This is a genomic window from Crossiella sp. CA198 (assembly GCF_052078295.1).
Classification (GTDB): domain Bacteria; phylum Actinomycetota; class Actinomycetes; order Mycobacteriales; family Pseudonocardiaceae; genus Crossiella.
Window position 1 is genome coordinate 394492 of record NZ_JBQJIM010000001.1, and the last position, 56050, is coordinate 450541.

General features: G+C 70.5%; 49 protein-coding genes and 1 pseudogene (1 of these 50 cut by a window edge). 21 read left to right on the forward strand and 29 right to left on the reverse strand.

All coding sequences use genetic code 11. From position 1 onward, the window contains the following. Positions 1 to 273: 273 nt before the first annotated feature. The gene (locus tag ACTOWY_RS01955) at positions 274 to 1662 is read right to left on the reverse strand and encodes a cellulose binding domain-containing protein (protein WP_441307862.1); all 1389 of its coding nucleotides are present in this window, start codon (positions 1660 to 1662) and stop codon (positions 274 to 276) included. Positions 1663 to 1857: 195 nt separating this feature from the next. Here ACTOWY_RS01955 and ACTOWY_RS01960 point away from each other — a divergent pair, with 195 nt between their 5' ends. After that, entirely contained in the window at positions 1858 to 2568 is a 711-nt protein-coding gene (locus tag ACTOWY_RS01960) for a GntR family transcriptional regulator (RefSeq protein WP_441307863.1), read from the forward strand. A gap of 71 nt (positions 2569 to 2639) precedes the next feature. Here the strand turns inward: ACTOWY_RS01960 and ACTOWY_RS01965 are convergent, their stop codons facing one another. The 3 genes from ACTOWY_RS01965 to ACTOWY_RS01975 all read right to left on the reverse strand — a co-directional run bounded on the left by ACTOWY_RS01965 (position 2640) and on the right by ACTOWY_RS01975 (position 7590). Continuing rightward, positions 2640 to 3830, reverse strand: coding sequence for a glycoside hydrolase family 64 protein (locus ACTOWY_RS01965; protein ID WP_441307864.1), 1191 nt, complete (start codon positions 3828 to 3830; stop codon positions 2640 to 2642). A gap of 186 nt (positions 3831 to 4016) precedes the next feature. Further along, entirely contained in the window at positions 4017 to 5153 is a 1137-nt protein-coding gene (locus tag ACTOWY_RS01970) for a S1 family peptidase (protein ID WP_441307865.1), read from the reverse strand. Between the two features lie 202 nt (positions 5154 to 5355). Then, positions 5356 to 7590, reverse strand: a complete 2235-nt coding sequence (locus ACTOWY_RS01975; RefSeq protein WP_441307866.1) for a galactose-binding domain-containing protein — start codon at positions 7588 to 7590, stop codon at positions 5356 to 5358. Between the two features lie 289 nt (positions 7591 to 7879). Here ACTOWY_RS01975 and ACTOWY_RS01980 point away from each other — a divergent pair, with 289 nt between their 5' ends. Further along, complete coding sequence (locus ACTOWY_RS01980) at positions 7880 to 8380, forward strand: hypothetical protein (protein WP_441307867.1); 501 nt, start codon at positions 7880 to 7882, stop codon at positions 8378 to 8380. On the opposite strand, the gene ACTOWY_RS01985 is transcribed toward ACTOWY_RS01980, so the two are convergent. The 6 genes from ACTOWY_RS01985 to ACTOWY_RS02010 form a co-directional block, all read right to left on the reverse strand. Then, a complete protein-coding gene (locus tag ACTOWY_RS01985) occupies positions 8374 to 10116 on the reverse strand; it encodes a helix-turn-helix transcriptional regulator (RefSeq protein ID WP_441307868.1) in 1743 nt (580 codons plus the stop codon). The two genes, ACTOWY_RS01980 and ACTOWY_RS01985, sit on opposite strands and share 7 nt — an antisense overlap. Positions 10117 to 10247: 131 nt before the next feature. Further along, on the reverse strand, positions 10248 to 11867 hold the full coding sequence (locus ACTOWY_RS01990) for a glycoside hydrolase family 13 protein (RefSeq protein ID WP_441307963.1): 1620 nt from the start codon (positions 11865 to 11867) through the stop codon (positions 10248 to 10250). A 64-nt stretch (positions 11868 to 11931) separates the two neighbouring features. Then, positions 11932 to 12807, reverse strand: coding sequence for a carbohydrate ABC transporter permease (locus ACTOWY_RS01995; RefSeq protein WP_441307869.1), 876 nt, complete (start codon positions 12805 to 12807; stop codon positions 11932 to 11934). A 2-nt stretch (positions 12808 to 12809) separates the two neighbouring features. Beyond that, on the reverse strand, positions 12810 to 13733 hold the full coding sequence (locus ACTOWY_RS02000) for a carbohydrate ABC transporter permease (protein ID WP_441307870.1): 924 nt from the start codon (positions 13731 to 13733) through the stop codon (positions 12810 to 12812). Beyond that, a complete protein-coding gene (locus ACTOWY_RS02005) occupies positions 13711 to 15072 on the reverse strand; it encodes an ABC transporter substrate-binding protein (RefSeq protein WP_441307871.1) in 1362 nt (453 codons plus the stop codon). The genes ACTOWY_RS02000 and ACTOWY_RS02005 overlap by 23 nt, the downstream gene beginning before the upstream one ends. Positions 15073 to 15216: 144 nt before the next feature. After that, positions 15217 to 16227 carry a LacI family DNA-binding transcriptional regulator gene (locus tag ACTOWY_RS02010; RefSeq protein WP_247757728.1) on the reverse strand — a complete coding sequence of 337 codons (1011 nt, stop codon included), beginning with the start codon at positions 16225 to 16227 and terminating at the stop codon, positions 15217 to 15219. A 109-nt stretch (positions 16228 to 16336) separates the two neighbouring features. Between ACTOWY_RS02010 and ACTOWY_RS02015 the strand changes: the two genes are divergently transcribed. The 3 genes from ACTOWY_RS02015 to ACTOWY_RS02025 are packed head-to-tail and all read left to right on the forward strand — an operon-like array spanning position 16337 to position 18407. Continuing rightward, positions 16337 to 16873 carry a hypothetical protein gene (locus ACTOWY_RS02015; RefSeq protein WP_441307872.1) on the forward strand — a complete coding sequence of 179 codons (537 nt, stop codon included), beginning with the start codon at positions 16337 to 16339 and terminating at the stop codon, positions 16871 to 16873. Then, a complete protein-coding gene (locus tag ACTOWY_RS02020; protein ID WP_441307873.1) occupies positions 16861 to 17529 on the forward strand; it encodes an endonuclease V in 669 nt (222 codons plus the stop codon). Before ACTOWY_RS02015 ends, ACTOWY_RS02020 begins: the two co-directional genes overlap by 13 nt. A 23-nt stretch (positions 17530 to 17552) precedes the next feature. Further along, on the forward strand, positions 17553 to 18407 hold the full coding sequence (locus tag ACTOWY_RS02025; protein WP_441307874.1) for a protein NO VEIN domain-containing protein: 855 nt from the start codon (positions 17553 to 17555) through the stop codon (positions 18405 to 18407). A gap of 6 nt (positions 18408 to 18413) precedes the next feature. Here the strand turns inward: ACTOWY_RS02025 and ACTOWY_RS02030 are convergent, their stop codons facing one another. The 4 genes from ACTOWY_RS02030 to ACTOWY_RS02045 form a co-directional block, all read right to left on the reverse strand. Beyond that, complete coding sequence (locus ACTOWY_RS02030) at positions 18414 to 19130, reverse strand: fibronectin type III domain-containing protein (RefSeq protein ID WP_441307875.1); 717 nt, start codon at positions 19128 to 19130, stop codon at positions 18414 to 18416. 92 nt (positions 19131 to 19222) lie between these two features. Then, the gene (locus ACTOWY_RS02035) at positions 19223 to 19825 is read right to left on the reverse strand and encodes a hypothetical protein (protein WP_441307876.1); all 603 of its coding nucleotides are present in this window, start codon (positions 19823 to 19825) and stop codon (positions 19223 to 19225) included. Positions 19826 to 20027: 202 nt separating this feature from the next. After that, a complete protein-coding gene (locus ACTOWY_RS02040) occupies positions 20028 to 20702 on the reverse strand; it encodes a TetR/AcrR family transcriptional regulator (RefSeq protein ID WP_441307877.1) in 675 nt (224 codons plus the stop codon). Positions 20703 to 20706: 4 nt separating this feature from the next. Next, positions 20707 to 21306 (reverse strand): TetR/AcrR family transcriptional regulator, encoded by a 600-nt coding sequence (locus tag ACTOWY_RS02045; RefSeq protein ID WP_441307878.1) that lies wholly within the window; start codon positions 21304 to 21306, stop codon positions 20707 to 20709. A 297-nt stretch (positions 21307 to 21603) separates the two neighbouring features. Between ACTOWY_RS02045 and ACTOWY_RS02050 the strand changes: the two genes are divergently transcribed. From ACTOWY_RS02050 to ACTOWY_RS02060, 3 genes are all read left to right on the forward strand, one after another. Further along, on the forward strand, positions 21604 to 22836 hold the full coding sequence (locus ACTOWY_RS02050) for a cytochrome P450 (protein ID WP_441307879.1): 1233 nt from the start codon (positions 21604 to 21606) through the stop codon (positions 22834 to 22836). Between the two features lie 44 nt (positions 22837 to 22880). Then, entirely contained in the window at positions 22881 to 23075 is a 195-nt protein-coding gene (locus ACTOWY_RS02055; protein ID WP_247757736.1) for a ferredoxin, read from the forward strand. Positions 23076 to 23298: 223 nt separating this feature from the next. Then, positions 23299 to 24441: a phosphatidylinositol-specific phospholipase C domain-containing protein gene (locus tag ACTOWY_RS02060; protein ID WP_441307880.1), complete on the forward strand. Its 1143-nt coding sequence runs from the start codon at positions 23299 to 23301 to the stop codon at positions 24439 to 24441. Between the two features lie 272 nt (positions 24442 to 24713). Here ACTOWY_RS02060 and ACTOWY_RS02065 read toward each other — a convergent pair whose 3' ends face one another. Further along, positions 24714 to 25637: a proteasome assembly chaperone family protein gene (locus ACTOWY_RS02065; RefSeq protein WP_441307964.1), complete on the reverse strand. Its 924-nt coding sequence runs from the start codon at positions 25635 to 25637 to the stop codon at positions 24714 to 24716. Between the two features lie 452 nt (positions 25638 to 26089). Here ACTOWY_RS02065 and ACTOWY_RS02070 point away from each other — a divergent pair. The 3 genes and pseudogenes from ACTOWY_RS02070 to ACTOWY_RS02080 form a co-directional block, all read left to right on the forward strand. Beyond that, positions 26090 to 26902, forward strand: a pseudogene (locus tag ACTOWY_RS02070) (DUF222 domain-containing protein); the annotation flags it as partial. 49 nt (positions 26903 to 26951) lie between these two features. Beyond that, positions 26952 to 27218, forward strand: a complete 267-nt coding sequence (locus ACTOWY_RS02075; RefSeq protein WP_441307965.1) for an HNH endonuclease signature motif containing protein — start codon at positions 26952 to 26954, stop codon at positions 27216 to 27218. A 230-nt stretch (positions 27219 to 27448) separates the two neighbouring features. Then, complete coding sequence (locus ACTOWY_RS02080) at positions 27449 to 27904, forward strand: winged helix-turn-helix transcriptional regulator (RefSeq protein WP_441307881.1); 456 nt, start codon at positions 27449 to 27451, stop codon at positions 27902 to 27904. Positions 27905 to 28159: 255 nt separating this feature from the next. On the opposite strand, the gene ACTOWY_RS02085 is transcribed toward ACTOWY_RS02080, so the two are convergent. Both ACTOWY_RS02085 and ACTOWY_RS02090 read right to left on the reverse strand, forming a co-directional pair. After that, positions 28160 to 29380, reverse strand: a complete 1221-nt coding sequence (locus tag ACTOWY_RS02085) for a beta-ketoacyl-[acyl-carrier-protein] synthase family protein (protein WP_441307882.1) — start codon at positions 29378 to 29380, stop codon at positions 28160 to 28162. Continuing rightward, positions 29380 to 30447 carry an epoxyqueuosine reductase gene (locus ACTOWY_RS02090; protein WP_441307883.1) on the reverse strand — a complete coding sequence of 356 codons (1068 nt, stop codon included), beginning with the start codon at positions 30445 to 30447 and terminating at the stop codon, positions 29380 to 29382. The genes ACTOWY_RS02085 and ACTOWY_RS02090 overlap by 1 nt, the downstream gene beginning before the upstream one ends. A 93-nt stretch (positions 30448 to 30540) precedes the next feature. On the opposite strand from ACTOWY_RS02090, the gene ACTOWY_RS02095 reads away from it, so the two are divergent. Continuing rightward, positions 30541 to 31524, forward strand: a complete 984-nt coding sequence (locus ACTOWY_RS02095; RefSeq protein ID WP_441307884.1) for a helix-turn-helix transcriptional regulator — start codon at positions 30541 to 30543, stop codon at positions 31522 to 31524. A 124-nt stretch (positions 31525 to 31648) separates the two neighbouring features. Here ACTOWY_RS02095 and ACTOWY_RS02100 read toward each other — a convergent pair whose 3' ends face one another. The 3 genes from ACTOWY_RS02100 to ACTOWY_RS02110 form a co-directional block, all read right to left on the reverse strand. Next, positions 31649 to 31954, reverse strand: coding sequence for a DUF3040 domain-containing protein (locus ACTOWY_RS02100; protein WP_441307885.1), 306 nt, complete (start codon positions 31952 to 31954; stop codon positions 31649 to 31651). A gap of 304 nt (positions 31955 to 32258) precedes the next feature. Continuing rightward, positions 32259 to 33092, reverse strand: a complete 834-nt coding sequence (locus tag ACTOWY_RS02105) for an HAD family hydrolase (protein WP_441307886.1) — start codon at positions 33090 to 33092, stop codon at positions 32259 to 32261. Between the two features lie 69 nt (positions 33093 to 33161). After that, positions 33162 to 35042, reverse strand: a complete 1881-nt coding sequence (locus ACTOWY_RS02110) for an ABC transporter ATP-binding protein (protein WP_441307887.1) — start codon at positions 35040 to 35042, stop codon at positions 33162 to 33164. A 184-nt stretch (positions 35043 to 35226) separates the two neighbouring features. Between ACTOWY_RS02110 and ACTOWY_RS02115 the strand changes: the two genes are divergently transcribed. Further along, entirely contained in the window at positions 35227 to 35592 is a 366-nt protein-coding gene (locus ACTOWY_RS02115; RefSeq protein ID WP_441307888.1) for a DUF2203 domain-containing protein, read from the forward strand. A gap of 33 nt (positions 35593 to 35625) precedes the next feature. Here the strand turns inward: ACTOWY_RS02115 and ACTOWY_RS02120 are convergent, their stop codons facing one another. Further along, on the reverse strand, positions 35626 to 35847 hold the full coding sequence (locus ACTOWY_RS02120) for a hypothetical protein (RefSeq protein WP_441307889.1): 222 nt from the start codon (positions 35845 to 35847) through the stop codon (positions 35626 to 35628). Positions 35848 to 35991: 144 nt separating this feature from the next. On the opposite strand from ACTOWY_RS02120, the gene ACTOWY_RS02125 reads away from it, so the two are divergent. Then, on the forward strand, positions 35992 to 36498 hold the full coding sequence (locus tag ACTOWY_RS02125) for an ATP-binding protein (protein ID WP_441307890.1): 507 nt from the start codon (positions 35992 to 35994) through the stop codon (positions 36496 to 36498). A gap of 149 nt (positions 36499 to 36647) precedes the next feature. Here ACTOWY_RS02125 and ACTOWY_RS02130 read toward each other — a convergent pair whose 3' ends face one another. Further along, positions 36648 to 38822, reverse strand: coding sequence for an RICIN domain-containing protein (locus tag ACTOWY_RS02130; protein ID WP_441307966.1), 2175 nt, complete (start codon positions 38820 to 38822; stop codon positions 36648 to 36650). 436 nt (positions 38823 to 39258) lie between these two features. Between ACTOWY_RS02130 and ACTOWY_RS02135 the strand changes: the two genes are divergently transcribed. From ACTOWY_RS02135 to ACTOWY_RS02150, 4 genes are read left to right on the forward strand one after another with little or no spacing between them, the layout of a single operon-like run. After that, a complete protein-coding gene (locus tag ACTOWY_RS02135; RefSeq protein ID WP_441307891.1) occupies positions 39259 to 40149 on the forward strand; it encodes an SDR family oxidoreductase in 891 nt (296 codons plus the stop codon). A 47-nt stretch (positions 40150 to 40196) separates the two neighbouring features. Beyond that, positions 40197 to 40823, forward strand: coding sequence for a (2Fe-2S)-binding protein (locus tag ACTOWY_RS02140; RefSeq protein WP_441307892.1), 627 nt, complete (start codon positions 40197 to 40199; stop codon positions 40821 to 40823). Beyond that, positions 40820 to 41800, forward strand: coding sequence for an FAD binding domain-containing protein (locus ACTOWY_RS02145; RefSeq protein ID WP_441307893.1), 981 nt, complete (start codon positions 40820 to 40822; stop codon positions 41798 to 41800). Before ACTOWY_RS02140 ends, ACTOWY_RS02145 begins: the two co-directional genes overlap by 4 nt. Next, the gene (locus tag ACTOWY_RS02150) at positions 41797 to 43965 is read left to right on the forward strand and encodes a xanthine dehydrogenase family protein molybdopterin-binding subunit (protein ID WP_441307894.1); all 2169 of its coding nucleotides are present in this window, start codon (positions 41797 to 41799) and stop codon (positions 43963 to 43965) included. Before ACTOWY_RS02145 ends, ACTOWY_RS02150 begins: the two co-directional genes overlap by 4 nt. A gap of 25 nt (positions 43966 to 43990) precedes the next feature. On the opposite strand, the gene ACTOWY_RS02155 is transcribed toward ACTOWY_RS02150, so the two are convergent. Beyond that, complete coding sequence (locus ACTOWY_RS02155) at positions 43991 to 44602, reverse strand: response regulator (RefSeq protein WP_441307895.1); 612 nt, start codon at positions 44600 to 44602, stop codon at positions 43991 to 43993. Next, positions 44599 to 45747, reverse strand: coding sequence for a sensor histidine kinase (locus ACTOWY_RS02160; RefSeq protein WP_441307896.1), 1149 nt, complete (start codon positions 45745 to 45747; stop codon positions 44599 to 44601). Before ACTOWY_RS02160 ends, ACTOWY_RS02155 begins: the two co-directional genes overlap by 4 nt. A gap of 246 nt (positions 45748 to 45993) precedes the next feature. Here ACTOWY_RS02160 and ACTOWY_RS02165 point away from each other — a divergent pair, with 246 nt between their 5' ends. Next, a complete protein-coding gene (locus tag ACTOWY_RS02165; protein ID WP_441307897.1) occupies positions 45994 to 46944 on the forward strand; it encodes an RluA family pseudouridine synthase in 951 nt (316 codons plus the stop codon). Here the strand turns inward: ACTOWY_RS02165 and ACTOWY_RS02170 are convergent. Then, on the reverse strand, positions 46902 to 48149 hold the full coding sequence (locus tag ACTOWY_RS02170) for an RNA polymerase sigma factor (RefSeq protein WP_441307898.1): 1248 nt from the start codon (positions 48147 to 48149) through the stop codon (positions 46902 to 46904). The two genes, ACTOWY_RS02165 and ACTOWY_RS02170, sit on opposite strands and share 43 nt — an antisense overlap. A 4-nt stretch (positions 48150 to 48153) precedes the next feature. Continuing rightward, the gene (locus tag ACTOWY_RS02175) at positions 48154 to 48684 is read right to left on the reverse strand and encodes a MarR family winged helix-turn-helix transcriptional regulator (protein ID WP_441307899.1); all 531 of its coding nucleotides are present in this window, start codon (positions 48682 to 48684) and stop codon (positions 48154 to 48156) included. Positions 48685 to 48758: 74 nt separating this feature from the next. On the opposite strand from ACTOWY_RS02175, the gene ACTOWY_RS02180 reads away from it, so the two are divergent. Both ACTOWY_RS02180 and ACTOWY_RS02185 read left to right on the forward strand, forming a co-directional pair. Next, positions 48759 to 49046, forward strand: coding sequence for a cupin domain-containing protein (locus ACTOWY_RS02180; RefSeq protein WP_441307900.1), 288 nt, complete (start codon positions 48759 to 48761; stop codon positions 49044 to 49046). Positions 49047 to 49086: 40 nt separating this feature from the next. After that, positions 49087 to 49914: an arylamine N-acetyltransferase family protein gene (locus ACTOWY_RS02185; RefSeq protein ID WP_441307901.1), complete on the forward strand. Its 828-nt coding sequence runs from the start codon at positions 49087 to 49089 to the stop codon at positions 49912 to 49914. On the opposite strand, the gene ACTOWY_RS02190 is transcribed toward ACTOWY_RS02185, so the two are convergent. The 3 genes in view from ACTOWY_RS02190 to ACTOWY_RS02200 are tightly spaced (at most 32 nt apart) and all read right to left on the reverse strand, a layout consistent with a single transcriptional unit that may run on beyond the window. Then, positions 49887 to 50534 carry a DUF6518 family protein gene (locus ACTOWY_RS02190; protein ID WP_441307902.1) on the reverse strand — a complete coding sequence of 216 codons (648 nt, stop codon included), beginning with the start codon at positions 50532 to 50534 and terminating at the stop codon, positions 49887 to 49889. The two genes, ACTOWY_RS02185 and ACTOWY_RS02190, sit on opposite strands and share 28 nt — an antisense overlap. Before the next feature lie 8 nt (positions 50535 to 50542). Continuing rightward, entirely contained in the window at positions 50543 to 54319 is a 3777-nt protein-coding gene (locus ACTOWY_RS02195) for a DNA gyrase subunit A (protein WP_441307903.1), read from the reverse strand. Positions 54320 to 54351: 32 nt separating this feature from the next. Then, a protein-coding gene (locus ACTOWY_RS02200; protein ID WP_441307904.1) for a DNA gyrase/topoisomerase IV subunit B crosses the window boundary here: on the reverse strand, positions 54352 to 56050 show its 3' portion. Its footprint extends 353 nt past the window's final position; the window shows 1699 of its 2052 coding nt (coding positions 354–2052); its start codon lies off the right edge, out of view; the stop codon is at positions 54352 to 54354.

The following is a 56050-nucleotide window of genomic DNA, read 5'->3' on the forward strand; positions in this document are numbered from 1 at the left end:
TTTCTGCGTTCCGCAGAGGAACGGTGGCGGCGGCGGGCAGGACCGGAGCACGCGCCACGCCTCCGGCCAGGTAGGCAGCCTCAGTCCGGCCAGGTGAGCAGCGCCGGCCGACAGCTCGGCAGCACGGCTGACCCGGGCCGGACCGGAGCCCCAGCGGGGAACCGGAGCCCGAGCGGGGAACCGGAACCCGAGCGGGGAACCGGAGTCCCAGCGGGCTCGGCCGAGCCGAGGCAGAGCCCGCTCCGCGGACCGGGCGGTGGAGACAGGGTGCGGTCAGGAGGCCGGGACGGTGTCGAGGAAGTGGGTGCCCGCGGCCCGGTGGGTGTTGATCTGGTGCTGGACCTGGGCTGGGGACAGGACCTGGTTGCGGGCGAAGTAGATCCAGTCGGCCTGCTGGTGGTAGCGGCGGTCCGGGCCTGCGGCGTTGAGGTCGATGAACCAGTGGTTGAAGTTGATCAGCATGGGGGTTTCCGGGTAGAAGCGGTCGCCGTGGTCGGCTACCAGGTGGCCGTCGAGGTAGTACTTCATCCGGCCGCCGGACACCTGGAGCACCAGGTCGTGCCAGCCGGCGAAGCTGCGGTGGACCCGGGTGGAGCTGTTGTCGGCCCACCAGGGGTCCGGTTGGTAGGTCTCCCAGGAGGTGAGGAACATGGTGTTCGTGGACTCGCCCCAGCCGCCGTTGGGCAGGTACTCGAAGTCCTGTTCGCCGTAGTCCGGGTCGCGGTCGTGGCGCAGCGGGGTGATCGTGTAGAAGGTTTGGACCACGTGGTCGCCGTCGGGGCCGTAGGCGGGGGCGTCGGTCATATGGAATCTGGTGGCGTAGGTGCCCTCGTAGAACTTGCGGCCGGTGTTGATCTGGGATTGCCTTGTGCCGCTTGGGGTTCCGTTGGTCTGTGCGCTGAGCTGGGCGACCTTCTGGCCGGCGACGGTGGGGAAGGTGACCAGGGCTGGGTCCCAGGTCGCGCCGCCTACGCCGGGGCCGCCGGAGCCGGTGCGGACGGTCCAGCCTCGTTGGTTGAGGCGGGCGTCGGCGCTGGTGTCGTAGTGGAAGTCGTCGAAGAAGATCTGGGCCGGGGCTGGGGATTGGACGCCGGGGGGTGCTCCGGAGAGGAGTTGGCCTGCTCGGTGGAGGGTGGTTCTGGGGGCGGGGCCGTACGGGGCTTGGGCGGGGTTGAAGGAGTAGTCGTTGGACTGGGTGAGGTGGCCCCAGTTGGCTCGGTGGAAGCGGAGTTGCAGGTCGCCGGTGTGGTGGCCGGGGCCGAGGTCGCCCGCGCCGGGGCGGAAGCCGACTTCCAGGTAGTGGTCGGCGTCGGGGGTTGGGGCGGGGAGGCGGCGGATGGCGCCGGTGAGGTTGTCGCAGCCGGGAGTCGCCCAGGAACAGGCGTAGCGGTAGTCGGTTTCGCCGTCCTCGGCGCGGAAGTAGTAGCGGATGGTGTACTCCGCCAACGGGATCGCGGCACTGCCCTGGTTGGTCAGGCGGAACCAGGGTTCGGACTGGTGGTGGGTTGGCTGGGTGGCGGTGGTGCCGTACTGCAGGAGCGGGGGTTCCGGCGCGGCGCTGGCGGGGGCGGTGGTCAGGGCGAGGGTGGCCAGGCTGGTCAGGGCCACGGCCAGACCACCGGCCAGGCGCCTTCGGCGGGCCGGGATGTGTTGCTGGTACACGGCTTTCTCCTCAACACCGCAGGGAGCTGCGAGGGTGGCGGCGGTGTCGGGCGTCCTGACTTGACCAATTGGTAAGTTCAGGGACGTGAACGACGGTGGCACAGAGTTCCGCTGTAGTCAACGGTTCTGGCCGACACTGGTAAAGGCTGGATGTGACCAGTGGCCGGGTTCGGACTTCGCCGACATACTGGGGCGGTGACGAGGGCGGTGGCGCACAAGCGCGAGCGGGTGCGTGACTACCTGCTGGAGCTGGTCGAGACGCGGCCGCCGGGCACCTCGATCCCGTCCGAGCGCACGCTCTGCGCGTTGCTGTCGGTGTCCCGGCCCACCTTGCGCGCCGCCGTGGATGAGTTGGTGCACAACGGATTGCTGGTGCGCGAGCATGGGCGCGGCATGTTCGTGGCGGCGGCGAAGATCACGCAGGAGCTGGTCGGCGTGGACACCGCGCTGGGCGTGCCCAGGGCCGATGGACAGTGGCGGAGCCGGGTGCTGGAGCTGACGCGGGCTCCGGCGGGGGCCCGGGTTGGCCGCAAGCTGGGCGTCTCGCCGGCCGCGGAGGTGACCTTAGTGACCCGGTTGCGACTGGCCGATGGGGTGCCGATCGCGTTGGAGTGGTTGCACATTCCGGTCGCGGTGGCCGCTGATCTGTCCACTGTGGACTTCGAGGGCGCCGGACTGCACGCGGCGTTGCGGGCGCGTGGGGTGCTGGTGCAGGAGGCCACGCAGTCGATCGAGCCGACGGTCACCGACGAGACCGAGTCGGGACTGCTGGGCGTGCCACTGCTCACCCCGGCGCTGTTGTTCGAGCGGCGCACCACCGATGCCGAGGGGCGGACGGTGGAGTACGCGCGCTCGATCTACCGCGGGGACCGGTACCGGATCGTCTCGCGGTTGTCGCTGGCGTGACCCGGCCGCCCACCACAGCAGGGGAGGCGGTGGGCGGACGGGCACACATTGGTGTTGCGGGGTAAGGATGATCAGCGCAGGCGCTTCACGTCCACGGTCAGTGTTCCCGGGTCGCCGGAGCGGGTGGCGCCGCTGAAGTCCGGGCCGGGTGACACGTCGTCGTAGGGGAAGGCGTAGCCGCGGTTGTCGGGCAGGCGTTCGTGCACGATCCGGGCGTAGTGGTTGGTGGCCGCGTTCCGGTAGAAGTTGCTCGCGACCTCGCCGTGCGGCTGGTTCGGGTTGGTCAGCAACGTGGTGCGGTTGAGCGCCGCGGCCAGGCGCGGAATGATCGCCTTGCGCACGTCACTGGCCCCGGCCAGGCTGAACGGACCGGAGTCGCAGCTGAACACGTCCGCGGTGCTGGGCTTGCTGAACGCCTCGCCGTTGCCGAAGCGCAGCACGCCGCCGCTGACCCGGCCGGTCAGCCTGCCCGGGCCGCTTTGGGTGTCCACCACCAGATTCGTGCCCGCGTACTTGGCCCAGCACTGGTCGATGTCGCCGCCCAGGTAGTTGGCGAACGCGCTGGCCTTGTAGTGCGCGCTCATCGCCCGCAGGTTGCGGCCGTCCGGACCCTTCTGGATCAGCTGGTTCCAGGCCGAACCCTCCTTGGCCGCCTGGGCCTGCAATGCCGCGCAGATCCCGTCCAGCGCGCCCGCGGGCAACCCGGGCACGGTCTCCACCCGGCCGGAGAGCGAGCGCAGCGAGAGGCCCAGCGGCGCGGCCACGAAGTCCACGTAGCTGATGTTGGCGAAGAGTTCGGCCTCGTTGAAGGTGAACTCCGCGAAGGTCCAGTTCTTGTTGATGTTGGGGTCGTTCGGGTTGAGGAAGCTGGGGTGCACGATGTGCGGGCCAGGGTTGACGAAGAAGTTCAGCTTCTGCCCGGTGACCACGTAGATCCGCGCGCCGTACATCCGCGGGATGGACACCGTGGTCGAGGAACCGGGGCCGCCCAACGGGATCGAGGGATCCTCGCCGAGCGGGGTGACCGGCGCGCCGGGCGAGGGCGGGTAGTACGAGCTGCCGTCCCTGCGGACGAACAGCGGGCGGTTGCCGGACAGGCCGACGACATAGGCGTAGGCGGTGGCCGATCCGGAGTTGTTGACCAGGTTCAGGGTGAATCTCTGTGGCGTCGCGGCGGAGGCGGAGCCCGCGGTGAGCTGGCCGAGGGCAGGGGTGGCCAGTGCGGTCGCGGTCGCGCCGAGGAAGAGGCGACGAGAGATCATGAACGTTCCTCCACGTCGAGGAAGCTGACTCCTTGCCACTGGCGGCTGCGGCTGGGAAAAGCTCCGGCAGTTGGGACACAGGGGGTGTGCGAGAGCGCTCTCACGCACCCCCTACGGTGACCCTGATCCCCAAGGAAAGTCAAGGTGTTCAGATCGGGGATATGTTCAGGATCGCGGTATATACCGTCACGCGGTATGCAATGCCAGTCCGTAGGTGGACAGGATCTCGTTGATCGGCTGGAACCAGGTCCGACCACCGCCGCGGCAGTCGCCGTAGCCACCCGAGGTGACGCCCTGGGCCTGGTCGCCGGTGATGAACGAGCCACCGGAGTCACCGCCCTCGGCGCACACGCTGGTGCCGGTCATCTGGTGCACCGCGCCCTGGGCGTAGTTGATGGTCTCGTTGTGCGAGAGCACCTGTCCGCAGTGCCAGCGGGTGGTCGAGCCGGAGCGGCACACCGAGGTGCCCACCGGCGCCACCCAGGAACCACGGACCAGCGCGTCCGGCACGGTGCCCCAGCCGAGCACCACCGGCACCGTCCACCAGCCGCCGCCGGTGCGCACGAAGGCGTAGTCGTTGCCGGGGAAGGAGGATCCGGCGAAGGTGCCCATCCAGGACCGGTCCCAGCCGTTGACCTGGGCGCCCGTCCCGGCGCAGTGCCCGGCGGTGACGAAGCCGCCGTGCACGGAGAAACCGATGGAGCAGCGGACGTTCCCGGTGTAGTACGGGTCGCCGCCGACCACCCCGGCCGCGTAGGTGCGCGGGGTGCGCACTCCCTGGCGGTGCACGGTCACCGGTCCGGCCGCGCGGGCCCGGTCCAGGAATCCGCGCAGGGCGGGCGAATCAGCGCCCTCGACCACGTTGACCACCACGGTGTTGCCGCGCGGGTCGACGTGCCAGCTCGCGACCTCGGCCGGGGCCTGCTTCGCCGTGGCCAGCTGGTCGAGGGTGGTTTTGGCGCGGTCCAGGGCTCGCGCCGAGTGGGTGACCGGCACGGCCTCGGCGCCGGTGGCCCGGACCGCGGCGGCCTTGACCGGATCGGTGACCGCGACGACGAGCTTGCCGCGGCCGGGGTCGAACCAGGATCCGCCGAGGGACTCCCCCGCGGCGGACTCGGCGGCCGGGACGAGGCGGGAGGCATCGGCCTCCTGCCGTACCCGGACCACCGCCTGGTGTTGGGTGAGCCCGAGGTCCTGCCGCAGGGCCGGCAGCAATCCGGGTGAGAGGACGGGATCGGCCATGGCCGCCGGTGCGAGACCGGCGGCGGCCGACAGGGCGAGGGACACGACGAGGCCCAACCGGGCCGTGGCACTGCGTGGCATCTGAATCTCCTTGTGGCGGAAGGAGGAACCTGGCGGCGGAGGTTCAGTGCGGACGCCCAACGTGACACGGTGGTCCAGACCGGTCAAGGACTCGGCCAACGCTGACCGCATCCGGACAGATCCGGGCCCGGACACCACAGACCCCTCGCCCGATCGGACAGGGGGCCGGTGGTGCAGGGGAAACAGGCTGTGCGCCGCCGGTTCAGGCGGTGTGGACCCGGAGTTCGGCGAGTTGACCGGCGGGCCAGCCGGTGTTGCCGGTGACCCGCACTCGCAGGTAGCGCACCCCGGTGGTGGCGAAACCCACCGCGACGGTGTTGCCGGTGGCGGGGTCGAAGGTGTATCCGCGCGTGCCTGCGAGTTCGGCGTAGCCGGATCCGTTGGCACTGCCCAGGATGGTGGCGGTCTGGGTGCGCGCGCCCCAGGCCGGGTTGGGTGGCAGGGCGAGGCCGACCCGGTTGATCTGGTAGGTCGAGCCCAGGTCGACGGTGATCTCCTGCGGGAAGGCGTTGTTGGCGCTTTCCCAGTAGCTGTCGGCGTTTCCGTCCACCGCGCGGGCCGCGGCCAGGTCGTGCACGTGGCTGCCGGCGCTGATCGGCTTGCCCTGGGCCACGTTCACGCCACCGGGCGGCGGGGTGCTGGTGCTGGTCGGGTTGCCGCCACCGGGCTCGGGCCAGGTGCAGCCCGCCCACACGTGGTCCTGCCAGCCGTTGTTGCCGCCGCCGGCCTGCAGGCTGAAGGTGCCGTTGGGGTAGGGGCAGTTGTAGACCCCGGCCCGGCCGGTGCCACTGGCGGTGACGTTGGCGGCGGTGATCGAGCCGCGGGTCTCGGCCTGCAGCACCACGGTGCGCGCGTTGCGCACGGTAGCGCCGTTGATGTGCACGCTGCTCACCGGTAGCCCCTTGCCGCCGCCGCTGACCGCCTGGATCGCGCTGTACGGGCTGTCCAGGAACTGGTTCCCGGTCAGCTCGACCCGCACCCCGCCCTCCACCGGATGGTCGTAGGAGTCGATGCGCAGCGCGCTCATCGGGTGTCCCCAGTTGGGATTCATCGCACCGGCTCGCACGGTCACGTTGTCCCGCACCGCGATCGTGCCCCCCAGTGGCGTGAAGCCCTTACCGGCCAGGAATTCCTGGTTGGAGATGGCGATGCCGCTGCCGAGGGCGTTGGTGTCCACGATGGCGTTGCGGGAGACGGTGGTGTCCGTGCCGCCGTAGATCGCGATGCCGTTGGCCAGGTTGGGCTGCACGATGGTGTTGTGGCTGAAGGTGTTGCCGCGGTTGGCCGAGTGGATCGACCACATGGCCAGCGCGTCGTCACCGGTGTTGCGCAGGAAGTTGTTGCGCACCACCGAGTTGGTCACGGTGCCGTTGAAGTTGAGGCCGTCGGCCTTGAGATCGAGGAAGCGGCTGTTCTCGATGGTGAGGTTGTTGTTGTTCGGGCCGACCAGCCACAGGCCGACCTTCTGGTGCTGGATCCAGATGCCGGACACCACGGATCCGTTGCCCAGGCTGCCGTTGACGAAGTTGTCCGGCCGGTCGTCGACCCGCTGGGCCACCTCGCCGATCACCGCGAAATCGTGTAACCGCAAGGTGCCCGAGGTGCTGGCGTTGTCGATCAGGTGGGTGCCGCGCAGGGTGGCGTGCCAGGGCCCGGCGCCGCGCACCGTGACGTTGTCGATCTCCAGTTTGTTCGTGATCCGGAAGTCACCCGGTGGGATCCACACCGAGCGGCCCTGGGCGCGCGCCTCGGCGATGGCCCGGTTGATCGCGGCGGTGGAATCGCCGCCACCACTGGGATCCGCGCCGGTGGCGGTGATCGAGACGGAGTTCGCCGGTTGCCCCGCGGGTCCGGCGACCTGTTCGAAGTCGGCGAGGTCGATGGTCGCGGGCAGGTCGCCGCCGTCGACCTGGAGCCGCACCCGGTCGCCCGCGTTGGCCTGGCGGCCCAGCAGCAGCCGGGCGTGCTGGAACAGTTGGTGCGTCTTGGCTCCCGGGATCCAGGCGGTCTCCAGGTAGCCGAAGCGGGCGGTGAGGGCGAGTTTGCCGGGCAGCTTCTGCCCGTTGAGGTAGACCGAGAGCGAACCGGACTGGCCGCGCGGCACGTTGTGCGCGACCACCACCGCGTTCGCCTGCCCGGCCAGGGTGAATTCCACGTGCTGACCGGGATCCAGGCGCACCGCGCGCCGCCCGGATGCCTCCGAGGCGACGGTGCCCTGGGTGTAGTCCGGGCCGACCGCGCCGCCGTTGGTGGCGGCGGCTTCGGCCTCGTAGGTGGTGAACGGGACGCTCGCGCCATACCCGGCGGGTATGTCCGCGCTGGGAGCGGCCAGCGCGGCGGGCGGGCTGCTGAGGACGGTGATCGTGGCCGCGGTCAGGACCACCGCGGCTAACGCTGCGGCCAGTGGAGCCAGCCGCCGTACGGGCAGGTCTGTCATGGCAGGGCGCACCTTTGCGTCGATCTGGGTATGGCCGTTGGCGGCGGCGATCCCCGGCGGATCGGTGCGTGTCGTGCCGCCGAAGGTAGATGTTTCCGACAGATCACCGCAATACTTCAACTGGATTGCGCAAAACTTGCACACACTGGCGAGGGACTCGCCGAGAACGGGTGCCGCGCCGCAAGGGGCTTGCCGGGGGCAGCGCAAACGGCTTGCGGCCGGCAGACCCGTTCGGCCGAATCCGGCGGCAGGGCTGAACCGGACCGGGTCCGGCGCCCGTTGCCCGGACATGGACCACCTCGTGGAGCAGCACCGCGCCGCCTCGGTCTGGACCCCCTATCCCCCGAGCCCGGAGGGACCGGCGGATCCGGCGCGGGATGTGCTGTGGCGGATCAGCGAACTGCTGGTCGCGCACGGGGTGGCCCGCGCGGATGTGCACCTGCTGCTACCCCCCGAGCGGCAGGTGCGCACCGCGCTGGGCTATCAGGCCGACCGCGAGCAGGACGCCGCGCTGGCCGCGGATGAGTCGGTGTGCGAGTCCTTCGCCGCGGTGTGCCCGGTGCACGATCCGTTGGTGCGCAAGATGTTCCGCGGTCGCGGCCTGCGCTGCCCCGGCCGCAGGGCGAGCTGTCCGTGGCGCGGGGAGGGCTGGCGGCGGCATTGCGCGGCGCCGATGGCCGCGGTGGTGCGGCATCCGGCCACCGGCGAGCGGCGGCGCTGGTGCCTGGTGCACCTGGCGGTGGAGCGGGCGATGAATCCCGGGCTACGGGTGGTCGCGGCGGCTCACTGACCGGCGCCGGGCGGCAGGTCCACGCGGCCGGCGCAGCCGAGTTTCCGGTAGGCGCGGTGCAGGTGGTTGTTGATGGTGCGCACCGACACTCCCAGGCGCAGCGCGATCTGCGGGTCGGTCAGCCCGGACACGGCCAGCCGCACCACCTCGCTCTCCCTGGTGGACAGTGGTTCGTTCTGGGCCAGCAACGCGAGTCCCGGCGTGCGGGCGCCGCTGTGCCGCACCGGCAGCATCCGGGCCCGGCGGATCGCGGCGGCGGCCTTGCGGGGCTGCCCGGCGCGCTGGTGCAGTGCGGCGAGTTCGGCCAGTGCCTCCGCGCCGTAGAGCAGGGCGCCCGCGGTGAGGAACTGTTCGGCCACCGCGGCCAGCAGGTCGGCGTCCGCGGTGGCGATGGCGCGGCTGTAGTCCAGCCGGGCCCGGAGGTAGCCGTGCTGGCCGATGCTGTGCCAGAACGGGGCGGCGGAGCGGGCCAGGCCGAGGCGGCCCAGGGTATGCGCGCGGAGTGCCCGGTCCCAGGTGGTGTCCTCGGCCTTGGCGCACAACAGGTCGCGGGCTTCGTCGAGGTCGCCGCGGACGGCCGCGGCCCAGGCGCGGGCCACCGCGGCCGAGGCGGCCAGGTGCGTGGCCGAGGCCTCGGGCAGCGCGCTGGCGGCCACGGCGGCCGGGTCGCCGAGTTGCGCGGCGGCGGCCAGGCGCAGGATGGCCCAGCGCGGATCGCCGTCCGGTAACAGGCACAGCAGGTCGTAGGCGCGGCGGATCTGCCCGTGCGCCAACAGCATCGCGGCCAGGATCAGGCCGTGCCGGGACCGGTGCGCGGCGTCGGCCTCGGCGAACCGGTCCCTGGCCGCGCCCAGTGCCTCCTCGATCCGCCCGGCGCACATCAGTCCGGTCGCGTGGTCCTGATCGTCCTCAGTGGAGGGTTCGGGCGCAGGGATGGCGCCCAGTGCCGCGCCGATCCCGTTGTGCGCCAACTCGACCCGCCAGCCGGTCGGGGTCTCCACCGCGGTGATCAGCTCCTGCTCGGCCAGGATGATCAGGTCGTGCCGGTCGACCAGGCGCTCGAACACCGGCAGCGGCGCGAACCCCGCCGCCGCGATCAGGTCCAGGGCCTGGCGTTGCCCGGTTTCCAGTCCGGCCAGGCGCAGCTCGATCACCTCGGCAAGGGAACCTCCTTGGTCCGCGGGGTGGTCCGCGGCCAGGTGCACCAGTTCGCGCAGCAAGCGCGGGCTGCCCTTGGCGAGCTGGGCCAGTCGCCGGGCGGCCGGGTGGTCGCCGGTGATCGCCCTGGCCAGCTCGGCCATGTCGGTGGCGCCCAACGGCGGGAGGTCGACCCGGCCGAGGTTCTCGCCTTGCCACAACCCGTCGGGCCCGGCGGCGAGCACCCGCACCAGGCCCTGCCGCACCAGCTCCAGCAGCAGCTCGGTGTCGGCCTCGGAAAGCAGGTGCGCGTCGTCGACGACCGCGAGCACCCGGGTGGCCGGGCCCAGCAGCACCGTGCACACCAGCGCGGACAGCCCGCGCCCGCCGGTGATCGGTTCGACCCGGAACCCATGGCCCTGAGCCCAGTCCGCGATCTCGGCCAGCACCCGGCTGCGCCCCACCCCGGACACGGCGACGCCGTCGATCCGCCGGTCCGGCAGCAGGGCGCGAATCCGGCTCAGCTCGGCGGTCCGGCCGAGGATGCCGACGGCCCGAGCGGGCAGCGGCCGGGGAATCCCCGGTGTGGTGGCGTTCATGGGACCTCCAGGCAGGTTCAGGTAATGGATTACCTGAACCTGCCCGGCAAGTCGAGATCAGCCGATCGAACCTGTCCGATCGGCCCTGAGCAGGTGTTTTGGCCCACGGTCGACCGGTCTCTGCTCCCTGGTCAGGCCAGCCAGATCGCGGTGTCCGGCGGCAGCTCGCCCGCCGCGGTCAGCCCGCCGCTGGCCAGCAGCACCCGCTCGTGCGCGGGCAGCGCGACCGGTTCGGCGGCGAGGTTGACCACGCAGGTGAAGCCGGGCGGGCGGTGGAAGGCCAGCACCTCGGCGCCGAGGTCCAGCCAGCGCATCGGCCCGTCACCGAGCGCGGGCAGTTCCCGGCGCAACCGCAGCGCCTCCCGGTAGAGCGCGTGCATCGAGGCCGGATCCTGGTGCTGCGCCTGCGCGGTGTGCCCGGACCACTCGGCGGGCTGGGGCAGCCAGGGCACCGAGCCCTCGGGTCCGAAGCCGAACGGGGCGGCCTGGCCGGACCAGGGCAGCGGCACCCGGCAGCCGTCCCGGCCCGGGTCCGCGCCCTGGGTGCGGGCGAACACCGGGTCCTCACGCAGTTCGTCCGGCACGTCCTCGATCTCCCACAGTCCCAGCTCTTCCCCTTGGTACACATAGGCTCCGCCGGGCAGGGACAGGCTGAGCAGCGCGGCCGCGCGGGCCCGGCGGGTGCCGAGCGCGCGGTCCACCGGGGTGCCGTGGCGGCGGTCGGCGAAGGTGAAGCCGGTGTCGCCGGGCCGTCCGTAGCGGGTGACGTGCCGGGTCACGTCGTGGTTGGACAGCACCCAGGTGGGCGGCGCGCCCACCGGCGCGTGACTGTCCACAGTGGCCTGGATGACCGCCTTGAGCCGCCCGGCTTCCCAGGGGCAGGACAGGAAATCGAAGTTGAACGCCGAGTGCAGCTCGTCCGGGCGCAGGTAGCGGGCGAAGCGCACCGGTTCGGGCAGCCACATCTCGCCGACGAAGATCCGGTCCTCGCCGTACTCCTGGGCGATTCGCCGCCAGGCCCGGTAGATCTCGTGCACGCCGTCGAGGTCGGAGAACGGCAGTTGCCCGTTGGCCCCGGCCACATCGGGCAGTCCGGGCGCCTTGACCAGGCCGTCGGCCACGTCGATGCGCAGGCCGTCCACGCCGCGGTCGAACCAGAACCGGAGGATGTCGGCGAACTCCGCGTGCACCTCGGGGTTGGTCCAGTTGAGGTCGGGCTGCTCGGCGGCGTAGAGGTGCAGGTACCACTCCCCCGGCCTGCCGTCGGCCTCGGTGACCCGGGTCCAGGCCGGTCCACCGAAGCGGGACTGCCAGTCATTCGGCGGTTCGGACCCGTCCGCGCCCCGGCCTGGCCGGAACCAGAACCGTTGCCGCGCGGGCGATCCCGGTTCGGCGGCCAGCGCCTGCGCGAACCAGGGATGCCGGTCCGAGCAGTGGTTGGGCACGATGTCGATGATGATCCGGATGCCCAGCCGGTGCGCCTGCTCGATGAACTCCTCGGCCTGGGCCAGGGTGCCGAAGACCGGTTCGATGTCCCGGTAGTCGGCCACGTCGTAGCCGCCGTCGGCCATCGGCGAGGGATACCAGGGGCTGAACCAGATCGCGTCGATGCCCAGCTCGGCCAGGTAGGGCAGCTTGGCCAGGGCCCCGGCGAGATCGCCGATGCCATCCCCGTCGCCGTCGGCGAAGCTGCGCAGGTAGACCTGGTAGATCGCCGCCCCGCGCCACCAGGACGTCCCTTGTCCGTCCATAGTGGACTGAGTTGCTGAGGTGCGCTCGGAGGAGATCACGATGCCGCCTTCCGGAGAGGTGTGCTTAGCCCTTGAGGCTGCCGGCGGTCAGGCCGGCCAGGATCTGGCGTTGGAACACAAGGAAAACCAGGATCATCGGGATGCTGGCCAGCACCAGTCCCGCGGTGAGCACGTTGAGCGCGGTGTCCGGCGCGACCCGTTCCAGCGCGACGCTGAGGGTCTGCTCGTTCGGGTCGGAGAAGACCAGCAGCGGCCAGATGAAGTCCTTCCACGCGGTGACCAGCGCGAGGATGGACACCACGGCCAGGATCGGCCGGGAGATCGGCAGCACGATGCTGATCAGCACCCGCACCGGTCCCGCGCCGTCCATCCTGGCCGCCTCCAGGAGTTCGCCGGGGATCTCGTCGAAGAACCGCTTGAGCAGGTAGATGTTGAACGCGCTGGCCGCCGCGGGCAGCCAGATGCCCGCCGGGTTGTTGAGCAGGTTCACCCCGAGCAGCGGTACGTCGGCGATGGTCAGGTACGTCGGCACCAGCAGCGCCGAGGCGGGCAGCATCAGCGTGGCCAGCATCAGGCCGAGGATCACGTTGCCCAGCACCGGTCGCAGCTTGGACAGCGCGTAGGCGGCGGGCACGCACACCGCGAGCTGCACCAGCACCGCGCCGCCCGCCACGATCATCGTGTTGAGGAAGTACCGGCCCAGGTCCAGTTCCCGCCAGGCCTGCCAGAAGGTCTCCGGGAACCAGGTCTCGGGCACCACCGACGGCGGGGTCCTGGCCAGTTCCACCGGCGACTTCATCGCGCCGGTCACCGCCCAGTACAACGGGAAGACGAAGGCCAGCAGGAACAGCACCAGCACGAGACTGAACACGAGCCAGTACAAGGCTTTCCCGCGTGCGGAACGCAGTGCGGCCGGGGAGACCAGGGTGCGCGTGGACATGGTCAGCTCCTGGTCCTGGTCAGCCGCACATAGGTGGCGGAGAAGATGCCGAGCACCACGAACAGCAGCAGGCTCAGCGCGCTGGCCGTGCCGAAGTCGTTGTAGTAGAAGGCATAGCGGTAGAGCAGGAGCAGCAGTGTGACGGTGGCGTCCTCGGGTCCGCCGCCGGTCATCACATACGGTTCGGTGAAGACCTGCATGGTGGCCACCACCTGCAACAGCAGCAGCACCAGCAGCACGAACCGGGTCTGCGGGATGGTGACGTGCACCAGTCGCCGCCACAGGTTCGCGCCGTCGAGTTCGGCCGCCTCGTACAACTCGCCGGGGATGGTCTGCAGCGCGGCCAGGTAGATCAGCGTGGTGCTGCCCATGTTGGCCCAGGTGGAGACCAGCACCAGCGAGATCATCGCGGTGCTGCCGGAGTCCAGCCAGCTCAGCCCCGGCAGGCCGACGGCGCGCAGGCCCTCGTTGAACAGGCCGGGTCCCGGGTTGTAGAACCACTTCCACAGCAACGCGGTCACCACCGGCGGCAACATCACCGGCAGGTACACCGCGACCCGGAAGAACGACTGGGCGTGCCGCAACTCGTTGAGCACCACCGCGGTCAGGAACGGCACCGCGAAACCGAGCAGCAGCGCCAGACCGGTGAACAGCAGGGTGTTGCGCCAGGCCGCGCCGAAGAGCGGGTCGTTGAACAGCCGCTCGAAGTTCTCGAAACCGACCCAGCTGGGCGGGTTCACGAAGTCCACCTGCTGGAAGCTGAGCAGCACGCCGCGGATCAGCGGCCACCAGGAGAACAGCGCGAAGACCACCAGCGCGGCGGCGAGCAGGCCGTAGGCGGTGAGGTTCTCCCCGAGCTTGCGGCGCCACCGGCCGTGCACCGGTGGCGCCTGCCCGCTCAGCTCACCTGAGCTGCGCGAGAACACCGTTGACCTTGGTTTCCGCCTCGGCGAGCACCTGGCCGATGGTGACGTCCTTGTTGGTCAGCACCGCCTGCATCACTGTGTCCAGCGCGGCGTAGACCTGCTGGGCGCTCGGCGGTTCCAGGTTGCCCTTCAGGCTGGGCGCCGCGGTGATGTAGGGCTGGTAGTTGGCCACCGGGATGGTCGCGTTGGCGGCCTTGAACCGCTCCTGCTGCTCCCGCACCGGGCCGACCCAGACATCGGCGGCCGGCGGGACGGGCAGGCCGATCGGCTGCTTCTGCTCGGCGTAGCGCTTGAGGTTGCCCTCGATCCGGGACGGGTCGAGGAACTTCCAGCGCAGCCAGGTCAGTCCGGCCTTGATCTTCTCCGGGGTGGCCTTGGGGTTGATCATGTAACCCTCGCCGCCGATCAGCGTGCCCTGGCCGCCGGGCAGCGGGGCGAGGCCGTAGTCCTCGTACTTGCCGTTGAACTGGTTGACCAGCACCGGCACGTTGTCCGGGGCGGCGATGTACATGCCGAGCTGCCCGGCGCCCATCAGCCGCTGCAGGTCGGGGATCTCCAGGAGTTGCTTGCTGCCCATGGAGTCATCGGTCCAGCGCATGTCGTAGAGGTGCTGCAGGGCGGCCTTGCCCTTGTCGTTGTTGAAATCGGCCTTCCAGGTCTCGCCCTCCTGACGGGCCACGCTGACGCCAAGGGAGTTGAGCCAGCTGGTCAGGTGCCAGCCGCCATGGTTGTTCTTGCTCAGCTCGCCGAAGCCGACCACGCCGTTGCCCAGCGCGCTGATCTTCTTGGCGGCCTCGCGCACCTCGGCCCAGGTGGCCGGTGGCTTGGCCGGGTCCAGGCCGGCCTTGCTGAACAGGGTGCGGTTGTAGAGCAGGCCCATCGAGTAGTTGGCGGTGGGCAGGCCGTACTGACGGCCCTTGCTGTCCTTGAACACCTGGGTGAGCTGCGGGTTCAGCTCACCGGCGAGCGGGACGTCCTTGAGGTGGTCGGTGAGGTCGGCGGCCTGGCGGCGGGCGATGATCTGCGCCGGGTCGGTGAGGTAGACGTAGAAGACGTCCTCGAGCTGACCGCCGGCGAGCTTGGTGGCGAAGGTCTTGGGGTCCATGAAGCCTTCGCGCGGCTCGATGTCGATGTTCGGGTTGGCCGCCTCGAACGCGGCCACGTCCTCGTCGAAGATCTTGCGCTGGAAGGCCTGAGTGCCCGGCGGCTGGCCGTTGACGGAGATCTTGACCTTGCCGCCGGCCGCGGGCGGGGTGGCGCCGCCGCACCCGGCCACGGCCAGGCCGAGTCCGGCGACGAGCAGTACTCCGATGGCGCTGCGGGTACGAGGTCTCAGCATCGCTCGTGCCTCTTCTCGGTGGGAGGTCGCTCCGGCGGGACCTGTGGCGCGGCTCACGATAGGAGCCCAGCCCGCCGGAGTGCAATATCCCGATGAGATTCAGCAAGAAGTTGACTGATTCTCGTTATCTACCCGCGCGCTCCGTCACTTCTCCGGTGCGGGCGCGGTGGAGCCGCGGACCACCAGTTCCGGCTCGAAGAGCAGCTCCTCCGCGGTGACCTCGGCGCCGTTGATCTGTGCGGCCAGGAGGTCCACCGCGGCCCGGCCCATCGCCTCGATGGGCTGGCGGATGGTGGTCAGCGGCGGGTCGGTGCAGTTCATGAACGCGGAGTCGTCGTAGCCGATGACCGAGACGTCCGACGGTACCGCCATCCCACGCCGTCGCACCGCCCGCACGGTGCCCAGGGCGAGGGGGTCGGAGGCGCAGACGATGCCGGTGACGCCGCGTTCGATCAGCCGGGCGGCCGCGGCCTGCCCGCCTTCCAGGGAGAACATGGCGTGCCCGACCCATTCGGCAGGCACGGTGAGGCCGGCTTTGCCCGCCGCGGCGGTGAAGGCGGCGAGTTTGCGCCGCGAGGGCAGGTGGTCGGGCGGGCCGAGCACCATGCCGACCTTGGTGTGCCCGAGGGAGAGCAGGTGGGTCAGCGCCTGTTCGGCGGCGACCGCGTCGTCGCAGGAGACCCGGGGGAAGCCGAGTTCGTCGATGCCGGCGTTGACCAGCACGGTGGGCAGCTGGCGTTCGACCAGGCGGCGGTAGTGCTCGTGCGAGGCGTCGGCCTGGGCGTAGGAGCCGCCGGCGAAGAGCACTCCGGAGACGTGCTGGGCGAGCAGCAGTTCGACGTAGTCGGCCTCGGAGACCCCGCCCGCGGTGCGGGTGCACAGCACGGGCGTGAAGCCCTGCTGAGCCAGGGCGTTGCCCATGATCTCGGCGAAGGCGGGGAAGATCGGGTTCTGCAGTTCGGGCAGCACCAGGCCGACCAGCCGGGCGCGTTCGCCGCGGAGCTGGGTGGGGCGCTCGTAGCCCAGCACGTCGAGCGCGGTGAGCACGGCGTTGCGGGTGGACTCGGAGACGCCGGGCTTGCCGTTGAGCACCCGGCTGACCGTCGCCTCACTCACCCCGACCTTGCGCGCCACCTCGGCGAGTCGTCGAGTCATGAGGCAATGATGACGCAAGCGAGCGCAAGATGCATACATTTCTTGCAGCAGGCTTGCAGCGTGTTGAATCCGCTCCGCTGGGTCACGGTCGCGTGCGAAAATCCCGGCGATGTCCGACAACAACAGCCGCCTGGCGATCACCCTGGCCGCGATCGGCGTGCTCGCCGCGGTCATCTCCGCTTCCACGGATCTGTTCGGCCTGTTCAAGAACGATCCGGCGTCCTCGGCGAACCCCGGCGCCGCGCCGGCGGGTCAGCCTGGCGACAGCGCTCCGCCGCCGACCTCGGCCGGTCCGAAGAAGGTGGACTGGCAGGGCGCGCTGGTGATCGACGGCAGCGGCCTCGACCTGGACACCACCCCGCCGACCCGTAAACCCAGGTCCGGCGACTGGGACTTCTACTACGGGCCGCCGCTGCTGATCACCTTCCGTGCCAGCTCGAAGAACCTGGCCCGCTGGACCGGGTCGCAGCCGCCCACCGCCGAGGACTGCGGCGGATTACTGGCCGCCGAGTCGGTGCATACGGCGACCGTCGCCCAGGGCCACCTCTACTGCGCCCGGTCCGAACTCGGCAGACTCGCCCTGCTGAGGATCACCGGCCCCAAGGGCGACGGCCAGGGCGCCGAAGTGACCCTGTGGCAGCCCTGACCCCGCCCAGGACCGAGGCGGAAGCCCGCGCCATCCAGCAGGCCCTGCGCCCCCAGGTCGACACCACCGGCCCCGGCCCACAGCGCCCGGCCACCGTCGCCGGCCTGGATGTCGCCTACGCCAAGGACGACCGCACCCTGGCCGCCGCCGTGGTGCTGCTCGACTTCGCCACCCACGAGGTGCTCGCCGAGTCCACCGCCACCGGCGTGCCCGCCTTCGACTACATCCCCGGCCTGTTCGCCTTCCGCGAGCTGCCCGCCCTGCTCACCGCCCTGTCCCGGCTCCCGGCCACCCCGGACCTGCTCGTCGTCGACGGCCACGGCCTGGCCCATCCGCACCGCTTCGGCCTGGCCTGCCACCTGGGTGTGCTGACCGGGCTGCCGGTGTTCGGCGTCGGCAAGACGCGGCTGATCGGCACGGCGACGGAACCGGGTCCGGAGCGTGGTGCGTGCTCCGATCTGGTGGACAACGGCGAGGTGGTGGGGCGGGTGCTGCGCACGCGGCCCGCGGTGAAACCGGTGTACGTCTCGGTGGGGCATCGGATCGACCTGGACACGGCCTGCGCGCACACCCTCGCGCTGACGCCGCGCTACCGGCTGCCGGAGACCACCCGCGCCGCCGACCAGGCCTGCCGCCGCGCCCTGGCCGCGGGCTGATCACTTCTGGCACACTGCTGATCATGGGGGAGAACAAGAACATGGGGGGCTGGATGCTGTCCGGCAACCCCAAACGCTTCAACGTCCCGGCGCTGCTCGCCGACGAAACTCATCCGAGTCTGCGCGAGTGGTCGGTTGTGCGGGGCGCCAAGCCTGACTCCCGGGCCAACCGAATGCGGCCCGGCCAGCGGATCTTCCTCTGGCTCAGCGGTGACCAGGCTGGGCTGTGGGGTGCCGGCCACATCACCGGCCTCGTCAAGTCGGGCCCGCCACGGACCCATCAGCAGTACTGGGCGAACGCGGCCGAGCTGGCCAAGGCCAAGGCTTTCGTGCCGGTCGACCTGCCGATCTGGGAGACGCCGATCCTGCTGGACACCGTGCGTGCTTTCCCCGGACTGGACAAGCTCACCATCCTCGAACAGCCCTTCGGCTCCAACCCGTTCGAGGTGACACCGGAACAACTTGCCGCGCTGGAGGATCTACTCAGCCTGCCACCCGGTTTGCCGCCGACCAGCTCGGGCGCGGGGTTCGGTTCTGCGGAGCTGAATCGGAAGGTCGAGCTGGCCGCTATGGCCGCGGTCACCGAGTACTACGCGAAGCGGGGCGCGCGGGTCGCGGATGTCAGCCTGCACCGGCGCGGCTGGGACCTCGACTGCCACCTGGACAACGGCGAGGTGCTACGGGTCGAGGTCAAGGGCGTGCGCGGGGACAGTCCACGATTCCTGTTGACCCGCAACGAGTTCATCAAGGCAACCCGGCCGGATTGGCGACTCGCCGTGGTCACCGGAGCCCTGACCACACCGAAGGTCGCCATCCACCAGGGAGATCGGATCCGTGCGCACGCCGACCCGATCCAGTACCAGGTCACGCTGCCTTGAATTGAACTAAGGCTTGCCGCGCCCGGTTTTCAGCTCCACCACGTTCGAGGCAGGCCCGTAGTAGAACGCGCGCACCCGGTAGGCCGCCGTCCGCTCCTCCGGCAGGGTCACCAGTCCGAAGGAGTTGATGTTGGGGTCCAGCAGGGCCGCGGTCGACCAGGTCGGCGCCGCGCCCGCCTTCACCTCCAGGGCGTAGTGCTCCTCGTCGGTGGCGTTGTCCCGCCAGGTGAACCGGATGCCCTGGCTGGTCATCACGGTCGCCCGCACCTCGGTGGGGGTGGCGGCGGAAGCGTTGGCGCGTAAGGACTGGGTGCCCGCGGGTGCGCCGGGCAGGGTCCGCGGCACCGCCCACTCGTGCGGGTCCTCCTCCGGCTTGTCCCCCGGTCCGGGTTCGGGCAGGGTCACCGACTGCTCGGGCGAGGCCGTGCCGTAGTAGGGCCGGAGCCGGTAGTAGAAGCGGGTTTCCGGGATCAGGTCGGGGTGCCGGTAGCTGGTCTCCTCCGGGGCGAGGAACTTCAGCACCGTGTACTCGCCGTGGGGTTCGTTGGCGTACTCCAGCACGCGCCCGGCCAGGGGCTGCCCGGTGTTCTCCCAGCGCAGCGTGATGTCCACCGGGGTGTCCAGCATCCCGGACAGCGCGCCGGCCGGGGGCGCGGATTCCGTTGCGGCACAGGCACTCAACAGCAAGGTCAGGACGGTCAGCACAGCGATGGACTTGAGCACGGGGGACCTCGAGACAGGGCGGGGCACGCGGTCGTCCCGGCGCGCGAGACCGGGACGACCGCGTTGGTCAGGGCAGGGTCAGCGGCGCGGGATCACTTGCGCCAGAAGCGGATTCCGCTCCACACCACGGTGGCGGGCCCCTGGCCGCTGCTGGTGCGGTAGGCGCCGAACTTGTCGTAGAAGCTGCCGCTGGGGCTGCTGTAGCTGTGTTTCTGCGAGCCGTTGATGTAGGTGCGGTGCTGGCTGCCGACCTGGTGCACGGTGTTGACCCGCACGGTCGCGCCGACGGTGGCGCCGGTGGCGATGGTCGCGCCGCCGTGCACCGCGTAGAGCCGGCCGCCGCGTTCGACGGCCAGCATGAAGAACGGTCCGGCGGAGGGCCCGTCCTGGAAGGTCTGCTTCAGCGAGATCCGGGTGCCGCCCATGCTCTGGATCCGGAACGACCCCTCGAACTGGTAGGTGCCGCCGCCGTAGGTGTCATACCTCCGTTCCGCGCGCTGGTCGCCGCTGGCGGTGGAACAGGTCAGGGTGAAGGTCAGGTTGTTGACCTGGCCGCAGCCGCGCTGCTGCACGTTGAAGCCAGGGGAACGCGACGTCCAGCCGCCGCCCTCGACCTGGGCCTGCGCGGCAGGGGCGGTGAGCACAAGCCCACCCAGCAACGCGATCCCAGTGAGGACACGGTGTTTTCTCGGCATTCCAACCTCCAGGAAAAGGCGCAGCGAGAAACACAATGCCGACGTTTGCAGGGGCCGGCGTCGGTTACTCGAAAGCGCTTACAGGTTGGCGGGGTGAAGCCACATTAGGACACGATCGGGGGTCCGACAAGACTTTCACATATGCGACCAGAAGGGCGGCCTGGGGCAGCCGGAAAAGCGTCTCGCCGCCCTGTCCGGCAGGTCAGCCGCCGGTGTCGGAGGCGGCCAGTTCCACCCCGGACTCGAAGACCAGTTTGACCAGCTCGCACAGGAATTCCGGCACGCTCACCCCGCCGTAGAGCCCCCGGCTGGCCTGTGACAGCACCACCCGGCCGAACGCGCCGACCATGATGATCTGGCTGGCGATCTCGGGTGCGACCCGCAACCGGTGCCCGGCCGCCACACAGGCTTCCAGCGCCTCGACCAGGATGACCCCTATCTCCGCGCTGGGCCGCATGGTGCCGGTGTCGGCCCAGGACACGCCGACGCCCTTGGGGAAGGCCAGCAGGATCCGCTGGTGCGCGGGGTTGTTGATGGCGAAGTCCAGGTAGGCGCGCAGGATCGAGCACAGCCTGCCGAGCGGATCGCGGTCGGGCACGGAGTCGCGGCCGGCGGCCATCGCGTCGGCCATCCGCCGCAACTGGTCCTGCATCAACGCGCCGACCAGCTCGGTCAGGTCGCCGAAGTGCGGGTAGATGCTGGCCGGGGCGATCCCGGCGGCCCTGGCCACGCCGCGGATGGTCAGCGCGTCGTCGGTGTCCAGCGCGCCCAGCAGCCGCTCGGTGGCGGCCATGATCTCCTGCCGCAGCCGGTCCCCGTGCCCCCACGGGTTGCGCACCCGGCGCGGCGCCCCAGGTTGACCGGAGTTCGCCCGCACCGGTTCAGCCCCGGTGTTCCGGTAGTGGGATGTCGCCGGTGTGCAGGAGTTTCAGCGCGTCCTGGGTGATCTCCCGCAACGGGCGGACCCCGTCGCCGTCCACCCATTCCCGCAGCACGACCTCGATCAGCCCCATGGTCGCGGCCGCGGACAACGCGGCCTTCAGCCCGGCCGAGGGCCCGCCGACCCTGGTCGCGATCTCCGCGGCCAGCTCGTTGCGCCAGCGCCAGGTCTGCTCGGCCAGCCGGGCCTGCAGCGAGTCGGTGTGCCTGGCCAGCGCGTAGACCGCGCGCACCCGCTGGGCGTCCTCGGCGACCACCCGCATCAGCCGGTCCAGCACCGTGTGCAGCGCCTCGGGCAGCGGCCGGTCGGCCGGCTGGGCGCGCATGACCTCCAGGGAGTCGCTGAGGTGCTCCTCCACGAAGCCCGCGATCAGCGATTCCTTGGTCGGGAAGTAGCGGTAGAGCGTGCGGGTGCCGACCTCGGCGGCGAGCGCGACCTGCTCGATGGTGGTCGCCTCGAAGCCCTGCGCCGCGAACAGCTCCAGCGCCTTGTTGGCGATCAGTAACCGGGTGCGCTGCATCTTCAGCTCACGCAGCCCCATCGGCACACCTCCTGACCAGCCCCTCTTCGCCCGGAGGCTAACAGCACGGACCGTATTCGACGTGCATTCGACACTCGTGGCATAGTGGCAGTGTTGGCAGGATGGCAGTAACTGCCAGTTTCTGCCCGACAGCCTGCCGGAACCCGGTCACGTCCGCCGCCTGACCAGCCCGGCGACCACGCACAACCCGCCCGGAACGCCCCCACCGCCAGCCGCCGCCCCCGTCTTCAGCGCCCCACCAACCGCCGCCGCCCTCCTCCCCCAGCTGCCGCCCCACCACCGAAAGGACCCGAGGTCATGACCGAGACCGCGAACGCACCCGCCAAGGCCGCCTTCCCCGACACCCGTCCCACGGGCTGCCCGTTCGACCCCGCCGCGGAGTACCAGGAGCTGCGCGACACCGCGCCGGTGAGCCAGGTGAGCTGCCCGGTCGGCGTGGACGCGTGGCTGGTCACCCGGTACGAGGACGTGCGCAGCGTGCTGGCCGACCCGCGCCTGTCCTCCCGCGCCGCCTCGCCGTCCAACCACGTCAACACCGAGGCCGATCTGGACGCCCCGGCCGCCCCCGGCTCGATCCTGCACCACGACGGCCCTGAGCACTCCCGGCTGCGCAGGCTGCTGACCCCGGAGTTCACCGTCAAGCGCATCCAGGCGATGCGTCCCTACATCGCCGACCTGGTGGATCAGCACATCGACAGGATGCTCGAAGGCACCGAGGCCGACCTGTACCACGACTTCGGCCTGCCGATCCCGTCGCTGGTCATCTGCGAGCTGCTCGGCGTGCCCTACGCCGACCGGGAGATGTTCCAGGCGGCCAGCGGGGTGCTGCTCAAGGTCGACATCACCCAGGAACAGCGGATGGCGGCCAGCGGCCAGGTCCAGGGCTACATGGCCCAGCTGGTCATGGCCAAGATGGCCAGCCCGACCGACGAGGACCTGCTCGGCAGGCTCATCCAGCGCGCCACCGCCGGCGGCACCCCGCTGACCATCGAGGAGCTGGTCACCCTCGGCATCTCGCTGCTCATCGCCGGGCACGAGACCACCGCGAACATGATCGCGCTCAGCGCCGCCGCCCTGCTGCAGCACCCGGACCGCCTGGCCGAGCTGCGCACGGACGCCTCGATCGCGCCGGCCGCGGTCGAGGAGATGCTGCGGTACCTCTCGGTGGTGCAGTTCGGCGTGTTCCGCCGGGTGGTCGAGGACCTGCCGATCGGCGAGCAGGTGTTCAAGGAGGGCGAGTTCGTCATCGCCGCCCTGTCCTCGGGCAACCGGCAGGAGTCGGTCTTCGGCGACCCCGACGAGATCGACTTCGGCCGCAACGCCAGCGCGCACCTGACCTTCGGCTACGGCGCCCACCAGTGCCTCGGCCAGCAGCTCGCCCGGGTGGAGCTGCAGGAGGTCTTCGCCAGGCTGTACACCAGGATCCCGACGCTGCGCCTGGCGATCCCGTTCGAGAACATTGAGTTCAAGCACGACGCACTCGTGTACGGCGTGCGGTCGCTGCCGGTCACCTGGGACGCTCAGGCCTGACCGGCCGCCGACCGCGACCCACCACCGCACAACAGGAGTTGGAAATGCGCGTCAACATCGACGAAGAAGCCTGCGTAGGCGCCGGTCAGTGTGTGCTGGCCGCCGCCGAGGTGTTCGACCAGCGGGACGAGGACGGCGTGGTGGTGCTGCTCCAGGAGGAGCCGCCCGCCGAACTGGGTGACGCGGTCCGCGAGGCGGCTGTGCTGTGCCCGGCGATGGCGATCCACGTCCAGGACTGAATTCACCGGACAATCACATATCTGAACTCCCGGCCGGCGCGCGCCAATCGTGCGCCGGTCGGCGACTAATGGGGCTGGCGCAATAACCCCTCCGCTCGCCCGAATGGGAAATATCCGTGCTCAGACGGATCAATGCGCCATCCAGCGGACATCCCGCGCACACCTGCCCAGGCTAGTTTCTCCTCATCCGCCACCACCGGGTATCGGTTTGAGGAGCGCAACGATGCATCGCCCACTCGCTCGCGCGGCCACCGCAGTCGGCGCGGGCCTGCTGGTCCTGGCCGCCGCCGCAGGCGCCACCACCGGAGCCACCGCCGCCGCGACCCCGGCTGCCGCAACACCCGCCGCCGCAGCACCCACTGCCGCAACGTCCGCCGCGACAGCACCCGCCGCCGCAAGCCCTGCCTCCGGTGGCACCGCCGCCGCCACCTCCCCCCAGGCGGCGACCGCCACCGGCGCCACTTCGGTCGGCCTGCACAACGCCTACATCCAGGCGACCTTCCCTTACCTGGCCGACGCCCTGGACACCGGCGCGGGCATGCTCGAGATCGACATCTGGACGAACTTCTTCGGCACCAGGGACTTCAAGGTCAGCCACGACCCCGGCAGCAGCAACAACTGCGCCGCCGCGAACACCTATCCGGAGCTGCGCACCGGCGCCCGCAACCAGAATCTGGCCACCTGCCTGCGCAACATCCGCCTGTGGCACGAGAACAAGCCGAACCACCCGCTGGTCGTGCTCAAGCTCGAGCTGAAGAACGGCTTCGACGGCCGTGGCGGCTTCGGCGCCCAGCAACTGGACCGCGTCATCGCCGACCACCTGGGCGCCGCCAACGTCTTCGGCCCCGCCCAGCTCAAGGGCAGCCACCCCACCCTGGACGCCGCCGCCCAGGCCGGCGCGTGGCCCACCCGCGCCGCCCTGACCGGCAAGTTCCTGATCCTCGTCGAGCGCGGCACGTTCGAGGCAGCCAACCCCTTCGACCGCTACCACACCGATGTGGAGTACGCCGACCGCCTGATCAACGCCAACAGCGCGGGCGCGCTGCCGTCCACCATGGCCTTTCCCGCGATCAACGGCGCCAGCCAGTCCGACCCGCGCACCGGCGACCGCGGCGGCGACCGAGCGTCCTGGCTGGTCGCCTTCGACGGCGATGCCAGCGCCTACGCCGGCTACCCTGGCAGCTACCTCGGCGGCAAGTACCTGGTCGTCATGACCGACGCCCACCGGGTCGCCCCGGCGATCGACGGCGTGAACCCACCGGTCCCCGACGCCCAGGCCCGGGTCCGCGACCTGGCCGCCAAGGGCGCGACCATCGTCTCCAGCGACTGGCGCAACCCGGCCATCGCCTCCTACACCACCGGCTGACCAGCAGCCCAGACTGACCAGCAGCACCCAGCGGCTCCACCAGGACGACCCGGTCCACGGTGGGGCCGCTCCCCTTTCGAACCGGTCATCCCGTCGCTATTGGGCCACCCGAGGCACCGCGCACGGCGTTCAGCACTGACCGTCAACCGGATGATCACACCATCACCCGGCCCAAGGGGCAGCACGTCAACCCTGGCCACGTTCAGCCAGTCCACACCTCAACCCGGCAACGCCTGATCCAGTCGGCTGGATCGTCCGGGCGTTCTCCTGCCTCAGCTCTCGCGCGGGTCGCCGAAACCCTGCTGCTCGGCCAGGAACCGCTCGACCTCCGCGCCCAGCTCCTCGGCACTCGGCATCTCCTCGGCCGTCTCCAGCAGCAGGCTCTCCTTGCCCGCGGCCTCGGCGAACGCGTCGTACTGCCGCTCCAGCGCGCCCACCACCTGCGAGATCTCCTCCGACTCCACGACCTGCCGCTGCACCTCGGCGTCGGCCCGGCGGGCGGTCTCCCGCAACGAGTCCGCGGGAAGCACCAGCCCGGTCGCCCGCACGACGTGGTCGAGCAGGGTCATGGCGACCGCCGGATAGGTCGACTGCGCGAGGTAGTGCGGCACCTGCGCGGCGAACCCGACGGCGTCGTGACCGCTCTCGCCCAGGCGCAGTTCCAGCAACGCGCTCACGTTGCCGGGCACCTGCACCCGGTTGAAGAACGACTGGTGGTCGGAGATCAGTTCCCGGCGCGTCGCGTGGGCCACCACACCCAGCGGTCGCGTGTGCGGAACGCCCATGGGAATTCCGTGGAAACCGACCGTCAACCGGACGCCCCACCGTTCGATCAGGCCACGAACTGCCTGGGTGAAGGCTTCCCACCGCAGATCCGGCTCAGACCCTGTGAGCAAGATGAAGGGGGTGCCGATGGCGTCATGCAACAGATACACCACCAGCTCGGGTGCCGCAAAATCGGCCCACCGGTCGGTGGAGTAGGTCATCAGCGGCCGCCGCGACCGGTAATCGAGCAGGCCGTCCACGTCGAACCGCGCGATCACGCGGTGCTCGTAGGTCTCCAGCAGGTGCTCGACCAGCACCCGGCCGGCCGCACCCGCGTCCATGAACCCGTCGAAGTGGTGCAGCAGTACCGCTCCGGTCAGGTCCGGGACATCGGAGTCCACCTCGTACAGGTTCTCCGGATCCAGCACCACAGCCTCCAACTTGTCTTTCCACGCGTCCGTATCAAGAACGCCCGACTGGGTGACACCATTCCCGCCTGATCAATTTGACGAGCCAGATGATCGCACGGTTATATGCCATACATGGCACCCACCCCCGTCCTCGATCCCCTCGTCAGCGCCGGATCAACCCCCGCACGGCGCCGCCCGGCCCCGTGCTCCGCTCCGCGCGCATCCTGCCCGCTCCCACCGCTGACGCACCGAGCGCGTCTTCGAACACACCACGGGAATCCGCCGCCTGGCAGCCTTTTCTCGTTATCCACCAACACAATTCCCTGACAATCGAGTCGCGGGCCGACACTGCCGGACCCGTCATTCCCCTCCCTCCCCACTCTTAGGCTGATGCCATGTTCGAGCAGCTCGCTGTGCTCGACACACCTCAGCCCCGGTCTGTTGACGCCACGATGGGCGCCCTCTCCGCTGATATGTCCACTCTGGACGACAACGCGCTGCTCGATCGGTTGCGGAACTGCCAACGGATCAAGGCATACGTCGAGTCGGTGGAGATGCAGACCCTGGCCAGGTTCGTCGAGCACCGAACCCATGACAAATACGGAATCCACGAGTTCGCCGGGGACGAGATCGCCGCGGCACTGGGCTGGAGCCCACGTGCGGCGGCGGTCCGACTGGCCACCGCCCTCGACCTCCGCCGCCTGCCCAGAACCCTGGAAGCGTTGCGGGAAGGCCGGATCGACTACCCGAAGGCCAAGGCGATCGCCGAGGCCGTCACCCCGCTCACCGACACCCAGGCGGCCGCGGTCGAACAACGGGTGCTGCCCGACGCGGAGACCCGCGGCGTCGGCGGCATCCGTTCGATGCTGCGCCGCGCGGTCATCCGCGCCGACCCGGGCGCCGCCCGTAAGAGAGAGGAGAAAGCAGCGGAATCCCGGCAGTTGTCGCTGTGGGCGGAGGACGACGGTATGGCCGTGCTCTCCGTGAAGGCGCCGGCCCCACGCACCCAGGCCGCCTTCTGCTACGTCGACAAACTCGCCCGCACGGTCAAGGACGAGGATCGGACGCTCGACCAGACCCGCACCGACGTGGCACTGGACCTGTTGTCCGGCAAGGCGAACGGCGGTTCGGTCAGCACCGAGATCCGGGTGACCGTGCCGATCACCGCCCTGCTGGGTGATGACGACGAACCCGCCGAACTGGCCGATCACGGTCCCATCACCGCCGAGATGGCCCGCGAACTGGCCATGGACGCCAACATCAAACGGCTGCTCACCGGCCCGGACGGCTCGGTGGTCGGCTACGACGCCCCGGCGCTACAAGCCGCCGACGTGGATGACCGAGCTGGTCAAGGCGCGCAACCCGCGCTGCACCTTCCCCGGTTGTCGTCGCAAGGCCCACGGTTCGGATCTGGACCACACCATCCCGCACGAGAACGGAGGTCCCACCAGCCCGGACAATCTCGGTCCGCTGTGCCGTCACCACCACCGGCTCAAGCAGACCGCCGCCTGGCCCTGGCGGCTGCACCAGCATCCAGGTGGCCGCTTCACCTGGACCTCGCCCACCAACCGCGTTTATCACACCTCCCCGGAGCCGCGATGACCTGAACCGCGAGCCCCGCTTCGCCCGCTGCCGCGCCGCGACCCTCGGCGCCGGTCGCCGGGCAGGCGGACCGACCACCGCGTGCTCCGGCCGGCACGTGCGGGTCGCCGGGTGTCTCAGGCCGGTCTGAGGCACTGCCCTGCACCGTCCACAAAGGAAACACGAGCACAGGAGGTCCCTTCGACACGAGAGCATTGGGTGTTCAAACGGTCTCGTCTACCGTGGGTGGCATGAGCCAGCCGCGCCCGTGTTCCATCGCCGCCACGCTGGCCGTGGTCGGGGAGAAGTACTCGTTGCTGGTGCTGCGTGAGGTGTTCTACGGGGTGTGCCGGTTCGATGGCATGGTCCGGAACATCGGGGCACCGCGCGATATTCTCGCCGCCCGGCTGCGGAAGCTGGTCGATGCGGGTGTGCTGGAACGCGTTCAGTACAGCGAGCGGCCGCCGCGGTTCGAGTATCACGCCACGGAGGCGGGACTGGAGCTACGCGGAGTCCTGCACCTGTTGCGGCAGTGGGGTGATCGGCATCTGGTGGACACACCGCCCGTGATGTTCGAGCACAGCTGCGGCAAGGACCTGGAGACGGTCCCGGCCTGCCGGGCCTGCGGTGTCGAACCGGCTGTCGGCGAACTACGCGCGAGGTTCGCCAGTCCGGAATGGACGCCACAGGGCCGGGTGGCCGACTGACCGCCCTCCTGGTCCGGGCGACTCACCCAGTCCGCCCATCACGTCCGGACTCGAACCACTCCGGCAGGCGGGGTCCGATCCCCCGCATGTCCGGCATCCGCGCCAATCCTGGCGACGCTCCGGCCCGCCCGGCCGAGGCTCGCGCCCGGCCTGGTTCGCCTCAGACGTGGCCAGCCAGTCCGGACTGGACTGGCTGGCACACCCTGACGAAGGTCCGCACCCCGACTCCTGCCCTGACCCTGGCCAGGTGGCCGGTCAGGCCTTCTTGAAGACCAGCGCGGTGTTGTGGCCGCCGAAGCCGAAGGAGTTCGACAGGGCGGCGTTGATGGGCAGGTTGACCGGGGTGTCCCTGGTGACCTGGATCTGGAGGTCGTCCTCCGGGTTCTCCAGGTTGCGGGTCGGTGGGGCCACGTCGTGATGGATGGCCAGGACCGTGAAGACCGCTTCCAGCGCGCCGGCGGCGCCCAGGAGGTGGCCGGTCATGGACTTGGTCGCCGAGACCAGTGGCTGGTGGCCGAAGACGTCGTAAATGGCCTTGGCCTCCAGCATGTCGCCGCCCGGGGTTCCGGTGGAGTGGGCGTTGACGTGCTGGATGTCGGCGGCGGACAGGCTCGCTTCCTTCAGCGCCGTGGTCATGGCCCTGATCTGGCCATCGCCCTGGGGGTGCAGGCCGACCATGTCGTAGGCGTCGGAGGTGATGCTGGCGCCGGCGAAGGTCGCGTAGGGCGTGCGGCCGCGAGCGGCGGCCAGGTCGGCGCGTTCGATGATCAGGACGGCGGCGCCTTCGCCGAGGACGAAGCCGTCGCGGCCCTTGTCATACGGTCGGGAGGCGCGGTGTGGTTCGTCGTTGCGGGTGGACATGGCCTGGGCCTGGGCGAAGCCGGCCATGGTCACCGAGCGGACGCAGGCCTCGGTGCCGCCGGTGATCACGATGTCGGCGCGGCCGAGCCGGATCAGGTCCAGCGCGTGGGCGAGGGCCTCGGCTCCGGTGGCGCAGGCGCTGGCTGGGCAGATGGCGCCGGCGCGGGCGTCCAGGTCGATGCTGACCGTGGCGGCCGCGCTGTTGGGCATGATCATCTGGACCATGCGCGGGGACACCCGGCGGTAGCCGCGGCCGAGGAGGGCGTCGTAGTTGTCCAGCAGGGTGCCGACGCCGCCGATGCCGGTGCCCAGCACGACCGCGACGCGGTTCGGGTCGACCGCGCCCTTCTCCAGGCCGGCGTCGGCCCATGCCTCGCGGGCGGCGACCAGCGCTGCCTGGGCGGACCGGTCCAGTCGGCGGGCCTGCACGCGGTCGAGCCGGCCGGCCGGGTCGACCGCCATCCGGGCGGCGAGCCGGGCGGGCAGTTCCCGCGCCCAGTCCTCGGTGAGCGTCTCGACCCCGGACCGGCCGGCCAGCAGCGCGGACCAGGTGTCGGCCGTGGTGCCGCCCAGGGGGCTCAACGCGCCGAGCCCGGTGATCACAACCTCGGTCATCAACCGTCCTTCTTCTCCTGCCGCGGCCGGGTGACGGGCAGTCCGTTGCTGACTTCCTTCACCGGCTTGTGCGGGAACCGACGTCGGGCATAGTCCCCGGCCGGCGAGCCGGGGGTGACGTAGAGCGTCTCCACCTTGTCCCGCAAGGGCTTCAGCACGGTGTCCATGAAGTCCTTCCGGTCGCGGAGGTAGGGCTCGAGTACATCCTCCCCTGCTGGGCAAACCGCCAGGCAGTAGGCCGCCTTGTAGTTGGGCTTGAAGGCCAGGCTCTGCCACATCGAGGCGCTCTCGGCGGTGGTGACCCGCTCGCGGTACTCCGCCGCGTCCGCACTCTCCGCGATCGTCTCCACCCAGTCGGTGAAGCCGCCCATGAACTCGCGGTAGTTGTGGGTGGCGCAGGCGCGGAAGTCGAACTCCCCGTTCTTGCCGATTGCCCCGATCGGGCAAGCCGCGACGCAGAGCTTGCACTCCAGGCAGGGGTTGTAGTCCAGCTTCGCGCCGTAGGCGCTGACCTCGGCGTCGACCAACACGGTGGCCAGCAGCACGAAGTTGCCGAACCTGGGGTGGATGACGTTGCGGTGAATGCCCATCGCGCCAAGGCCCGCGGCCACCGCGACCGGTTTGTGCGCGATCACCCAGATCCGGCCGGGGTAGTTCTCCATCTCCATCGGGAAGGTGGCGGAGGGGTTCAGCGCGCGGTGGCCCGCGTCCTCCAGCGCGCGGACGATGCTGCGCGCGGCCTCGTTGATGATCTCGCCGGTGCGGTGGAACTCCTGGTTGGCGACACTGCGCGCCGGCGAGCGGACGTTGTCCCGGTTCATCCGCGCCACCAGCGAGATCAGGCTGCGGGTGCCGGGCAGCGCGTGCAGCACGGGCTCGCGTTCACCGGCCAGGTCCGGGTGGTCCAGCGGCACCACGCCCATGTCGTCGGCACCCGCCGCCAGGCACAGCTCGCGCAGCCAGTCCGCGTCGATCACCCGGGGCGCACGGGGGCCGGCCGCGGCCTGCCTGGCACGGACCGCGCGCACCGAGGGGTGGTCCGCGAGGCGGGCCGGAAGTCCTGCCATGACACGCTCCCGAGGTCAGCTGGAAAATCAAACTCACCATGTCATCGAGTGAGTTTGAAATCAAGACCTACCGGTTCGCGGCAGAATGAGGCGGTGAAGGAGACCTCGGCGCGACTGCTCCGGCTGCTGACCCTGCTACAGCTGCGCCGCGAGTGGTCCGGCGCCGAACTGGCCGACCGGCTGGGTGTCACCGGCCGCACGGTGCGGCGGGACATCGACAAGCTGCGGGACCTGGACTACCCGGTCGAGTCGACCAAGGGCGTCACCGGTGGTTACCGGCTGGGCGCGGGTGCGGACCTGCCGCCGTTGCTGCTCGACGACGAGGAGGCGGTGGCGGTGGCGATCGGGCTGCGCACCGCGACCAACGGCAGTGTCGAGGGCATCGGCGAGGCGTCGTTGCGGGCGCTGGTGAAACTGGAGCAGGTGCTGCCCTCACGACTGCGGCACCGGGTGGCGGCGTTGCAGATCTCGACCGTGCCGAGCCGTTCGTCCATGCCCACGGTCGCCGCGGACACCCTGACCGCGATCGCCGCGGCCTGCCGCGATCACCAGCGGCTGCGGTTCGACTATCGCGACCACGACGGCACCGAGAGCCTGCGCGAGGCCGAACCGCACCGCCTGGTGAGCTGGGGCCGCCGTTGGTACCTGGTGGCCTGGGACGTGGCCAGGTCGGACTGGCGGACCTTCCGGGTGGACCGGCTGCGGCCCAGGACGCCGACCGGTCCCCGGTTCAGTCCGCGGGAGCTGCCGACGGATGACGCGGGCGCGTTCGTGGCCGAGCGGGTGGCCCGGCTGTGGCAGTACCAGTCGAAGGTCCGGCTGCCGGTGCCGGCGGACGCGCCGGAGGCGCAGAACTTCGCCGGGATCGGGCGGGTGGAGCCGGAGGGGCCGGAGAGCTGCCTGCTGCACGTGGGCGCGTCCGATGTGCGGTCGCTGGCGTGGATGCTGGGGTCGATGGAGATCGAGTTCGAGGTGGTGGACGCGCCGGAGCTGGCGGCGAACCTGGTGGCGATGGCCGAGCGGTTGCAGCGGGCGGTGCCGGCGGCGGCGCGGGGCAAGGCTCGGTTGGCGGAGTAGGTCTGGGGCCGGGAGGCTGGTCTGGCCAGGAGGCTGGCCTCGTCGGGAGGCTGGCCTGGCCGGTGCAGGGGCCGGGCCGGGCCGGGCCGGGCCGGGCCGGGAAGTCTGCCGGGGCGGAGAGTCGCTAGCTCAGGCGGCGCCACTGGGGGCGGGTGGTCCAGTGGTGGGCGCGGCGGACTCGTTCGCGGTAGGCGATGACCGCCCAGCCCAGGCCGAACAGGCCGGCGAAGGTGAGTAGCAGGGACAGGGTTGCCAGGGCGATCAGGAAGGTGGTGGCGGCGAGCAGGCCCGCGGCCACCACGGGCCAGCGGCGGTCGTCGCGGGGCGGGGTCGGGTGGCCGGTGCGCAGGCCCTCGGCGAACTCGGGGTCGTTGGCCTGTAAATGATCGGCCAGTTCCTCCAGGCGGCGGCGATCACCCTGGCTCAGCATGGCGGTCCTCCCGCGAATGCATCCGGTTTCCGCCGCGTGGGGCGGGCGCTGGGACGTCAGCGCAGGTATCGGGTGCCCGGCTGGGGCGGGGTCAAACCCGGTGGCGCGGCTGGGACGGCGGGTCGCGGCGGCTGGGATCAAGGGCGGCGGCAAGGGCGGCCGCGCTGGGAGTCCGGGGGCGGCGGCGATTGGGTCAGTGGAGCGGTAGGGGCGGCCGCACAGGGAATCCGGGGGCGGCCGCGATTGGGATCAATGGCGCGGCGAGGGCGGCCGCACAGGGAATCCGGGGGCCGCGGCGGTTGGGTCAGTGGGGGCGGCGGCGGTTGGCGAGGGCGGTGAGTACCGCGCCGGCCAGGGCGGTGGCGCCGAGCAGGGAGGGGAGGCCGATTTTCATTGCTTTGCGGCCGGTTCGGAAGTCGCGGATCTCCCAGCCTCGGGTGCGGGCTATGTCGCGCAGGCCGGAGTCGGGGTTGACCGCGATGGCCGTCCCCACCGTGGACAGCATCGGCAGGTCGTTGCGGGAGTCGGAGTAGGCCGTGCAGTTGGCCAGGATGAGGCCTTCGCGGGCGGCCAGGGCTTGGATGGCGTCGGCTTTGGCCTGGCCGTGCATGAGGCCGCCGGTGAGTTTGCCGGTGTAGACGCCGTTCTCGCGTTCGCCGACGGTGCCCAGGGCGCCGGTGAGGCCCAGGCGGCGGGCGATGATCTCGGCCAGTTCCACCGGGGCCGCGGTGACCAGCCAGACTCGTTGGCCCGCGGCCAGGTGCAGTTCGGCCAGGGAGCGGGTGCCGGGCCAGACCCGGGAGGCGATGCGGGCCTCGAAGATCTCCTCGCAGAGGGCGGCCAGCTCGTCGGTGCGGCGGCCCGCGACGAAGGAGAGCAGTTGTTCCCGGCTGGATTCGATGCCCTGGTGGTCTTCGCGGCCCAGGACGCGGAATTTGACCTGTTGCCAGGCGAAGCCGACCAGGTCGGCGGTGCGGAAGTACTTGCGTTCCACCAGGCCGCGGGCCAGATGGAAGATGGACGCTCCCATGATCATGGTGTTGTCCACGTCGAAGAAGGCGGCCGCTGTGGGGTCGGGGGCGGGGGCCCGCTCGACCACCGTCCCGGCCACGCTGCCGACATCCCGTTGCACCGACACCTGAACTCCTTTGTCCCCGCGTCCGCTCGCGGCGCCGCGCAGGGATGCGGGCGCCGCGAGGCGTACAGGTTATCCAGCGACCACCGATTCCTTGCTGTCCGCGAACTGCGTGTTGTACAGCTCGGCGTACCGGCCGCCCTTGGCCAGCAGCACCTCGTGCGTGCCGCGTTCCACCACCTCGCCGTGCTCCACCACCAGGATCAGGTTCGCGGCGCGGATGGTGGACAACCGGTGCGCGATGACCAGCGAGGTCCGGCCGGCCAGGGCCTCGACCAGCGCCTCCTGCACCGCGGCCTCCGAGCTGGAGTCCAGGTGCGCGGTGGCCTCGTCCAGGATGACCACCCTGGGCTGGGCCAGCAGCAGGCGGGCGATGGTCAGTCGTTGCCGCTCACCGCCGGAGAGGCGGTAGCCGCGCTCCCCCACCACCGTGTCCAGGCCGTCGGGCAGCGAGGCGACCAGGTCCTCCAGCCGGGCCCGGCGCAGCGCGTCCCACAGGTCCTCATCACTCGCGCCGGGCTGGGCCAGGCGCAGGTTCGCGCCGATGCTCTCGTGGAAGAGGTGGCCGTCCTGGGTGACCATGCCGACGGTGTCCCTGATCGCGTCGAAGGACAGGTCGCGCACGTCCACGCCGGCCAGCCGGATGCTGCCGGAGTCCGCGTCGTACAACCGCGGCGTCAGCGAGGCCAGGGTGGACTTGCCCGCGCCGGAGGAGCCGACCAGGGCGACCAGCTGACCCGGTTCGGCCCGGAAGGACACCCCGCGCAGCACTTCTTCGCCGCCGCGACTGTCCAAAGTGGCCACTTCCTCCAGCGAGGCCAGCGAGACCTTGTCCGCGGCCGGGTAGCTGAAGCGCACGTTGTCGAACTCCACCGCGACCGGACCCGCGGGCACCGCGCGGGCATCCGGCTTCTCCTCGATCAGCGGCTTGAGGTCGAGCACCTCGAACACCCGGTCGAAGCTGACCAGCGCGGTCATCACGTCCAGCCGGGCCCCGGCCAGCGCGGTCAGCGGCGAGTACAGCCGGGTGATCAGCAGCGCCAGGGTGACCACGGTGCCGGCTTCGAGCTGGCCGGTGAGCGCGAAGTAGCCGCCCAGGCCGTAGACCAGGGCCAGGGCCAGCGCGGAGACCAGGCCGAGGGCAACCATGAACACCCACTGCTTGACCGCGGTGCGCACGCCGATGTCACGCACCCGCTGGGCCCGCGCGGAGAACTCGGCGTTCTCCTGGCTGGGCCTGCCGAACAGCTTGATCAGCGTGGCGCCGGGCGCGGAGAACCGCTCGGTCATCGTGGTGGTCATCGCCGAGTTGAGGTTGGCCGACTCGCGTTCCATCCCGGCCAGCCGCCGCCCGACCCGGCGGGCGGGCAGCACGAAGATCGGCAGCAGGATCAGCGCGAGCACGGTGACCTGCCAGGACAGGCTGAGCATGACCACCACGGCCAGCACCAGCGCGATGATGTTGGTGACCACCCCGGACAGCGTGGAGGAGAAGGCGCGCTGGGCGGCGATCACGTCGTTGTTGAGCCTGCTGACCAGCGCGCCGGTGCGGGTGCGGGTGAAGAAGGCGATCGGCATCCGCTGCACGTGCGCGAACACCGACTCGCGCAGCCGCAGGATCAGGTCCTCGCCGACCCGGGAGGACTGCCAGCGTTCGGCCAGGCTCAGTCCCGCCTCGACCACCGCGATCGCCGCGATGAGCCCGGCCAGCCACAGCACGGTGTCCACCGGCTGCTTGTTGACGATCGCCTCGACCACCCAGCCCGCCAGCACCGGGGTGGCCACCGCGAGCACCGCGGCCAGCGCGCTGAGCACCAGCAGGATGGCCACCGCGCGGTACTGCGGCTTGGCGAAGCGGGCGATGCGGCGCAGGGTGGCACGGGTGACCGTGCGTCCCGACTTGTCCTGCATCGCGCTTTCCAGCGCCATCCAGGCGTTCATGTCGATGTCCATGGCTCCCCACAGTGTCCGGGCCGGGGCGGTGTGGAAGATGATGCTTCCGCACACCCCCGACAAAATCGGCGTGAATTTCCCGCCGTGGTCCTTCGTGGACCGAAGTCGCTGATGAGAAGAGTGTGGAAGCTCGACCTAACTAGAGGTCAAGCGGTCCGGGCCGCCGGGATGGCAGGCTGTGCGCATGGGACTGTTCACCGTGGCGGAGGCCAGGGCCGAGCTGGCCGCGCTGCTGCCGGTGCTGACCGAACTGGTGACACTGCGCGCCGACGCCGCCGAACTGGCCGTCTCGGTGGCCCCCGGCGGGCAGCCGAGTCCGCTGGGCGGGCTGCCGGAGTTCAAGGCGGCGCAGGCGCGGCTGGACGAGCTGATGACGCAGGTGCAGCAGACCGGGGCCGAGCTGAAGGGCTTCGCGCCGCTGCTGGTGGACTTCCCGGCCGAGCTGGACCGGGTGCCGGTGCTGCTGTGCTGGCTGGAGGGCGACACCGAGCTGCGCTGGTATCACCGGCGCGATCTCGGTTTCGCCGGGCGGCGGCCGCTGCCGGAGTAGGTCCGCCGCAGGCAGCCCGCGGGGCCCGGCCGGTCAGGCGTTGCGGCGGCCGAACAGGGCGGAGCGGCCGTGTTTCTTGTGCACGGCCTGCTTGCTGACGCCGAGCACGGAGGCGATCTCGGTCCAGGTGCGGCCGCGCACCCGGGCCCGGCGGACCAGCACGGCCTCCAGGCGTTCGAGTTCGCTGCGTAGTTCCGCGGCGGCGGCGAGCCCCACGATCGGGTCGTCCACTCCGGTCGCCCTGGTCAACGTCATGAGCCGATCCATCTCCACCTGGTCATCCTAGGTTGACAACTGGCAACGAAGTAGACGCGGAATCAGCGGACGTTCACGGCGTGTGGCAGGATCCCCTATTCGAGTGACACCCGAGGCTCCCGAAATGGCGGAAGAAGGAACCCGGTGACCCCACACACTGCACAGGTCGACGACATCCAGTTGGTCGCGCTCCCCACCGCGGTGAACTGCGCCGATCTGTTCGCCCAGTTCACGCTGCGCGAGTGGCACCTGCGGCCGATGCTCGACGAGGCCGCCACCGCGGCCGGTCAGCTCGTGGCCGCGGTGGTGGAAAGCGCTGATCCCGACCGGCCCGGCATGCTGACCGTGCGCCTGCGGGTCAGCGGGGACAGCCTGGTGATCGAGGTGGCCGACGGCCGCCCGGCCGAGGCGACCCCCGACATGGAGGGCCCGAACCTGGGCGTGGTGCCCCTGGAGGGCCGCGGCCGGATGCTGTGGTGCACGCTGCCGCTGCCGTCCGGGGTGACCGCGGAGGCGGTGCCACTGCCGCGGCGGGAACGGCGGCGCTCGCCCGAGGCGGAGCGGCTGGCCAATGACCCGCACGAGGTCGACCCCGAGGTGATGGAGCGGTTGCTCATGGGGCTGGGGCGCGCGAGCGCGCACGGGAACTGACCGCGCGGCCGGGGCGCTCGTCTGGCGGGGCGGGCGCCTGGCCACGAGGTGGTGCCGCGGCGCTGCCCGCTGAACTCGATGTCCATAGTGGACGGCCCGGGTCGCTGGGACCGACTCGACCCGGACCGTCCGCTGGTGTCACCCAGGTACTACGGGTAGTTCACCAGGTACTGCACGGTCTGCCCCGCGCCAGCGGTGCCGCCCGAGTTGTTGATGATGCGGTTGATCGTGCCCGCGCCGCCGCCCAGGGACACCGTGACCATGTTGCGGAAGCGGACATTGGGGTTGTTCGGGACCTCGAAGGCGCGGTCGGCGACCACGCTCCGGTTGACGTTGAAGAAGCAGTAGCTGCCCAGACCGACGGCCTCGTGGCTCGTGACGTGGTTGGCGACCTTGTAGGCCGCGTAGCCGCGGGTGGAGCCGTTCATCCAGGCCGCCTGGTTGGGTGGGTCGTAGGGCATCTCGTTCTGGTAGAAGAACGTCTTGCCGCCCTGGCCGTTCCAGATGGTCTGGTACTTCTGGTAGTGCTCGACGAACAGGCCGTACATGCTGACGTTGTCGCCGTTGACCACCAGGCCCACATCGGCGGTGTTGGTGTTCCAGCCGATGCCGTCGCCGTGGTCGCCGCGCCACAGCCACAGGTGATCGCCGATCACGTTGCGGCTGTTGACCACCAGGCTGGTGGTGGCCTTGCCCGCGACCATGCCGCCGATGCGGATGAACAGGTCGTGCAGCGAGGTGGGGTTGGCGCCGTGGTTGCCCGCCGAGCCCGCCGGGCCGACCTCCATCAGCAGGTTGGAGTTGGTGGTGTTGGCGTCGATGAGCAGGCCGGCGATCTTCACCCCTGGCACGTCGGCCACCGTCATCGCGGTGATCCCGTTGTTGGGCATCAGGGTCGCCAGGCCCAGGCCCAGCACCACGGTGTCCGGCCGGGTGACCCGCAGGGTCTGGTCCAGGCGGTAGATGCCGGGGGTGACAATCAGGTTCTTGCCCTCGGCCAGGGCCTGGTTCATCGCGGCGGCGCTGGTGCCGGGCTTGGCGATGAAGAAGGAGCTGATCGGCAGCGCCTGACCGGGCGCGTTGCCGCCCTCCCAGGTGGTGCCGCGGGAGTTGTTACGCAGCGCCGGGACGAAGACCTCGTAGCCGCCGGAACTGTTGACCTGCAGGAACGGCTTCTCCCGGATCTGCGGGGTCTGGTCAACCCTGGTGTAGGGCGGGCTGGGGAAGTTGCCGGCCGGGGCGTTGTTCGCGCCGACGAAGACCATGTTCCAGTTGGAGCCGGTCCAGCTGCCCCAGTTGGTGTTGCGGGACAACCACTGCTGCTGGCTGCCCGAGCGCACCTGGCCGTCGATCTTGCTGTCGGCCATGAAGCCGCCGCTGGACCAGCCGTTGTCGTCGAGCTGCAGGTTGCCGCGCACGTGCATCCGCCGGTACGGCGCGGCCTGGGAGACCGCCCACCGGTCGGTGCCGCCGCTGGGGGTCACCGACAGGTTCTCCGCGGCGCGCCAGAAGTTGTGCGTGGCGTTGCCCTGGAACCAGTCCGCCTCCACGTGCACCGCGCCGCGGATGTGCACGTCGTCGGGATTGCGGCCCAGGCCGAGGACCTGGGTGTAGTAGCCGACGTTGACATCGACGTTGTAGGTGCCGGGCTTGAACAGCATGGCGTAGCGGTCCGCGCCGAACTGGGCCCGCTCCTGCCGCTGGAAGATCGTGTTCGCCCGGCTCTGGATGGTGGCCTGCGGGGTGGACTGGTCGAAGACGAAGACGTTGGGGCCGAAGTCCGGATCACCGGGGCCGGGGCCGCCGCCGTCGACCGGGACCAGGTTGAAGGACTGGTTGGGCGAGCCCGCGAAACAGCTCCACTGCTGGAACTGCACGCTGTCGGCCTGGGAGCCCTCGGTCAGGTCGAAGCACTTGCCGCTGTTGCGGTTGACCAGCTGGTAGGAGCCGTCGGCCTGTTCCACCGGCTGCCACTGCTGGTTCGCGCCGCCGCCGTAGGTCCACAGGTGCGTCTGGCCGCCGTCAGCGGTGGAGTTCTCCGCCACGTCGATGACCTGGGCGGCGTCGATCCGGCTGTTGAGCCGGGAGAAGCCGCCGCCGCTCTCCTGGAACTGCCACTGCTGGGCGGTGCTGTCGTTGCAGGTGTACTGCTGCACGGCGGTGCCGTTGGCCGCGGCCGCGCCCCGGGCGTCAACGCATTTGCCGCTGGTCTTGCTCACCACCTTGTACCAGCCGTCAGGGGTGATGGCCGCTTGGGCGGCTGGTGCGGACACCAGGGTCAGCGAACTCGCGGCGACCACCGCGGCTGCCGCCGCCGTCGCCATCCGTCTCCACGTCACAGGGCGCTCCTCTGCCACGATGCAGGGACGCGACACCGGGGGCCGGGAAGCGGTTTCCCAGGTGTCGCGCAGGGGGTGGCGGCGGCGAATTTGTTGGCGGCCCGAACGTAATGACGGCCACAGCGGCAAGTCAATACATGGCTAAAAATAAGTCTTGAACACGGATCCCGGGCGACACTCCGGCAACCCCGGCCCGTACGAGTTGGGCCAACTCGTACGCCGAGTTGGCCCAACCGGGCGCACCAGTTGGCCCAACTCGGCGGAATGGGCCACCACGCACGCACAGAAGGCCCCCGCGCACTAACTTGACCTGCGGAAACTCGGTCATATCGCTGATAACACTCAGGGGCTAGCGTCGCTAACGTCCGAGTGTTATCGTTGCTCACGCAGACAGCGGAACAGCGATAACAAGGAGCGGGTCATGAGCAAGGTCATCGTGGTCACCGGGGCGTCCAGCGGCATCGGGGCGCTCAGCGCGCGGGCACTGAGCCGCGCCGGGCACACCGTCTACGCCGGCATGCGGAACACCCAGGGCCGCAACGCGCCGCGGGTCGCCGAACTCCGGGAGTTCGCCACCACCAACAAGGTCAAGCTGCACTCGGTGGAGCTGGACGTGCTGGACCAGGACTCGGTGGACGCCGCGATCGCGCGGATCGTGGCCGAGCAGGGCCGCCTCGACGTGGTCCTGCACAACGCGGGCCACCTGGTGGTCGGGCCGACCGAGGCGTTCAGCACCGAGGAGCTGGCCGCGGTCTACAACACCAACGTGCTGGGCGCGCAGCGGGTCAACCGGGCCGCGCTCCCCCAGTTGCGTGCCCAGGGCGAGGGCCTGCTGCTGTGGACCTCCAGCAGCAGCGTGCGCGGCGGCACCCCGCCGTTCCTGACCGGGTACTTCGCCGCCAAGGCCGCGCTGGACTCCCTGGCGGTCGGCTACGCCGCCGAGGTCTCCCGCTTCGGCATCGAGACCGCGATCATCGTGCCGGGCGCGTTCACCAACGGCACCAACCACTTCCCCAACGCCGGGCACCCCGCCGACACCGACCGGGTCGAGGCCTACGAAGAGCAGTACGGGCAGCTCCAGCGGGAGATCCCGGACCGGCTCGGCGCGCTCATCCCACCGGAAGCCGACGTGGCCCTGGTCGCCGAGGCGATCGTGGACGTGGTGGGCCGCCCGCACGGCACCCGCCCGTTCCGCACCCACATCGACCCGGCCGATGACGGCTCCGAGGTGGTCAGCGCGGTCGCGGACAAGATCCGCGGCGACTTCTACCGCCGGATCGAGCTGTCCGAGTTGCTCCACCCGGCGCGCTGACAGCACGGCAGGATGGCCAGTGTCTTGAGCAGGTTCGAGGAGGTCTGATGTCCGAGCAATCCGATCCGACCGAGGTCCGGCCCAGCAGAAGGACAGTGCTGAAGGCCGGTGGCGCCACCGCGGGAGCGCTGGCCGCGGGCGGCCTGCCCGCGGTCGCCGCACCGGCCGCCGAAGAGTCCACAGTGGACAGAATCGAACCCGGGTCCACTGTGGACATCACGCTCACCGTCAACGGGCAGCGGCACCGGGTCGCGGTCGAGCCCAGGGTCACCCTGCTGGACGCCTTGCGCGAGCGGCTGGGGCTGACCGGCACGAAGAAGGGCTGCGACCGCGGCGAATGCGGGGCCTGCACGGTGCTGGCCGACGGGCAGCGGATCAAGTCCTGCCTGACCCTGGCGGTGATGCGGCAGGGCCAGCGGATCAGCACCGTGGAGGGCCTGGCAGCCGAGGGCGAACTGCACCCGGTGCAGGCGGCGTTCATCCGCCGGGACGCCTTCCAGTGCGGGTTCTGCACCCCCGGCCAGCTCATGTCCGCGGTGGCCGCGATCGAGGAGGGGCACACCGGCTCGGACGCGGAGATCCGGGAGTGGATGAGCGGGAACCTGTGCCGGTGCAGCTGTTATCCCAACATCGTGGCCGCGGTGCGCGATGCCGCGCGGGAGGTGCGGCGATGAGGGCGTTTGGCTACCAGCGGCCGCGGGTCAGCGCGGAGGCGGTGCGGGCGGGGTCCGCGCCGGGTGCGGCCTACCTGGCCGGGGGCACCGAATTGCTGAACCTGATGAAGGACGGCGTGCAGGCGCACGACCTGGTCGTCGACATCAACGCGTTGCCGCTCAAGGAGATCGAGGTGTCGGCCGGGCGGATCCGGATCGGCGCGCTGGCCCGGATGGCCGAGGTGGCCGCGCACCCTGCGGTGCGCACCCAGGCCCCGGTGCTGTCCTCGGCGCTGCTGAACTCGGCATCGCCGCAGGTGCGCAACATGGCCGCGATCGGCGGGAACCTGTTGCAGCGCAACCGGTGCGGCTACTTCCGGGACAGCGGTTTCCCGTGCAACAAACGAGCGCCCGGCAGTGGCTGCCCGGCCCGCCAAGGCCACAACCGGATGCACGCGCTGTTCGGGGCCAGCGAGCACTGCGTGGCCGTGCACGCCTCCGACCTCGCGGTCTCCCTGGCGGCCCTGGAGGCGACCGTGCTGACCCTGGGCGCCGAGGGCGCGCGGCGGATCCCCTTCGCCGAGTTCTACCGGCTGCCCGGGGACACCCCGCAGTTGGAGACCGGGTTGCGGCCCGGTGAGCTGATCACCGCGGTGGAGGTGCCGACCGGGCCGCTGTCCGCGCGGTCGCGCTACCTGAAACTGCGGGACCGGGAGAGCTTCGAGTTCGCCGTGGTGTCGGTGGCCGCCTGCCTCACCCAGCGCGGCGGCCGGGTGCAGGAGGTCCGGCTGGCCTTCGGCGGGGTCGCGCCCCGGCCCTGGCGCACCCCCGGGGCCGAGGCCGCCCTGCGCGGCAGGCCCCTGGATGCCGCGAGTCTGGCCGCGGCCGCCGAAGCCGCGGTCCGCGGCGCACAACCACTGGCGCACAACGGTTTCAAGGTGGAGCTGATGCGCAGGGCACTCACCGGCGTGCTCACCGAACTCGGGAGGCAGCGATGACCGGCGGACTGATCGGCAGGCCCGTGGACCGGGTGGACGGCCACGACAAGGTCACCGGCGCCGCCACCTACGCCGCCGACCAGCGGATTCCCGGACTGCTGCACGGATTCCTGGTGCTCAGCACCATCGCCAGGGGCCGGATCACCGGCATCGAGGTGACCGCCGCCGAACGCGCGCCGGGTGTGCTGCGGGTGTTCACCCACCACACCATGCCGCGACTGACCATGCCGGTCGGGCCGTACCGCAAGAGCTACCTCCCGGTGCAGGACGACCGGATCCACCACAACGGCCAGCCGATCGCGCTGGTCGTGGCACAGACCCTGGAACAGGCCCAGCACGCCGCCAGCCTGGTGAGCGCCCAGTACCAGACCGAGAAGCACCGCTCCGCGCTGCACGAGGCCGAGGGCGAGGAGTTCGTGCCGCCGGTGCAGAGCGGCACCCCCAACGAGACGGTCCGCGGCAACCCCGCCGCCGGACTCGCCGAAGCGGATATCCGGATCGAGGGCATATACAGTTCGCCGATACATCTGCACAACCCGATGGAGCCGTCCGCGACCATCGCGCACTGGACCGGCGGGCAGGTCACCGTGTACGAGTCGACCCAGTCGGTGACCTTCGCCCGCAGCGCGGTCTCCCAGGCGTTGCGGGTGCCACTGGCCGAGGTCAAGGTGGTCTCGCCCTACCTCGGCGGCGGGTTCGGCGCCAAGGGCGCGACCTGGCCGCACACCCTGCTCACCGCCGCCGCGGCCAGGGTCCTGGACCGGCCGGTGAAGCTGGTGCTGTCCAGGGCCCAGCTCTACACCGCGCACGGCCACCGCAGTGAGCTGAGCCAGCGGATCACCCTGGGCGCGAAACGGGACGGGCGGCTGACCGCGCTGGTGCACGTCTCCACCCAGCAGGTCTCGGCCACCGAGGACCGGGTGTACAACAGCAGCCACTCCTCCCGGCTGCTCTACGCGGTGCCCAACCTGCACGTGCGGCAGCAGGCCGTGCGGCTGGACCTGCAGAACGGCTCGTTCATCCGCTCCCCCGAACTCGCCGCGCACCACGGCCTGGAAACCGCCCTGGACGAGCTGAGCCACCGGCTCGGCATCGACCCGGTGGAACTGCGGCTGCGCAACTACGCCGCGACCAACCCGGAGACCGGGGCGCGCTGGGGCAGCAAGCACCTGGACGAGTGCTACCGGATCGGCGCCCGCGCCTTCGGCTGGTCCAAGCGGGATCCACGGATCGGGTCGATGCGGGACGGGGACATCCGGATCGGCTGGGGCATGGCCACCGAGGCGCACACCTGCGGCGCGATGCCCTCCGGCGCGCACCTGAGCGTGGGTGTGGACGGCCGGGCCACGCTGAGCACCGGCGCGCAGGACATCGGCACCGGCACCTACACCGTGCTCACCCAGGTGGCCGCGCAGGTGCTGGGCCTGCCGCTGAGCGAGGTGACCACCCGGCTCGGCCACACCGACTACCCGGTGGCCATGGGCTCCTTCGGCTCCGGCACGGTGAACAGCGTGACCGGCGCGGTCGACCAGGCCGCCGGCGCCGTGCGCGCCGAGGTGATCCGGCTGGCCGTGACCGACCCACGGTCACCACTGCATGGCATACCGGCGGCGGAGATAGTCACCGAACACGGATATCTGTTCGCCAGGGACCGCCGCCGGGACAGCTACCGCGATGTCCTTGCCCGGCACGGGAAACCAGTGGAATCGACCGGCACCAGCGCGAACACGCCGAACTACACCACCGGCGCGGTGTTCGTGGAGGTCCGGGTGGATCCGCGCTACGGCAAGGTGTCGGTGAGCCGGGTGGTCGGCGCCTACGACCCCGGCCGGGTGCTCAACCGGCGCACCGCGCACAGCCAGGCCATCGGCGGCGCGATCTGGGGCATCGGGTTCGCGTTGATGGAGCACGCGGTGGTGGACCCGGCGCACGCCCGGATCATGAACGCCACGCTGTCCACCTACCTGATGCCGGTGAACGCGGACGTGCCGGAGATCGAGACGCACTTCGTGGACAAACCGGATCCGACCAGCGCGGCGCTGGGCGCCAGGGGATTCGGGGAGACGCCGATGACCGGGGTGCCAGCGGCGATCGGCAACGCGGTCTTCCACGCCACCGGCCGCCGGATCCGGGACCTGCCGATCACCCAGGACAAACTGTTGTAGGGCAAGGCTTCGCCAGGTGAGGAGGTCAGCCGGTCAGCCAGCCGTTGTCGGTGGCGAGGCGGATCGCCTCGACCTTGTTGCGGGCGCCGAGTTTGTGCAGCACCCGGGTCATGTGGTTCTGCACGGTGCCCGCCACCAGGCCGAGCCTGCGGCTGACCTCCTTGGCGCTGTCGCCGTCGGCCATCAACCGCAGCACCAGGGTTTCCCTTGGCGTCAACGGGTTCTGGCCGCGGCGCAGCGCGGTGCTGAGCAATCCGGGCGGGAACACCGACTCACCGGCGTGCACCCGGCGGATCGCGTCCAGCAACCGGTCCATGGACACGCCCTTGGGCAGGAACCCGGCCACACCGGCGGCCAGGGCCTGGTGCACCACGCCGGGGCGGTCCAGCACGCTGAGCATGAGGATGCGGGTGCGCGGGGCGGTGGTGCGCAGGTCGGCGGCCACGGTGAGACCGTCCCGGCCGGGAAGTTCGACGTCGAGCAGCAGCACCTCGGGCGGGGCCTGCTGGACGAGCGCGGCGACCTGGTCGCCCCGGGAGAGCGCGGCGGTGACCTGGATGTCGGGGACGGAGCCGAGGACGGCGACCAGGGCTTCGCGCAGGACGGTCATGTCCTCGACCACGGCGACGCGGATCATCGGGGGACCTCGCTCGCGGTGGGGGCGGATGCGGTGGCGGAACCGGTGGGCGGCGTGCTGGGGATCTCGACGACCAGGCGATAGCGGGACCGGCCCACCCGGCCCGCGCGCAGGCGGCCACCCAGGGCGGTGATCCGGGCGGTGAGACCGGCCTGGCCGCTGCCGGGCGGCGCGGTGGCCGGGCGGACGCCGTCGTTCTCCACGGTCAGGCGGCACCAGCCGTCCTGGTCCCGCGTGGTCAGCAGGAAACGGCGGGCCGAGCTGTGCTTGAGCACGTTGGTCACCGCCTCGCGCACCACCCAGGCCGCCGCCTCCTCGGCGTGCGCGGGCAGCGCCGCGCCGAAGCGGAGCTGGTACCGGATGCCCGCCGCGGTGAGCAGGGCGACGCCACTGCGGACCTCCTCGCCGAGGTCGGGCTGCCAGTCGCCGTTGGCGACCCGGCGCACGGTGCCCATGGTGTGCTCGGTGATCCGCTGGATCGCGCCAAGGTGCTCGGCCGCGCCGCCAGGGTCGGTGACCGCGAGGCGGGCGGCGAGGTCGGCGCGCAGGCCGATCGCGGTGATCTCCTGGCCGAGGGTGTCGTGCAGATCGCGGGAGACCCTGGTGCGTTCCCTGGCCACGGCCAGACCGGCCAGGCTGGCCCTGGTGCGACTCAGTTCCAGGGCCAGTTCGGCGACCCGGACGGTGGCGTAGACGGCCAGTCCGGCGACCAGGCTGTGCCCGATCCGGGAGAACACCGGCACCAGCGAGTCCGAGCCCAGGGCCAGCACGAACACCTCGACCGCCAGCACCGCGAGAAATCCGCGTCCGGCCCAGGGGCCGGGCAGCAGGACCAGCAGGGTGCAGGCGGCGAAGACCGGGGCGAAGGTGGCGGGGCCGAGCACGATCAGCGCCGCGATCGTCAGCAGGAACTGGGGTGCGAGCACCGCGGCCCGCTGTCCTGGCGAGGGCAGGCCGTGCCGCAACCGGATCGAGGCAGCCACGGCCAGCAGTGCCGCGCTGAGCAGCAGGAACGGCGCCGACCACCAGATCGAGGGCGCACGGTCCGGGCCCCCCACGTGCGCCAGCCAGGGCACCGCCAGGCAGACCGGCAGCACCGCGACCGCGACACCGATCAGCGGCAGTCGTCGTTCCACGAACGGCATTCGGCGAACCTCCCCGGCACGGAAAATAGTCGCCATCGGGACTTCGCGCACGGCGAATGATGACGACAGCCCCCGGAAATGAGACCGGGCTCATGAACCATGACTTTCTCACGGTGTATTTGTTCGGTTTTCCATGCTGTCTTTTCACCGGGGAGCCGGGCAGGCTGGACAACCGCGGGGGGAGACGGTGGCGCCCGCGGGTCCGGGCCACGAACCCGGATCCGCGGGTGCCACTAGGCTCAGGTGGTGAGACGGAAAACTCCCGCCCCGTTGCCGCAGCGCTTCGGGCTCGACCCGGCCCGGATGCGGCTGCCGGAGACCGGGAGCTGGCCCACCGTGCGCGCGCACCTGGCCGACCGGTTGCCGCTGGTCACCCAGGATGTCATCGACTCGATGTTCACCGAGCGGCGGATCGCCGACCTCAGTGGACCGCTCGAACTGGACGCGCCCTATGTGCCGGGTGGGGTGGTGTGGTTTCACCGGGAGTTGCCGGTGGAGGTGCCGGTGCCGTTCCCGATCGGGGTCGTCCACCGCGACGAACATCTCCTGGTGGTGGACAAACCGCATTTCCTGGCCACGATTCCACGCGGGAAACACATCCAGGAAACCGCGCTGGTGAAGTTGCGCCGCCAGTACGACCTGCCCGATCTGAGTGCCGCGCACCGATTGGACCGGGTCACCGCGGGACTGATGATGTTCGTGATCAACCGATCTGATCGCGGCAGTTACCAGACACTGTTCCGGGACCGCCTGGTGCACAAGGAGTACGAGGCGGTGGCGCCGGTGAATCCGGGACTGGTGCTGCCCACCACGGTGCGCAGCCGGATCCTCAAGGAACGCGGCGTGATCACCGCGCAGGAGGTGGACGGGCCGCCGAACGCCGAGACCGAGGTCGAACTCCTGGAACAGCGGGACGGGCTCGGGCGGTACCGGCTGCGGCCCAAGACCGGGCGCACCCACCAGCTGCGGCTGCACCTGACCCGGCTGGGCATCCCGATCCTCGGCGACGACTTCTACCCGGTGCTCACCGAACGGCCCCTGGACGACTTCACCCGGCCACTGCAACTGCTGGCCAGAACACTGGGCTTCACCGACCCGATCACCGGGGAGGAACGGAAGTTCAGCAGCAGGCTGGCGCTGACCGCGTGGACGGACTACCCGTCCTGGGCCAGCGATGCCAGCCGACGATCCAGGTAGCGGCGTTCCGCCTCGGCGGTGACCAGCTTGAGCGCCGCCCGGTACGCCTCGGCCGCCTCGGTGGCGCGGCCCAGGCGGCGGAGCAGGTCGGCGCGGGTGGCCGGGAGCAGGTGATAGCCATCCAGGTGACCTGACTCGTCCAGTTCCCGCACCAGTTCCAGACCCCGGTCCGGGCCCTCGGCCATCGCGACGGCCACCGCCCGGTTGAGCCGCACCACCGGGGAGGGCACCCGGCGGGCCAGTTCGCCGTAAAGACCGGCGATCTGCGGCCAGTCGGTGTCCCCGGCGAGCTTGGCGTTGGCGTGACAGGCCGCGATGGCCGCCTGGAGCTGGTACACGCCGGGACGGCCCTGGCGCAGCGCGGCGTCCAGCAACGCGGTGCCCTCGGCGATCTCGTCCTGATCCCAGCGGCTCCGGTCCTGGTGCTCCAGGGTGACCAGGTCGCCGTGATCGTCCAGGCGGGCCGCGCGGCGGGCGTCCTGCAACAACAGCAAGGCCAGCAGGCCCTGGGTCTCCGGCTCCTCGGGCATCAGTCCACAGAGGACACGGGCGAGCCGGATCGCCTCGCCGCTGAGGCCGCCGCGCAGCAGGTCCTCGCCCGCGGTGGCCGAATAGCCCTCGTTGAACAGCAGGTAGAGCACGCCGAGCACGGCGGTCATCCGCTCCGGCAGCAGGTGCGCCGGCGGCACCCGGTATGGGATGCCGGCGTTGCGGATCTTGCGTTTGGCCCGCACCAGGCGTTGCGCCATGGTGGGTTCGGGCACCAGGAAGGCGCGCGCGATCTCCGGGGTGGTCAGGCCGCACAGGGTGCGCAGGGTCAGCGCGACCCGGCCCTCCAGGGGCAGCGCGGGGTGGCAGCAGGTGAAGATCAGCCGGAGCTGGTCGTCGCGCACCCCGCTGTCGTCGTCGGACCCGGCTTCGGGGCCGGGGTCAGCGGCCGGGGTGGCGGCGAGTTCGCGGAGTTTGGCGTTGCCGACCGCCTCCCGGCGCAGCCGGTCCATCGCCCGGTTGCGGCCCGCGGTGGTCAGCCAGGCCCCCGGCCGCGTTGGCACGCCGTCCCGCGGCCAGGTCTCCAGGGCCAGCGCGAAGGCCTCCTGGGCGCATTCCTCGGCCAGGTCCCAGTCGCCGGTGACCCGGATCAGGGTGGCCACCACCTGGCCCCATTCGGTGCGGAAGGCCTCGGCGACCGCCGTCTGGACCGTCATGGCCTCACGGTAGACCGGAGGACTGACAGCCACCGGTCGCGCGCAGGTCGGCGAGCAGGGCGCGCATCATCACGTCCAGCTGCCCGCGCTGCTCGGCGGAGACGCTCGCGGTGAGCCGGTGCAGATTGGCGATGTGCGCGGTGAACGCCTCGTCGATGACTTCGCGGCCACGCGGGGTGAGCGCGATCAGGAAGCTGCGCCGGTCCGCCGGATCCAGGCGCCGCTCCACATATCCGGCGGCTTCCAGGCGGTCCAGGCGGTTGGTCATGCCAGCGCGGGAGAGCATCAGCAGCCCGGCCAGTTCGGAGGGGGTCAGCGTGAACGGCGCCCCAGAACGGCGCAGCGAGGTGAGCACGTCGAACTCGCCGCGGCGCAGCCCGTGTTCCAGGAAGACCCGCTCCACCGCGGCCGACACCAGCTGGGTGACCTGCAACATCCGGATGAACGGCCCCAGCGAGGACACCTCCAGGTCCGGCCGCTCCTGCCGCCAGGCCGCGAGGATCCCGTCCGCGTCGGCCAGCCCGTCGATACCCATAGGGGCACTCTAGTTTGCCGCGAGATAGTTAGGCTCCGTACTATTACGTTGTAGAACTACTGCGAGGGGGCACCATGACCACGCTCAACGCGACCGTGCCGAACGCGACCCTGCCCAACGCGACCAGGCTCAACGCGGTGCGCACCACCCTGCCGCCAGGGTCGGACTGCCCGCCGCCGTCGCGGCCCACCGAAGTGCCGCTGCTGATCTTCGTGGTCTACGGCGCGCTGGATGTGGCCGTGGACGACCGGATGGAGTACCTGGCCACCGGCGACCAGCTCTACCTCCCGGCAGGCGTGCGGCACAGCTGGCGGACCCCGGCCGACAGCGGCGTGGAGATGGTCGTGATCACCGCGAGCTGAGCCTTGACCTCCAGCGCACTGGAGGTAAGAGACTGCGGGCATGACAACGCCGACCCAGCAGACCACCAACGACGAGTGGACCGTTGACGCCGTCGACGTGCGCGCCTACCTGGACCGGATCGCCCACCCGCCGGTGCAGGCGCCGACCGTCGAGGCCCTGCGCACCCTCCATGCCGCGCACAGCACCGCGATCCCGTTCGAGAACATCGACGTGCTGCTCCACCAGCACCCTGGCGTGGACCTGAAGCTGATCGCGGACAAGCTGATCACCCGCAAACGCGGCGGCTACTGCTACGAGCACGGCCTGCTCTTCGCCGCGGTGGCCACCCAGCTCGGCTATCAGGTCCGGCGGCGGCTGTCCCGGATCGACCCGGACAAGCCCAGCTTCCGCACGCACATGACCCTGGTGATCACCGCCGAGGGCCGGGACTTCCTGGTGGACATCGGTTTCGGCGCGGGCATGTTCACCCCGATGCCCCTGGTCGACGGCCTGGTCACCGAGCAGGCCGGGTGGCCGCACCGGCTGGTGTGGGACGACCCGGACTGGGTGCTGCAGAAGCTGGAGGACGGGAACTGGCGGTCCCTGCACGGTTTCGACGAGCAGGTGCAGCACCCGGTGGACTACGCGGTCGCGCACCACTTCGTCTCCACCCACCCGCGCTCCCCGTTCGCCCAGCAGCTGGTGGTGATGCGCCTGGAACCGGGCGTGAGTCACCGCCTGGTCGGCGGCGAGCTGATCACCGAACGCGCCGACGGGCCGACCGGGACCCGGCCGGTCACCCCGGCCGAGGCCATCGAGCTGCTGCCGGAGTTCGGGGTGGAGCTGACCTCGGCCGAGGCTCAGGCGTTGCTTTCCAGGATCAGCTGAAACAGCGGCGCGGCGGGGGCGCCGAGTGCGGTGACCGCGGCGGTGACCCCCAGCGCGTACCACCGGTCTTGCAGGGTGCGCGGCAGCAGTAACGCGGCCAGCACCCCGCAGCCGAGCATGGTGCCGCCTGCGATCTCCTGGGTGTTGCCGGGCTGGTCGGGGGCGAGCACGAACAGCCGGTACAGGCCCTCCCACAACAGCACCCCGCCGATCACCCCGATGCCCAGGAAAGACCAGGGGCGCACGCAGTAGCGGCGGCAGGCCCCGGCGTAACCGAACACCGAACCGGCCATCACCGCCGCGCCCAGCCAGATCCCGGCCTCGCCGAGGGTGGCCCAGCCGAAGTGCCCCGGCAGGATCTCCGCGCCGACGTACCAGACGGTCAGGCCGATCCAGAGCGTGGCCACGCCGTAGAGCGGGGAGCGCCACAGGCTCCACCTCGTGAGCGTGCCGACCAGGTAGGCGGTGGCCGCCCAGGTGGCGGTGGAGTTGGCCAGCCAGGTCAGGCCGGTGGCCTGGAACAGGAACGTCACCCCGCCGAGCAGCAGCCCGGCGAGGGTGACGATCAGCCAGTCACGGCCGGTCCGGGTGTCGCCCTGGACCTCGGCCGGGGGAAGCATCGCGGGCCTCAGTCGCGTTCGATCAGGTGTCCCACCACGTCCGGACCGGGGTGGGCGTGGCCGGAGCCGTCCCGCCGGGGGTCCACCTCCGGCAGCTCCACCGGCGACCCGCTGCCGTTCGCGCCTGCCGGACGCGGTCCGATCCAGGCCATGTGCAGATGGGTCTCGCCCTTGAGGAAGCGTTGCGAGCGGACGCCGCCGGTGGCCCGGCCCTTGGGCGGGTACTCGGCGAACGGGGTGACCTTGACGCTCAGCCCGGTGGAGGTGACCACCATCGGCTCGCCGTGCTCGTCGTCGTCGGTGCGGATGGCCCCGAAGAAGACCACCTTGGCGTCCTTGCCCAGGTTGATCCCGGCCATGCCGCCGCCCTTGAGGCCCTGCGGCCGGACCAGGTTCGCCGGGTAGCGCAGCAGGGAGGAGTCGCTGGTGACGAAGGCAACCGTCTCGCTGCCGTCCACGAGCCAGGTGAGTCCGGCGATCTCGTCGCCGTCCTTGAGCGAGATCACCTCGAACTCATCGGAGCGGACCGGCCATTCCGGCGAGCACACCTTGACCACGCCCTGCCTGGTGCCGATGGCCAGTCCCGGCGAGTCGCCGGCCTGTTCGCCGAGCGGGGCGATGCCGATGACCTTCTCCCCCTTCTCCAGGGGCACGAGTTCGCTGGCGGCCATGCCGCCGGAGAGGGAGACGGTGCCGGACTGTTCGGGCAGCACCGGCAGCGGCAGCACGTCGGTCTTGAACGCGCGGCCGAGGGTGGTGATCAGCAGCACCTGGCCGCGGGCGGTGGAGTGCACCACCGAGGCGACCGCGTCGTGCTTGGTGCGCCCGTTGCGCCGCCGCGCCTCGGAGGATTCCTCGGATTCCGCGGCGGTGCGGGCGACCAGGCCGGTGGCGGAGAGGATCACCTGGCACGGGTCGTCGGCGACTTCCAGGGGCCCGGCGGGCTTGGAGGCGGCCAGGACCTCCTTGAGGTCGCCGTCGATGAGCGCGGTGCGGCGCTCGAAGCCGAGGTCCTTGGAGACCTTGGCGAGTTCGGTGGAGACGACCTTCTTCAGCACCGACTCGTCGTCGAGGATCTTGGACAGTTCGGCGATCTCGGCTTCCAGCTTCTCCTGCTCGGCCTCCAGCTCGATCTTGTCGAACTTGGTGAGGCGGCGCAGCGGCGTGTCCAGGATGTAGGCGGCCTGGATCTCCGACAGCTTGAACTGCTTCATCAGACCGTCCTTGGCGGCCTGGGCGTTGTCGCTGTTGCGGATCAGCTTGATGACCTTGTCGATGTCCAGCAGCGCCTTGAGCAGGCCCTGGACCAGGTGCAGCCGTTCCTGCCGTTTGCGGCGGCGGTGCGAGGTGCGCCGGGTGACCACCTGGTACCGGTGCGCCAGGAAGACTTCGAGGAGCTGCTTGAGGCCGAGGGTCTGCGGCTGGCCGTCGACCAGGACCAGGTTGTTGATGCCGAAGGACTGTTCGAGCGGGGTGAGCCGGTAGAGGTCGGCGAGCAGCGCCTGCGGGTTGACGCCCACCTTGCACTCGACCACCAGGCGGGTGCCGTTCTCCCGGTCGGTGAGGTCCTTGACGTCGGCGATGCCGGTGAGCCGCTTGGACTTGTTCACCTCGTCGGTGATCTTCTCGATGATCTTCTCCGGCCCGACGCCGTAGGGCAGTTCGGTGACCGTGATGGCCTGCCGCCCGCGACTGCCTTCGAGGGGCCCGGTCTCGACCTTGGCCCGCATCCGGACCACGCCGCGGCCGGTCTCGTAGGCCTTGCGGACCTCGTCCAGGCCGAGCAGCAGGCCGCCGGTGGGCAGGTCGGGGCCGGGCACGAACTCCATCAGCCGGTCCAGGGTGGCGTCCGGGTGGTTGATCAGCCAGCGCGCGGCGGCCACGACCTCGCCGAGGTTGTGCGGGATCATGTTGGTGGCCATGCCGACGGCGATCCCGGAGGTGCCGTTGACCAGCAGGTTCGGGAAGGCCGCTGGGAGGACGGTGGGTTCCAGGAGGGAACCGTCGTAGTTGGGGCGGAAGTCGACGGTGTCCTCACCGAGTTCGCCGACGAGCTGCATGGCCTCGGGGGACATCCGGGCCTCGGTGTTGTGGTTGACGAAACCACCGGCCAGGAACGAGTGGTCCGCGGAGTCCACTCGCACCGAGTACACCTCGGCGGGTGCGCAGTGCTCGACCTCGGTTACCGCCTCGAACCGGTAGCCGGAGTCCATGATCGGCAAAATGGTGCGCAGGACCTCGGTGTCCTTGATGCGGTCGATGATCCGCAGCCGCTCGGTCTCCCACCGTTCGACGCGGTCGAAGTTGTGCTGGGTCAGCCACGTCCGGCCGCTGCCTCGACGGTCGAAGTCCAGGGCGGAGCGGACGTAGTCAGCCACGAAGGGCACCTTGTCCTGGCTGAGCCGGTGTGGGCGCAGCGGGGAGCGCCGGACCAACTCAGCCAGCCTGGCCTGCTTGGTCTTGAGGAAACCGACCCGCTCAGCGAAGGCCCTGACGTTGCGCATGCCGGAGACGACCAGGCGGTGTTCAACGGATCCACTCGGCCGCGTGTACTGGCGATGGCAGGCGGTCACGCCGAACTCGGCGAGCAGTTCCTGCAGCTCACCGGCCAGCCGTGGGCTGTAGGTCGAGTACTGGACGGTGAACCCGTCCAGCGCGGTCCGGCAGCCGCCGTCGCCCTCGAACACAGCCATCAGGAAGGCTCGCTTGACGCCCCAGCCACCACGCCAGACGAACTCCGGGACGAACTTGTCCCGAGCCTTATGTCCGATGAACTCGGCGAGCGGGCTCGCCCGGAACGCCGCCATGCCACCGGCGTAGTCCTGAATGTCCAGCTCACGGATGAGCTTGCGGTCCCGCCGGGTGGTGCGCTCGCTGACATACCGCCCACCGCCCACAATCTGGTCGTAGGCGTGCAGCACCTCGTCGAAGAAGTGCTGGTCGGTGTTGTTGAACCCGGCGCGGTCGGCCGACGCCCAGCCTTCCGAGGCCCAGGCTCCGCCGAGCAGGCCCAGCATGTACTCGCGCGCGGTCGGCACGACCTGCTGCCAGGCGTTGCGCGCCACACACACGATCGCGCCGGGCTGGAGTTCGTCCAGACGTCGCCACTGGAACAGCGGCACCCCCATCGGTGCCTCAAGGCAGAGCACCAGGTGGTTCTCGCTGCCCCGGATCGAGTACCCGGACTTGGTGGTCATCCGCAACGTGGGGTGCACACCGGAGTTGAAGACCTTGTTCACCTGGACGGCCTTGCCGTCCTTGTCGAGCACCTCAAAGTCGGCGTCGGCCTCGCTGTCTGCCGGGAGGTTCACCAGCTCGGCGATGCGGGCGCTGGATCCGTCGGCCAGCCTGATCCTGGTGTCCCCGGTGACGCAGTACCGGCTCGCGGCCGGTCCGTCGTCCGGGGAACCAAAGTTTCCATGCCCGTCAACAAGCGGGGAGTTCATGGAAAAATCCTGTGCCAGGCGCACCATCGCGTCGTAGATGGCAACATCCCCGTGCGGATGGTACTTGCCCATGACGTCCCCTACGACCCGCGAGGACTTCACGTAGGCGTGCGTGGGCCGGTATCCCTGTTCGTTCATCGAGAACAGGATCCGCCGGTGCACCGGCTTCAACCCGTCCCTGGCGTCCGGCAGGGCGCGGGCGTGGATGACCGAGTAGGCGTATTCGAGGTAGGAGTCCTCGATCTCGGTCTTGAGGGAGTTGTCGAAGACCTGGGCGCCCGCCCGGTCGAAAGCGGCCGGGTCGACCTTGGTGGTGCTGGTGCCCTTGCGGCGTGCCATAGCTCTCTGGCTCCTCTAGGAAAACGTGCGCCTCAGGCGTCGATCGCGGCCCGGTCGACCCTGGCCGCCGAGTCGACCAGCCAGTTGCGCCGGGGCTCGACCTTCTCCCCCATCAGCAGCTCCAGCGCGGCTTCGGCGGCTTCGGCGTCGTCCAGGGTGATGCGGCGGACCGAGCGGGTGGCCGGGTTCATGGTGGTGTCCCAGAGTTCCTCGGCGTCCATCTCGCCGAGGCCCTTGAACCGGGGCACCGGGGTGACGATCTGCTTGCCGGCCTTCTCCAGCTTGGTGACGGTGTTCTCCATCTCGCGCTGGGTGAAGGTGAAGATGGTCTCGCTGTTGCGGCCCTTGGTGGTGATCTTGTGCAGGGGCGGCATGGCGGCGTAGAGCCTGCCGTCCTCGATCACCGGGCGCATGTACTTGGCGAACAGGGTGATCAGCAGGGTGCGGATGTGCGAGCCGTCCACGTCGGCGTCGGCCATCAGGATCACCCGGCCGTAGCGCATGGTGGTCAGGTCGAAGGTGCGGCCGCTGCCCGCGCCCAGTACCTGGACGATGCTGGAGATCTCGGCGTTGCGCAGGGTGTCGGCCAGGCTGGCCTTCTGCACGTTGAGGATCTTGCCGCGCAACGGCAGCAGCGCCTGGTACTCCGAGACCCTGGCCATCCGGGCCGAGCCAAGCGCGCTGTCGCCCTCGACCAGGAACAGTTCGCTGCGGGCCACGCCGGTGGTGCGGCAGTCGACCAGCTTGGGCGGCATGGCCGCGCCTTCGAGGGCGGTCTTGCGGCGGGCGGCGTCCTTCTGCTGTTTCTGGGTGAGCCGGACGCGGGCGGCGTCGACCACCTTCTGCAGCACGGTCTTGGCCTCGACCTTGCTGCGCTTGTCCTCGGTCCAGGCCTTGATGTGCCGTTCCACCACGTTCTGGATGACCTTGGTGATCCCCGCGGTGGACAGCTCGTCCTTGGTCTGGGAGGTGAACTGCGGCTCGGGGATGCGCACGTGGATGACCGCGGTCATGCCTTCGAGGACATCGTCGAGCTGGGGCAGGTCTTCCTTGGGCTTGAGCAGGCCGCGGCTCTTGGAGATGGCCTCCTGCAAGGCTTTCAGCGCCGCCCGGTCGAAGCCGCGGCGGTGCGTGCCGCCGTGCACGTTGCGGATGGTGTTGGTGAAGCACTCCACGGTGCGCTCGTAGCCGGTGCCCCAGCGCAGCGACACCTCGACCTGGGCGGTGCGTTCCACTTTGGACCGCATGACGCCGTTCTCGTCGGCGGCGTTCTCGGTGTAGGTGCCCTCGCCGTTGGCGTGGATGATCGCCGAGACCGGCTTGTCACCCGAAGGCGTGAGGAACTCCACCATGTCGGACAGGCCGTTGGGGAAGTGGAAGGTCTCCTCGGTGATGCCGCCCTCGGTGACATCGCGCAGCACGTAGGTGACGCCGGGGACGAGGAAGGCGGTGTTGCGCAGTTTGCCGCGGACGGCCTCGCGGTCCAGCGCGGCGCCGTTCTCGAAGTAGCGGGCGTCGTGCCAGTACCGGATGGAGGTGCCGGTGGACTCGTTGCGCTTCATCTTGCCGGTGACGTTGAGCCCGGAGACGCGGGTGAACTTGGCCTTGGGGCCGGGTCCGTCGAACTCGCCGGGCACGCCGTGCGCGAAGGACATCTGGTGCACCTTGCCCTCGCGCTTGACGGTGACGTCGAAGCGGTGCGAGAGCGCGTTGACCGCGGAGGCGCCGACG

Bases quoted from the DNA above. Each gene is read 5' to 3' on its own strand.
- ACTOWY_RS01965 (WP_441307864.1), bottom strand. From the start codon at position 3,830: ATGATCTCTCGTCGCCTCTTCCTCGGCGCGACCGCGACCGCACTGGCC.
- ACTOWY_RS01970 (WP_441307865.1), bottom strand. From the start codon at position 5,153: ATGCCACGCAGTGCCACGGCCCGGTTGGGCCTCGTCGTGTCCCTCGCC.
- ACTOWY_RS01975 (WP_441307866.1), bottom strand. From the start codon at position 7,590: ATGACAGACCTGCCCGTACGGCGGCTGGCTCCACTGGCCGCAGCGTTA.
- ACTOWY_RS01980 (WP_441307867.1), top strand. From the start codon at position 7,880: ATGGACCACCTCGTGGAGCAGCACCGCGCCGCCTCGGTCTGGACCCCC.
- ACTOWY_RS01985 (WP_441307868.1), bottom strand. From the start codon at position 10,116: ATGAACGCCACCACACCGGGGATTCCCCGGCCGCTGCCCGCTCGGGCC.
- ACTOWY_RS01990 (WP_441307963.1), bottom strand. From the start codon at position 11,867: ATGGACGGACAAGGGACGTCCTGGTGGCGCGGGGCGGCGATCTACCAG.
- ACTOWY_RS01995 (WP_441307869.1), bottom strand. From the start codon at position 12,807: ATGTCCACGCGCACCCTGGTCTCCCCGGCCGCACTGCGTTCCGCACGC.
- ACTOWY_RS02005 (WP_441307871.1), bottom strand. From the start codon at position 15,072: ATGCTGAGACCTCGTACCCGCAGCGCCATCGGAGTACTGCTCGTCGCC.
- ACTOWY_RS02010 (WP_247757728.1), bottom strand. From the start codon at position 16,227: ATGACTCGACGACTCGCCGAGGTGGCGCGCAAGGTCGGGGTGAGTGAG.
- ACTOWY_RS02015 (WP_441307872.1), top strand. From the start codon at position 16,337: ATGTCCGACAACAACAGCCGCCTGGCGATCACCCTGGCCGCGATCGGC.
- ACTOWY_RS02025 (WP_441307874.1), top strand. From the start codon at position 17,553: ATGGGGGAGAACAAGAACATGGGGGGCTGGATGCTGTCCGGCAACCCC.
- ACTOWY_RS02035 (WP_441307876.1), bottom strand. From the start codon at position 19,825: ATGCCGAGAAAACACCGTGTCCTCACTGGGATCGCGTTGCTGGGTGGG.
- ACTOWY_RS02045 (WP_441307878.1), bottom strand. From the start codon at position 21,306: ATGGGGCTGCGTGAGCTGAAGATGCAGCGCACCCGGTTACTGATCGCC.
- ACTOWY_RS02050 (WP_441307879.1), top strand. From the start codon at position 21,604: ATGACCGAGACCGCGAACGCACCCGCCAAGGCCGCCTTCCCCGACACC.
- ACTOWY_RS02055 (WP_247757736.1), top strand. From the start codon at position 22,881: ATGCGCGTCAACATCGACGAAGAAGCCTGCGTAGGCGCCGGTCAGTGT.
- ACTOWY_RS02060 (WP_441307880.1), top strand. From the start codon at position 23,299: ATGCATCGCCCACTCGCTCGCGCGGCCACCGCAGTCGGCGCGGGCCTG.
- ACTOWY_RS02075 (WP_441307965.1), top strand. From the start codon at position 26,952: ATGACCGAGCTGGTCAAGGCGCGCAACCCGCGCTGCACCTTCCCCGGT.
- ACTOWY_RS02080 (WP_441307881.1), top strand. From the start codon at position 27,449: ATGAGCCAGCCGCGCCCGTGTTCCATCGCCGCCACGCTGGCCGTGGTC.
- ACTOWY_RS02085 (WP_441307882.1), bottom strand. From the start codon at position 29,380: ATGACCGAGGTTGTGATCACCGGGCTCGGCGCGTTGAGCCCCCTGGGC.
- ACTOWY_RS02090 (WP_441307883.1), bottom strand. From the start codon at position 30,447: ATGGCAGGACTTCCGGCCCGCCTCGCGGACCACCCCTCGGTGCGCGCG.
- ACTOWY_RS02100 (WP_441307885.1), bottom strand. From the start codon at position 31,954: ATGCTGAGCCAGGGTGATCGCCGCCGCCTGGAGGAACTGGCCGATCAT.
- ACTOWY_RS02110 (WP_441307887.1), bottom strand. From the start codon at position 35,042: ATGGACATCGACATGAACGCCTGGATGGCGCTGGAAAGCGCGATGCAG.
- ACTOWY_RS02115 (WP_441307888.1), top strand. From the start codon at position 35,227: ATGGGACTGTTCACCGTGGCGGAGGCCAGGGCCGAGCTGGCCGCGCTG.
- ACTOWY_RS02120 (WP_441307889.1), bottom strand. From the start codon at position 35,847: ATGACGTTGACCAGGGCGACCGGAGTGGACGACCCGATCGTGGGGCTC.
- ACTOWY_RS02130 (WP_441307966.1), bottom strand. From the start codon at position 38,822: ATGGCGACGGCGGCGGCAGCCGCGGTGGTCGCCGCGAGTTCGCTGACC.
- ACTOWY_RS02135 (WP_441307891.1), top strand. From the start codon at position 39,259: ATGAGCAAGGTCATCGTGGTCACCGGGGCGTCCAGCGGCATCGGGGCG.
- ACTOWY_RS02140 (WP_441307892.1), top strand. From the start codon at position 40,197: ATGTCCGAGCAATCCGATCCGACCGAGGTCCGGCCCAGCAGAAGGACA.
- ACTOWY_RS02145 (WP_441307893.1), top strand. From the start codon at position 40,820: ATGAGGGCGTTTGGCTACCAGCGGCCGCGGGTCAGCGCGGAGGCGGTG.
- ACTOWY_RS02150 (WP_441307894.1), top strand. From the start codon at position 41,797: ATGACCGGCGGACTGATCGGCAGGCCCGTGGACCGGGTGGACGGCCAC.
- ACTOWY_RS02155 (WP_441307895.1), bottom strand. From the start codon at position 44,602: ATGATCCGCGTCGCCGTGGTCGAGGACATGACCGTCCTGCGCGAAGCC.
- ACTOWY_RS02160 (WP_441307896.1), bottom strand. From the start codon at position 45,747: ATGCCGTTCGTGGAACGACGACTGCCGCTGATCGGTGTCGCGGTCGCG.
- ACTOWY_RS02170 (WP_441307898.1), bottom strand. From the start codon at position 48,149: ATGACGGTCCAGACGGCGGTCGCCGAGGCCTTCCGCACCGAATGGGGC.
- ACTOWY_RS02175 (WP_441307899.1), bottom strand. From the start codon at position 48,684: ATGGGTATCGACGGGCTGGCCGACGCGGACGGGATCCTCGCGGCCTGG.
- ACTOWY_RS02180 (WP_441307900.1), top strand. From the start codon at position 48,759: ATGACCACGCTCAACGCGACCGTGCCGAACGCGACCCTGCCCAACGCG.
- ACTOWY_RS02185 (WP_441307901.1), top strand. From the start codon at position 49,087: ATGACAACGCCGACCCAGCAGACCACCAACGACGAGTGGACCGTTGAC.
- ACTOWY_RS02190 (WP_441307902.1), bottom strand. From the start codon at position 50,534: ATGCTTCCCCCGGCCGAGGTCCAGGGCGACACCCGGACCGGCCGTGAC.
- ACTOWY_RS02195 (WP_441307903.1), bottom strand. From the start codon at position 54,319: ATGGCACGCCGCAAGGGCACCAGCACCACCAAGGTCGACCCGGCCGCT.